Origin of the sequence: Mesorhizobium sp. M0152 (assembly GCF_040322415.1) — a bacterium.
In the GTDB taxonomy this organism is placed as follows: domain Bacteria; phylum Pseudomonadota; class Alphaproteobacteria; order Rhizobiales; family Rhizobiaceae; genus Mesorhizobium.
In genome coordinates, this window is sequence record NZ_JAMYTH010000025.1 from 1 (window position 1) to 57,671 (window position 57,671).

The following is a 57,671-nucleotide window of genomic DNA, read 5'->3' on the forward strand; positions in this document are numbered from 1 at the left end:
CTGTGTGGGTTACGCCACTGACGCAACCTTTGCACGCGTGTATGAGGCGTCGGCGACGTCACGCCCGTGGGTCGTAGCCTTCGCATCGCACCGCTTCAGTTACGACGACATCGCGGCGGCCCTTCGGGCTTTCTCGTTGGAAACAAGGCTCGTAGAACGGTTCAGACAGCGACAATGCCGCTTCTCGCCGACGGAACGGCAGGCGATCCTAAAGGCTATGGCCAAACTCGGCATAGAGGATCGCCTAGAGCGCACGACCGGCTACATCTATGCGTCCTGCTACATTTCCGCACCGCCAGGCGAAGCGCTCTGAGCTTGTCATGGACGGGCGATCCCCGCGCTTCCGTCTTACCGCCGCCGCTGCGCTCAATCCGCCGCTCGACGTCGGCAATCGTAATCAGCAACTGGAGAGCTGTCGTCTCCGTCAGGTCTGGGTTCACTAGTCCAGCCTGCCGCCGCCAGACACAAAGCAGGCTGCGGCTGATGCATCAGCCGATCGAGTATCGTCGTGCTCATGGTGTTGTCTCGCAGATATGTCCCCCAGTCCTGCACGACCCGATTGGAGGTGACGATGACATCATTGCCATCTGCTTGAGTTCGATGGTCGCAGCTATCGCCTCAAAGAGGCCGCTGAAGCCCTTGCCCGGGAAACAAAGTCAAATTAACAAATCCACCTCTGTCCTGTCTTGCGGGTGGCGGCGCGACTGGGCGCCGGCGGAGAAGGGGCGGATCGTTGCGGAAAGTGCGCAGCCGGGCGCCCACACATCGGCCGTCGCACGGCGTTGGGGAGTGATTACCGGCCATTGGAGGGGGGAGTTTGACTGACCCTACCCGGGGGAATTTGAAGTGACCCGCGGGGATTTGCAAGGAGCACAGGTGGATGTAGTGGGACAACAGTGATGCCAGGCGCTTCCACGCGGCGATAATGATCATCTTCGTGCCTATCTTGACGTGTGAAGCTGGAAGCAAGTTTGGCGCGGCAATTTGGGATTGGAGGACCAGTCGAATAGTCGAATTCGGCGAGCGTCAGTTTTTCATCGAGCCCGGATTGCTGATATCGCGCCGCTCGATAAGGCGGGATTGGCGACGATCCAGTTCGTCCTGCAGGATCAGGGAGAAGGTCTCGAGGAAGGGTTGGTTTGCGCCCTGCGCCTGCAGCACGCCACCCTGGCGTTCATTGCCGCCGGCGAGAACGCGATGCTGGTTGGCAAAAAGGTCCAGTATTTCGAGACCGATGACTTCTTCCACCGCCACGCTCTGAACGCCCTGCGCAACGCGAGGCCCGCATGCGAACAACCGCTGCCGCCAAGATGCGCCTTATCCGCTCCGCGATTCTCGCTCTAAGCTGCCCAAACCTAATCTGTTGTATTGGAATACGTCGCCGACCGAAGGTGTGGAAACAAACTGCCGTCGAAAATTTGATTGAGGTTCTTTGCGACGAAATCGGCAGCGCCGTTCTCGTCTTGACGCAACTCGCCGCAGCTGTTGAGGCCAGTGGTTACGAGAAGTGCGTCGAGCCCGGCAGCCTTTGCGCCCTTGATATCGGTATCAACCTGATCGCCGACCATCAAAAGACGGTCGGTACCTGCCCGAGCGATGCACTCTTCAAAAATCGCTCTTCCTGGCTTGCCCATAAACTCTACTGAGATTGGAGGAACTCCGAACGGCGCTAGTCCTGCCTGAAGCATTGGCCCTATTATGCTAGGTCCAAAGACGAGCGAGCCGTTCTTGCCAGGATAAATGATGTCCGCATTTGCCGCTATCATACGGGGCGTCTCGCCCGTCGCGATCAGTCGGCGTTGAAAGGTCGACAAGATATGATCGGCAGCCCGCTTAAAATCGAAACCTTCGTCATCGAGCACCACGAGTGTGTCGAATGTCTGGCCCGCGTCAGCGCAATGAAGATTTGGATGCTCGCCGAAAATGTCATGCGCAGCGTATGCACTGCCCACATATGAAACTATCCGCCCGGCTGCCAGCTCTTCGAGGACGCGATGTCGCGCAACACCTCCCGCGGATACGATACGGTCGACCGCCGGAATCGGAAGTCCCGCGCTGCGGAGACGTGCAAATATCGTTTCTTCCGATCCACTGCTGATATTCGTCACGATGTAGTATGGCTGACCGGACATATTAAGTCGGGCCAATATTTCAGCAGCGCCAGGCAGGGTTTCATTTTCGCTGATCAGGACCCCAGTCGCGTCGAAAAGTATCGCGTCATAGCAATCTGCCAGTGTCTGGGGAGGTGGGCTTTCGAGGGCGGCGGTTAGAGGACGCGGCGACTCCGTCCTTGGCTGAACCGCGCGCGCCTTAGAGGTCGGAAAGTAGCCGTGACCCACGACCCTCGCTTCTTCGGGTGGTATGCTGCCCTCGCACGTCTCGCTATAAGCCCAGGCCAGCCACTCGCATAAGATCGCCAAGTCTTCTGCCTCGACCGTAGGCCCCGCCCATATCCGAAATCCCGGCGGCGCGTCACCGTAGCTCCAGATGTCAAAAGCCGCGCCTTCGGCTTCGAGTAGACGGATCATCTCCGCAACGATTTCGCCGTCGTCCTCTTTCTCGCCGGCAGCGTGCTGCTCTCGCACAAGCCGAAGAGTAATTGAACAGGTGGAGCGTGCTGCCGGATTGGTGCAAGTCCAATCGATCCAGGGAGTAGAGTTCACCCAGCCGTCCATCACAGCATAATTATTGGCAACCCTTTTCAGAAGCGCGGGTAGTCCACCGCACGCTTCGGCCCAATCGAGCGCAGAGTGGATATCCTCGATGGCGAACATGCTGGGGGTCGAGATCGTGCGGCCGCCAAAGAACGCTTTGTTCACAGAGCCGTCGGCGTTGTGCAGTCTCAAGAGCCTGGCTACTGGCTTACGTCCGCCAGCTTTCAGCCGTGCCTGGGCCCGAGGCGAGAGCGCGATCATGCCATGGCCGCCTTCGCCGCCAAGCGCCTTCTGCCATGACCAGCACAGAACATCGATCCGCTTGTAGTCGATGGGCCTCGTATAAGCTGCCGAGACGGCATCCGCGATCACAAGCCCGGCACGGTCAGGAAGAATCCAGTCAAGATCCGGCGGACAGACGCCGCTGTTGGTGCCGTTTAGCACCAGAACGATGTCGTGATTGGGGTCGATCTTGCTCGTGCTCGGAAAATCTCCGAAAGCACAAATGTGCCGGTTTTGAGGGGCAAGCCCTAACGTATCGATCTCATTTGCCCAATACTGCGAGAAGTTGTCTGACAAGAATGTCTCGACTGGAGACGGGCCAAGCAGATTTTGTAAGGCCATGCTGCAGGCCCCAGTGCCTGAACCGGGCACGATTCCGCAGAGCCAGCTATCAGGCAGCTCTAGCAAAGAGGCCATGCGCCTGATTACTTCTCCTAGCCTTTCTGCTCCCTCGGCGCTCCGGTGACTCCGTCCAACATAGCGCAGCATAGTTGGATGCGCGCTCCAGCCGGGATGTTTGCGGCAAGGGCCTGATGAAAACCGCGGATCGGACGGGAGGACCGATGGTTTCACCACCGCGTTTGGCAGGGTCATGGCTTCCTCCAAATTGGGAAAAAGAGGCACCTCGACAGGGATATCTGCGATCAGGCGATGTCCTGCGCCATCAGCGCCGACAGCTTTTCATCGGCAAAACTCATCCGTTCATCGGCGCGAAGTTCCGAAAGGCGCCTGATAATGGCGGCGTCAGACAAAGCCCCGCCTTCACAAAGCTTTTGAACATAGGACGGATGGATGAAGTTTGAGCCCGCGAATTGATATGCCGCGCTGCTGCCCCAGCCATACCGTTTGCGAAGCGGATCGAAGTGACGCAAGACGTGCTCGAGGAGTGCCCGTTCCTTGGATGTTTCGAGGCGAGTGAGAAGCGGCAGGAGCTGCTCACTAGCGGTATTTCCTGCCCCGCGGCCCATGCCGGCCATGGTGCAGTCTATCCAGGCCGCACCCGCCACTGCGGCGGCAACTGAATTGACCACTGCATATCCGCGGTTGTCATGGCCGTGGAATCCAATGTCAGGCTCGATTCGATCCGCAAACCGGCCGATAATTTCCTGAACGCGAGTCGGCGTCATAGAGCCAAAGGAATCGGCAATATATAGCACGTCGATGGTGTCGATCTGCTTTATCTCCTTCAGGCACATCTCAACTTCTGCGGCATCTGCTGCATCGATCTGCATGAGATTCAAAAATACGCGGAAGCCCCTGTTAGACAACTCAGCGCAAATGTTCCCGCAGGCAGCCATGTTGCTGTAATGCGCCGCCACGCGGACGGTCGTGATACGTCCTGGCACTAGTCCTTCTGTCAGGCGGGTCACGGCAAGGGGTATAGGCAGTTCGCTCGCAAGCACATCCTTGGCATCGATCATCACGCATGCCTTGACCAGGAGGCCAGCAGCCACCTGGTCGGCCTTAGAGCTCGTCACACTGGCGAAATATCCCTGGCTCTCAGGCTTTCCGGCGAGCCCCAACTCGACCATGCGCACCGGGAGAGTGTTGATAGTAGCGACATAATCCGACACCAGTTCCGGCGCGAAATCCCAATTTGTGTAGTAGCCACCGTCGCGCAAGGTGCAGTCTAGAAAGTTCACTTCATCTGGTATTGTGTTTAACATTGCCCAGCCTTCTCAAATGCCGCCATAACATCGACGCATCCTGCATCAGCCCGCGGCGTAACCCCCATCGACATAGAGAATCTCGCCTGTTACGAATGATGCAGCTGGGCTCGCGAGGAAAATGTAAGGTCCGAAGTACTCGGACAGATCGCCGCGGCGTCGCATTGGAGTGAGTTCCATTGCGCGGCGCTGATAAGGGGTATCGAGATTAGGATGCACCCCATCCATGAAGTTGTTGATGAATCCAGGAGCGACCGCATTTACCCGGATACCCTTATTGGCCCATTCTACCGCCATGGTGCGCGTCAGTTGATTGACGCCACCCTTGCTCGCAGCGTAGACAGCTAGGCCCGGTATGCCCAGCGAACTGGCGATAGAAGAAGTCATGATGATGCTGCCGCCGCCTTGCTCCAGCATTGCTTGGGCGGCAAACTTCGCACAATAATAGTAGCCACGCAGATTGGTATCGACGACCTCGTCCCATTCCGGCTCTTCATATGACTGCGCTGGCTTAATGACGTCGATACCTGCGTTGCAGATCATCACATCGATCTGGCCAAACCGGTCGACCGTGCCACTGATCAGCAGCTTGCAATCGTCGTGCGACCGCACATCAGCGCGGATAGCCGTCACGTTGATTCCTTGGCCCGCAAGTTCGGCCTCTGCTCCGGCCAGCTCTTCATTATTGTGCGAGGAAAGGACTACCTTCGCCCCCAATCGTCCAAAGCAGGTGGCGAGCGACTTCCCTAGACCGCGGCTCGAGCCTGAAATGCAGATTACCTTGCCATCAATTCCGAAGATCTCTTGGTATCGTTCTGCGCCAATTATGGAATTACGAGTTGACTCAGACATAATTGATTAGCCACTCCCAGCTATGAATACACGCATGTGCGATTGAACGGCCGAGATCGATGACGGTTCTGTTTGCGTTGACTTCGTTCATGTGACGGCTCCTAGTGCGACGAGTTGTTCAGACGGTTGCACTCAGCCCACCATCGATGACGATCAGGGCGCCGCTGACATAGGCGGCGCGCGCGCTTGCCAAGAATGCAGCAACTGCTGCGAATTCCGAGGGGTCGCCAAGGCGTCGGGCTGGGGTCCTATCCTCGAGCGCACGAATGGCTTCGGCATGGTCGCCGAGGCGATTGGCTTCATGAATCGCCGTACTGTGTGCTCCGGGAGCGAGCACGTTTACGGTGATGCTCTCGCCCGACAAATCTTGTACGAGCGTGTGGCAGTAGGGCACCAGCCCTGCTCGTGCGACGCCCGACAGCGCGAAATGTGCGGGGGTCCGTACAATAGCCTCGGAAGCGAGCATCAATATTCGCCCCGCCGGCGAGCGCCGCAGATACGGCAAGGCAGCCGTAACAAGATTTATCGAAGGTAAAAGCACTCGGTCAAACGCATCGTCGAAATCCTTAGGCGTCATGGCCGAGGGTGGCCCGGCAGAAACGCCGCCGCAATTCGTCACCAAGATGTCGATACATCGAAAATGCTCTGCTGTTTCGGCAACCCAAGCTGCTGCATCCGCACAGTCAGTAACATCGGTCGCGCGCGCCAGCACTTCAGCGCCCGTGCTGCGCAACCGATCCTCCGCTCTTTCTAGTCGCGCCGGATTCCGCCCACAGATGGACAGGCGACAGCCTTCGTTGGCTAACTCCTCAGCTGTGGCCAAACCTAAGCCGCTGGAGGCAGCCGCGATCATTGCCACCTTGCCGTCAAGCCCTAAATCCATTTTCTCACCCAAATTAACATCACAATGCTTCTTGGCTCCGTTGCAGGCAGCCGAGCATGTACCGTGCCAAGCGAAAAAATCCGCTCAAAACAGCAGGATAGCCCTGCTGATAAAAATGTCGGTTTTGCTCTTACGTCGGATTCCCTCCATTTGTGTCGCATGTACGCCGATATGCCTTCCGGTTCTGAAGACAGCGTTGGGTAAGCAACAAGTTTTGCCCCCAGGCGAATTAAGTCATGTACAATGTCGGCCCTCACGACGCACTGGGCGGCGTGCCGCTCGATCGCCACCAATCGATCCCGATCCTCGCGAAGGGCAAGTGTGCGACCGGGCGCATCTGGACGTACGTGCGAGACGACCAACCGTTTAACGGGCCTGCGCCGCCGGCCGCGGTCTTTTACGCCTCCCGTGACCGGCGAGGCGAGCATCCGCCAGAAGCACCTGGCCGGGTTCAGCGGCATCCTTCAGGCCGACTGCTATAATGGCTTCAGTCCGCTGTTCGACCCTACGAAGAAGCAGAACCCTGTCACGCCTGCCTTTTGCTTCGCGCATGCGCGCAGGAAGTTCTTCGAGCTCGTCGACGTCTCCCGCAATCCCCGGCGAGGCCAGAACGCCAAGCCGCCGGTCAGGCGTATCGACGCGCTCTTCGACATCGAGCGAGGCATGAACGGCCAGCCTCCTGAGATCCGTCTTGCTGCGCGTCAAAAGCAGAGCAAGCCTAAGGTCGATGCATTCCGCCACTGGGCTGAAGCTCAACTCACGCGCATTCCGGGCAAAGGCGATCTGGCGCCTGCTTTCCGCTACGGTTTGAGCCGATGGTCCTCGCTCTGCCTGTTCCTCGAGGACGGCCGCGTTGCGATCGACAACAATGCCGCCGAGCGGGCACTACGTCCGATCGCAACCACCGATTCATACTGCACCTCTTCTTCAAACGTCCGGAAACAGGGACTTTTGGTTTTCCATTTTGATGCGACACGGGCCTCTGTGACGCGGAAACTGGGTCACTTGATCCTTTTCCAGGTCCGCAGCTCGTATTTGGTGCGGTGCATCGGGTACCACCTGCTCGGTAGGGAGCACGCCCTCCTTGATCAATCGACGGACCCGATGGGCAGTAACCCCAAGCTTTTTGGCGGCTTCGGTCAATGTGAGCCACTCGCCATTCTTTTCGGCGGATCGGTAGCCGTGGATTTTATGGACCGTGCGCAGTGCCCCGACACGGCGCCCAGTCCAGGTTTTGCCTTGCCCGGTCTGCATTCCCATCCGGTTGAGAGTGGCGGCAATGTCTGTGTCGGACCACCGGGTCGCCATAGACCGCATGACGGCAAGGGCGGCCTCCGGAGTACTCTGGCCATGTTCGCCAGCTTTGGGTTTGCGAATGCGCAGCAGGGAGTGCTGGCCGCCTTTCCAGTGGATCGTCAAAATGACTTCACGCTGCTCTTCATCGATGTCAGCAATGATATCAGTCACGAGAGCACGAAGGAGTTGCTGACGACATCGCATGTCGACGTTAGGTGCGCGCCAGGCGGCCTCCAGATCGGTGGCAATGCCAGCAAATTCGGGGACTGGGGTGACAAGATCGATTTGTCGCGCTTGGGCCAAACCAGCTTCACAGGCTTCCACGCGCCTGAGCGCTGCCTCCCAGCTCTTCTCCAGTTGGGCAGCGATCAGCCGGTTGTCAGGGTCGCAAGCAGCATAGCGACGTTCAGCGAGAGAGGCCTCGTATCGGGCTTGCTGCAAGTCCAACTCCACCATGCGGTGTCGTTCTTCCAGATTATCCCGATGCGCCCGATCAGCTTCCATTGCGGCCTCGATCGCCATCGGCGTCACGGCCCTCAATATCTCTTTGCCGATAGCAGGGTCGATGCGAGATGCGCCAAAAGTCATGCATCGTGGCTTGGCCAGCATCTGATTGATACGTTCGCAGCGGTAATAGGGATGCCCGGGAGGCCGCCCCGAGTAGACAACGCCCAACCGCCTTCCGCATCGGCCGCAGGTGAGCAGGCCCGCGAGCAACGCGCGGCCGCCACGACCAGACTTGATGCCGCCTTTATGGCCGAAGGCATTGACAGCGATGTGGCTGGTTCCTCTCAAACTCACTCCAATCGATATAGCCTTCGTGATGATCCTGGAGCAGCACGTCCCACGTTCCAAAGGGTTTGCCGTGGCCGTAGCTTTTACGCGCCCTGCCATCGACAATCTCGGTTCGCTTCTCGCTTTTACCATAGACATAGACCCCAGCGTAGAAGGGGTTCTTCAGGATCGAAATAACGCTTCGATAGCGAACCGGCACCCAGTCGAAGGACACCGTTTTGCGCCCGTCAGAAGGGCGAGGAAAATGGAAATTATCAGCCGTCAGCGAAATCAGCACCTGGCGGGCGCTGCCAAGCTCGCGGAAGCGCGAAAAGATGAGGCGGATCGCCTCTTGTACCCGCAAATCGGGATCAAGCCCCAGCCCATAGTCGCGGTGCCAGATATAACCGATCGGGACACTGAGACGCAGCTCCCCCCGCCGCGCTTTGGCGCGAGCCGCGTCAAGCATGCGCGTTCGCAAAATGCCGAGCTCAAACTCGCTGATACTGCCCTTCATGCCCAACAACAATCGATCGTTAGGCCGACAAGGATCGTACACTCCGTCGAGATCTATGACGCGCGCTTCAACCAGGCCGCACAGTTCCAGGAGATGGTGCCAATCCCGGCCATTGCGAGAAAGACGCGATGCGTCGAGGCAGAGCACTGCGCCAATTTTGCCCGTGCACAGGCCGCTCACCAGTCGTTCGAAACCAGGGCGGTCTACAGCACCGCTGGCGGTACGACCAAGGTCATCGTCGATCACATTGACATCACGGAAACCCCAGCGTCGCGCGACATCGACAAGTTCATATTGTCGCCGCTGGCTCTCCAGGTTGTTCTGGACACTGACCCGGGGTCGACTGTCGAACGTAGACCACAGCTTTGCGCTTCAGCACCGTGGCTGGAAGGAGATTATTGCCCGTCATCGCTCGTCTCCTTCGTCGCGACGCCGGCCGCGGCCATCAGGAGGGTCGCCAGCCTGGCGACAACGACGCTTCGTTCCCCGTCGCTCAGGCCTCGCATCTGCGGCGTATCGAACGGCATGCTCAGCTGCTGGGTCAGCACTGGTAATGTCGGGGGTAGTGGTAAAGCCTTCATGGCGCGCCTCCTGGATGGCCGTGAGTCCATCCCTCGAAGTCTGCCTGAAACCGCGCTCGGTAAGCAGTCTATGAAGCTCTACAAGCCCAATCACCGCAACGCGCGGTTCGCCCATCTCCATGTCGGCGCAAAACGCCCGATCCAGCATCCACTCCGCCCGGCGCTCGAGCTCGGCGGAAAGGTCGATGGCGCGCAATGCGGCGTGCGCGTGTGCGGCGAGCAGACCCTTCACCCGCTCGGATCCCACATCGATCCCGGTTGCAGCAACAACGGTCGCCGCTCTGCGCGGCCGAGTCGAACTCATGCCCAGGGCTGCCTCAGTGCCCAGCAGCGGCACCGGATGGACCCAGCCCAGCCGCTGCGCCAGCAGGGCGTCGGCGAGCCAGGATCCAAAGACGCGCCCGAAGCCGTATAGCTCGGCGCTCGCGATGGCGCGGGTCATCATTCCCACTGTCCCGTCACTGGTGGCGATCTGGCGAAGATCATCCATTAGGGCGCTCACGCTCTCGTCGTCACGAGCGAGACCGAGGTCATCCAGCACCGCGCCGATGCTCGCCTCGGTCAGCAGCTTCTCCACAGGGGTGCTCACCAGCTTGCGCCCGGGCCACAAGCATCCTGCCGGCGGGGCCGACCGACAAAGAATCGCCCGGTCGTGTGAGCAGCACGGCGTCGCGCAGGGCCGCTTCATCCTCGACGCGTCCCGCCTGCCGTGCGGTCACCGCCGCCGCGGCCAGCGCCAGCCGCTGCCGCCAGGCGCCGGCCCATCGCTCCTGCCGGCGGATCACCGCGTCGAGTGCGCCGAGTGCAGCGCCGGTGGCGAGCGCTACATCCTCGCCGTCTTGTCCCGCAAGGCTTTGCGCGTCCGGGATGGCTCGGCGCAGCCACATCGGCACCGGCGCTGCCGGGGTGGCAGCGATAGCGCCGAGGAGCGGGCCATGGTGGCGTGGAGCGGGTTTCGGGCGCAGAATCATCGTCTATGATGATGAATCACAGCGGCGCTTTTTACAATCCATTCGCAAAGAAACCGCCGCGCCTGTCGACGTCATTTCATGTCCGGTAAGCTTGCCTTATCGCACGTGGACTACAACAGTCCGACCCCATAGCAGCAATCGCCATATCGCTCATGAAAAGCTCATCGGCGGCCGTGCCGGCCTGAGCCATTACCCCCAGAAGTCCCGGCCCGGGGCGACCCAAAGACGGGGAGCACGTCAGCTCTGACCTTGTCACGGCACTCAAGGCAGCAGCAGCGATATGGCTCGCATTTGATCGCGTTGGAGCAAATCTGCGGATTCATTTGTCACCTCATCAAGGTCTGGCGGCTCGGATCCAACTTCCTTGCAACTGTCGAAACGCTCAGCCCTTTGACCAGCTCGGCTAACGCAGCCAGACCGCCAGATCAGAAAGAGCACGCTTGCGAAATACGCCAGCTGAAGGAGCAGCGAACAAGCCAGCGTCGCGACGACTCCTGTGCGGATGGAATGAGAAGCGAAGTAGACAATCAGAGCCGTGCCGCACAGCACCAGCCCCAGGACGCGAAAAAAGATTCTAAAGGGCACCGCCGTTCTCCTGGTTTTGTCTCCTCAGATCATGCTGCGACCTGGTCGGCCGCAACATGGGTCTGGCAGTTCTTCGGGCAGACGCGGCCGCAGGCTCCGCAGCCAATGCAGCGGCCGGCATGGTCGACGACCATGATCATGCGATTGAGCTCGCCGTCGAAATCGTCGTCTTCGCCGTCGCAGACGCCGAGGATTTCACCCGCGTCATCAACGCCGTAAAGATGCATGACCTCGCGCGAGCAGACTTTGAAACAGCGGCCGCAGCCGATGCAGGTCGTGCCGTCTATAGCGGTGAGATATTCCGGCATCCATCCGGAGCCGTCGCGGGTGGTGAATGTGCTCCTCATCGTAACTTCTTCATTGCACCGAGCTCTCTCCTGGCACCATCCAACTCGGCAAAAACGGCGGACGTTTCCTTGGCAACGTCCTCTATCTCCGCCCATTTTCCCGGGAGATCCTCTGCAAGGTCGCGCAATTTCATCTTGGCAACTGCCGCGCGCAGCTGAAGCTTTCGGACTTTCTTCCCCATCTCATCTAGCTTTGACATAGATCCTTCCTCGAAATCGGTTTCTTCACGCCCGTGCCTCGTCGGGATAGGCTTCAATGGCTGCAGTCGCATCGTCGACCAGTTTCGTACCGGCCTCCGCGAGCTTCCTGAACGTCTCGAAGCCGAACCGGTGGATGTCTCGACAGAGCGACCAACCGCCCGGCCGTGAAAAGCAATCGTCCGAAGCCCCCATGGCTTTCATCTCCATCATTGGCGATGTCATCAGGCCGGAGCGCTCCTCGATCGCAAGCCCGACGGCCGTGTAGAACATATCGAGCCTCCACAGCACGTCCGGATCGGGATCGCCGATGATGGGATCGCACGGCGCTGTTTTCTGGTGATGATGAAGTCGCCCAGCAGTTCGGCGTCCGATTTGCCTTTCCCACGAGCGATAGGAGTCTTGAGCACGGATTACCCGCACGAGGCATCTGACAAAAGGCACGGCAAGGGCCGCCTCGTCCGCGTTGATAGCCCGGCTGACCAGCATCAGACATTTCGCCTTCTCCTCATTTCGGTCCTCTTCCTCGAAGCGCGATGTCTGTTTTCTGGCACGCCTACTTCGGGCACACTTGCACAGCCGACGCCCGGCGCGGCGCGGCTGATTCCACGCAATTGACGTCCCTTTGGCCGACCTTGAACACGTCCTCGGCTGCGAAGTCTTCCACGCGAATTCGCGTCGAACATCACTTCCGCCGCAATGCGGCCGGAGGCCATGAAGATTCGAGCCTCGGTCCTGCTGCAAACGATCGACCAAGTGCTGCATGGACCCTCCTTGCTGCGGTCACGCGAGGGAAATGGACGAATTGGCCAGTAAGCAATTTCGACCAATCACCCTTTTTTATCTTTCTTTCTTGGCCGACCGCGCTTTGGCACCTTCGGGAAACTGTTTTGCGCAGCGGCAAAGAGAGCGCCGCAACACGCCTTCGCACCCCTGTACTTGGCGAGGGCCTGCAGCAAATCCGGCAGATGCTGCTCTTTCACTTCGGCCGGGATAGGGTCCGGACCGTCTAGCGACGTCAGTGCCAGTTCGACCAACTCGATCGCGCGATCATTGTTGCCGTTCTTATGATAGTATCGGGCGACCGCGGGATAGGACCGGAACTTAGGACTGTCGCCTTGCGGGGGATTCAGCGCCAGGATGTGTTCGGACAGCTCCTTGCCCATCGCAAAGCGCTCAGCAGAAGGAAGGCGCGAATGGTCATTGGCCGGATGGAAAAGTTGGTCTAGCGCGGAAACCATCCAATCCTCGGAATTTTTGTCGATCGCGTCGCGAACCAATTCGCGCATCACGGGCAAACCGGTCCACATGTCTTGAATTTTGTGAAGCAACAGATGTGCATGAGCCAGGCGGAAATTGAGGTCGTCCGGCATCAAGGCAATGCCCTCTTCGATCGCCCAGAGCGCCGTCTTCCAATCTTCCAACTTCACCGCCGCCCAGAACCTGTCATCGATCGGCTTCTTCAACGCTTGTTCGCGCGCCAGGGGTTCGCTTGTGGCGATCCGCTCATGATCGGCGGCTTTCGCCTTCTTGCTGGTACGCCAGCTGCCGTTGAGCACTTTCGGCAAAACCTCACCGAGTTGGCTCGGATGACCGATAAAGGCGATGCAGCCGTCTCGGTCGACTACGAACGAGGTCGGAACCCCGACGCAAAAGCTGGGTTCCCTCCAAAGTTTCTTCATTTCGCCTGTGAAGTCGAACGCAATCCGATGATTCAGATCCGGGCACTTTTCGGCCAACCACGCGTCCAACTTGGTCCGGGCCTCGACGGCCGTTGGAGCGTCTTCATCAGCCGCGATCCCGACGACCTCAAGTCCGCTGTCCTTGTATTTCTCCTGTAGCCGCATCAGCTCGAGCATCTCCGCCGCACATAGTTCGCACCAAGTTGCCCAAAATTCGACGATATAGACTTTGCCGGGCTGGAAGTCCGCAAGGGGCTCGCCACGCAGCCAGTCCTCCACTTTGATCGAAGGAGCCGGAGACCCCATCCGCAACATCATCTTGCCCTCCAAAGCTGTTGCCAAAGGTTGCGTGACCTTATGCGCAAGCTTGTTCCCTCTTTGAGACGGGGCACGAGGGTTAAGCGAAGAGAGACCATCGCTCGTCTTGCGCATCTGCGTGCAGTCGGCCTTCACTCAGTTTTGCTGAATCTGAATTCGCAAAGGCCGTGCCAACGCGCTCAGCGTGCGGTAAACGCTTGATAATACTAAAAAAGCTTCCGGGGGCGCCGAGATAGGCGGTTGTATTAGTCGCGACATGTTTTCTGCCACTGTCAGGTCTTGGACACGCATCACCCGCTTCCCGTCGGCACAGAAGCGTGGTTACGGACGTCTCGACATAGGGACGAACAGATGCATGACCGTTGGCTACCGCCAGCCTCGTCATCATCGTCCCGCCGCAAGCCTTGCTTTAGCTTCTTGCCGTTTCGGTCGCTCAGGTGGTAGCGCAACGCCATTGCGATTGCAGGCGCCGCTCCATCCGAGCATCGCCTCTGCCCTACCTCTTCCGCTTTGCGCTTGAATTCCTGGTGGCGACGCAGGAGTTCTTCACGACGACGCCCGTCATGTCCGGCTGCGGGTCGCGAGTACCGTCATCGCCAGATGATGATCGTGGCGAAGAGGCCAGGATGAGTGCCGGCGTGCCGGGCCGGTGACTCTCCCGGATTCCTACTTTTGTTGTTCTATGTCCCTGTGCACAGGCCCTATAGGGACCGCCTGGTGCGAATGTGAGCGTTGTGGGAATTGACCGGCCTCAAGGCCACTCGGTCGCCACGCGGTGGGCCGGGCAGACTGAAAACGCCGAAGATGCGGCCGCCCTCGCCGCTGACCCGGCTACCATCCCAGGCGATGACACGTGATTGATGCCACCGTTCGCGCCGAGGGCCGGCAAGAGCGCGACCGTCGGCCGGTGCCTTGGCCGCTGCACGGTTGTTGCGTGTTCCGTTCCCGGCCAGTGGTGAGGGAAATCGTGATAACGCCAATACGATGAGGCTACGGTCCGAACGCGGCCTGCCGCGCTGAAACGACTCTCTTTCTCGACCTGACGCCGGCTCGAGTATTGGTGTTTTGAGCGCATTGAGGACGCCTGGGCCTCAGCCCGGCCGTTTGTCTGCGCGTTACCTTGTCTCGGCGAGCAGACACCGAGCGCGTTAGAGGCGTCCGGCAATGTTCTTCGCGCCGGCGCTTGCAAGTTGCTTATGAGCTTCGCGAAACTTGCTCGTTTCCGGCGACCTTTCTCCGACTTCGCATCAGGGTGACCAAGGGGAGTAGAGCTTGGAACAGCATCGGTGCTACTGCGGAACCAGTCAGCGAGCCAAAAACAGCGGCAATGGCGGCTTGCCAACTATCCATCTTGTCACGCCACCGAAGAGCCGCTCGCGCAGCCGGCGGCTGCCATAAGCGCCCATGACGATCACGTCGGCAGACGTGTCGATTGCGTGCTGCGCTAGCACCGTGGCCACCGGTTTGCCGCGGCTCGCCAGCCGATCGACCGAAACCCGAGCACCGTGCCGAGTGAGATAGGCAGCGATGTCGGCTCCCGGCTCGGCGCCGTTTCCGGTGCAGGTCGCCTCCGGATCGACGAGTGCGACACGAACTTCCTCAGCACCGGATAGCAGATCCAGCGCTTCCCGAACCGAACGGGACGCCTCGACTCGCGAATCCCAGCCGACCAGGACGCGCCGTGGAGACAGAGTCGCCTCAGCGCCCTCTGGCACGACAAGAACCGGCTTTCCGGTGTCGAACAGGCTGCCGTTGATAACAAGGGGACCGATGTTAACATCGTTGAGAAGTGCGGGGCCGACGATTGTCAGGTCGGTGCATATCGCCCGCTGTCGCACCGCGTCACCGATGCTGGCCTGATCGCAGTTGGCAATATCGACATCATAGCACCGCCACGTGGCTCTCAGCAGTTTGTGAATTCCCTTGGATGTTTTTTCCCAACTGGCCGTGTCCTGTGAAAATCTCTCGATTTGCCTGTACCGCTTTTCCAGTGCGGCAATGGCGTGGGCGCGTTGTCTAGGCCATTCGGGGATGCCATCACCCAGCAGCGGAGGCGACATAACGAGAGGCGGAGGCGACATAATCAGAACGGACAAATGTGCGCCGACCTCGGCGCACAAGCTTGCAGCTGTTCTGACGTCGCGATCGGAGTGGTCAGTTCCCGCTACACTGAGTAGGCTTTTGAAGGCCATCTGACTGCTTCCCCCTGAGTATGTCGCGCCCGTAGCGCGTTTCGAAGCCGCAAGACTTGCCTTCCAACGAAGATGGAGAGTGGCACACCATCCGTTCGCGATTCAGTCGTCCGGCTTCTCGAGCGAGTAGCCGGCAGACCTGACGGTACGAATGACGCTACCTGGCGAGGCCGCCTTCAGCGCCTTTCTTATCCGGCTGATATGGACGTCGACAGTGCGTTCACCGACATGGATATTGTCCGGCCAGGCCGCGTCGATCAGCTCGTCTCGGCTGAAGACCTTGCCGGGAGCCTCAAGAAATTGCCGCAGCAGGTTGAATTCGAGAGGTCCGAGATGGATGTCGTGGCCATTACCTTGAACCCGGTGAGCATCGAGCTTCATCTCAAGGCTCCCGCAAGAGAGCCAGCTGCCGTTTTTTATCCCGTTTGAACCCGGCTGTGGCAGCGCCAGCTTCGTGCGTAGACAGTCAAGCAGCTTGGCCGGCGCGAAGGGCCGCACAAAGCTCTCGTCAACACCTGCCTTCAAAAGATCGAGGTGCTGGTTCTCAGCGCCGGGCGCGATCAACGCAATGACGGGCAGGCGGCCGGTCCGGGGCTCCCCCTTGAACCGGGCGCAGATTGTGGAGCCTGCCGCGCTTGCTGGCCCGCAGTCCAGGACTACCGCCTGGAGTTCCCGTTGATCGGCCAATGCAAGTGCTTCCTTCACGCCGCCTGCCGGCTCACTCGTGAAGCCGTCCACCCCCAGAATGTGGCTGAGGAACAGATACAACTCCGCATCTTGCGAACAGATCAGTACCACTGGCTTCATCAGCGCTACCCCAAGAACCACATCGGCCTCGACCGCCTCGATTGAGAGGGCTAGCCATCGCATGTCCTCAAGACCTGACATGATCCCCTCGATCGAAAATCGGTTCCATCACGCCCGCGCCACCTCGGGATAAGCCTCAATGGCTGCGGTGGCATCGCCGGCCAGTTGGGTACCGGCCGCGGCGAGTTTCCAGAACGTCTCGAAGCCGAACCGATGGACGTCGCGCAGGGTCTTGGACAGAACGACCAGTCGCCCGGCCGTGAAAAGCACGCGCCCGAAGCCCTCGTGGCTCATCTCCATCATCGGCGATGCCATCAGGCCGGAGCGTTCCTCAATCGCAAGCCCGACGGCGGTGTAGAACTTATCGAGCCTCCACAGCACGTCCGGATCGGGATCGCCGATGATTGGAATTGCACGGCGCTGTTGCCTGGTGATAATGAAGTCGCCCAGCAGCTCGGCGTCCGATTTGCCTTCCCAAGACCCGTGGGAATCATGAGCTCGGACCAGCCGCACGAGGCATTTGACGAACGGGGTGGCAAGGGCCGCCTCGTCTTCCGCGACAGCAGGGCTAACCACAGCGTCTGACATTTCGCCGCTCCTCGTTTCACTGCTCGTCTTCGAAGGACGGTTTCTGTTTGCCGACACCTGCCTGTGCCAGCACTTTGCGCAGCCAGGGGGGAGGACACGTCCTGAGCATCATCTGCGTGCGCAACAGCACCTCTTGAATAGTTTCGGGCTGCGGCACTTTGATCGGATGAATTTTTGCTGAAACAAGTTTGGCTGCCGAAGGTCCGCCGATCGCCAGACAAAACAGGAGATGACAGCCCTTCAGCGCCTCCACCTTCGGCGTGATGCGGTCATCGCCCTCAGTTCGGTGCTTCCCGCTCTCGTCGGAAACGTCATCGAAGGCTACGGCTTCGATGAGATTCCACTCCTCGCGTCCCACGTCGTAGACAACAAAGCACCTGGCCGAACCGAAATGGGCGTTGAGGTTCTTCATGTCCTGGGTGGCGATCGCTACGCGCAATGCGCCGGCTTGCCGTTTCGGCGTCGGTGCGCGAACCTCGTCAGTGACGAGCGAGAGGCGACGAACGGAGCTCATCTGGGATTTCTCTCTTACGGAGTGGGTCAAGCGCCTCAGGCGTCGGCGCGTGCCGGTTGGCTTCAAAAATGTTGGCAACGTCGAAGATCAGGTCGCGGGTCCCCCGGTAGAGGATTGTGAGCTTGTGCTGGGCCCCGAGCCGGTCGAAGATCGGGAAGCCGACCCGCATGAGCGGAATGCCGAGGCGCTGCGCCGCCTGGCGGCCGTGGCAATGAGTGACGAGAAGATCGGCGCCGGCGCCAAGGGCTTCCAAATCGCCGAGGTCCCCAATTTGAACCGCCTGCGCCGGTACTTCCTCCAGAATTTTCGACATAGCGGCCGTTGTGACCGCCGCCGCGATTTCGGAGCCCATGCCGATGAAGAAGCTCGCGAGTTGGTAGAGTTGGTCTGGTTCAGCAGCGATCGCAATTTTCTTGCCTCCAAAGTGGAAATGTCCGTCGAGCAACGCGTCCTGCAACTGCGCCCGGCGACGGCGCACCCCAGCCGGCGCCGCCGCGCCCGAAATCGCGCATAGCAGCGAGACGAACAGGTCGGCGTCCCTCAATCCAGTCAGCGACCGGAACAGCACGTAAGGCACGCCGGTCAACCTATGCAGCAGCTCGGCCGGGCGGCGCATATGCTCACCGATCACGATGCATTGCTCGGCCGTGCCAAGCTCGCGGATATCCTCGACGCTGGTGCCGCCATAGGTGGTCGTGACCCAGCGGTCGGGCACCGTACCGTCGAGCGAGCCGGAGACGTCCGGCAGAATCACGGGCCTCAGTCCAAAGCTTTCAATCATCTCACGCAAATGCTCGATGTCAGCCACAGTGAGGTTCCAGCCGGGCAGGATCACGATCTTCTTCGATTGCCGCGCCTGCTCGCCGGGCCGTGTAATTCCTTCGATCATCGCGGTAACAGCTTTAGCCCACCCCTCTTCGATCGCGCCGTCGAAATCCGGTGTGTTGGCCAGAACCACCTCCGTACCTGCGAGTTCTTCCATGCGCTTCAGCCTGATATTGGCGACATCCCCTGCACAGTCTTCGCCCCGGGTTTCCACCAGCGCCGTCGTGCAGACCCCGATCAGTGTTGGCTTTGTGCGGGCCTTGAGGTTGAGGATCGCCTCTTCCAGATGGTCCGCCCCGCCGAGGATCGTCGCCACCTCGTCCATCGCGGTTGTCTGCAACGGAATGGCTTCCTTGAAATGTCGCACGAAGAGCACGAGCGCGAAGCTGGTGCACCCCTGGCTGCCGTGGAACAACGGCATCGCGCCGTCGACGCCAAGAAAGGCCAAGGCGGCACCCAGCGGCTGCGATGACTTCAGCGGATTGACCGCCGCCGCCTTGGTCTGGGGAAGGATGCGGACCATCTGCTTTCCTCAACACTCGCCGAAATCATCGGCCGTCGTGCCGACGAATTCCTGGACAACATGCAAAGTCGCGGTCTCGCTTTTCGTGCGCGGCCGTTCCTCCCTCACCGCAGGCTGGCAATCCCATGGTGCCGGCTCCCGCACCTGCCCCCAGATCGGGTTGTGAATGGCCAGGTCGATCTGGCGTACGAGTTCCACCATGCCGTCATAGCCGGCGTAAGGGTGTTGGCGCTCCTGGTTGATATCCAGCCAGGGTGTCTTGGCCTTCAGCGCGACGAATTGCGTGCGCCCGCCTGATAGCAGGATATCGGCCTTGTGTTCGGAGAGCATGGCGTAAAGCTCGCGCGCTGCCATCTGCTCGAACATGTGGTTGTCGTCCTTGAGGATCTGCTTGATGCGCTCCTTGTCTTCGACGGTCGACTTCTTGACAGAGGTGCCGACGATCTCGATCCCGATGTCCATCAGCGCATGGACGACCGACCAGGACTTCACGCCGCCAGTGTTGAGCAGCACGCGCTTGCCTGCGAGCCTCGGCCGGTAGGCCGCGAGCTTCTTCCAAGCGATCGCCTCTTCCTCGGCAATCAATACCTCGGTGCGGCCGAGGATCTCCGGATTGGCACCCTGCTTCACGAGCAGCTGAGATATCTGTCGGAGCGCTTCAGACGTGGCGCTGATGCCGTAGAAGGAGCCCTCGAAAAACGGGATGCCCCAGCGCTGCTCCATCTTGCGGGCGAGATTGATGAGCGCGGTCGAGCACACCACCATGGCCGCCCGGGCGCGGTGCGCGCAGGCAATGTCGAAGTAACGCGCGTCACCCGGAATGCAGGCGCGCACCCGGATCCCGAGCCGATCCAGCAGCGGCTTCACCAGCCAGAACTCGCCCGAGAGGTTGAATTCGCCAAGAATGTTGATGTCGTAAGGGCCGGCATCGTCGGGCTCGACCGTGCCGATGACATGCTCGAGCAACGCCTCGCCGGCAAGCTTGTTGCCGAGATTCTTGGAGCCGACGAAGCCCGGCGCATTGACCGGCACAACGGCCAAGCCGAACTTTTCCGCCGCGCGCTTGCAGACAGCCTCGATGTCGTCGCCGATCAGCGCCGTCACGCAGGTCGGATAGACGAAGATCGCCGGCGGCCCATACGCTTCCTTGATCTCGCGGATCGCTTTGAAAAGCTTGCGCTCGCCCTGCCCCATCACCACGTCGAGTTCGGTGAGGTCGGTCGTGAAGCTTGTGCGCCACAGGGTTGGCCCGGACGAAGCCGCACCGCGGTTGTCCCAGGAATTGCCCTCGCAGGCGAGCGGCGCATGGATCAAATGCGCAACGTCGGTGATCGGCTGCAGCACGATCTTGGCGCCATCGAAGGCACAGCCGCCGGCCGCCGCCCCGGGGGTCAGTGGCTTCGAACAGCCCTCCTTGCGCGCCTTGGCATCTTTGCCGCGGTTCTTTTCGCAGCCAGGCTCGTTGAAGACATCCTGGATTTTGGCTCTGAGCAAGGACATTGCGTCGGTCTCCAAAGTCCCTCGGGAAGACGATCGGCCAAAGCCGACCGTCAAGCTTAGCGGGTGAGGTCATACGAATAGTCCGTCACGCCCGTCTCGCTTGTCTCGCGATCGAGCTTGTCGAAGATCTTGTCCAGGATCGTCGTCAGTACGCGCAGCCCGCCTTGGTAGCCCATCAGCGCAAACCGATGGTGATGGTGGCGATCGAAGATCGGAAACGTCAGCCGGATCAGCGGCGTGCCCGTGTCGCGCTCCAGATACTTGCCATAGGAGTTGCCGATCAGCAGGTCCACCGGCTCGGTGAAGAGCAGCGAGCGCAACGCCCAGAGGTCCTTGCCCGCCCAGACTTGAGCACCCTTGCCGAAGGGCGATGATGCAAGCAGCTCCTTCAACTCGGCTTCCCACGCCGAGGTGCCGTTGGTGGCGAGGCAATGGGTCGGCTCGCCGCCCGTTTCCATGATGAAGCGGGCCATGCCGTAGACAAAGTCTGGATCGCCGTAGATGGCGTATTTCTTGCCGTGCAGCCAGGATTGGCTGTCCGCCATGGCGTCAACAAGTCGGCCGCGCTCCAGGCGGATTGCCTCGGGGATTTGCTTGCCGGAAATCGCGGAGACCTCCATCAGGAAGTCGTCGGTCGCCTGGACGCCGAGCGGGTAATGGAACGAGGCCGTCGCCTGCCCTACCCCCTGGCAATACTCGAGTGTTTTTCGGGTGTTGTAATGCTGTAGCGAAAATGTAGCCTCGGCGTTGAGTGCCTTCCTCACGTCTTCGATCTTCGTGCCGCCGTCATACATGCGGTATTCGCCGTCCGACGGCGTGTCGAACTGGTCAGAGGCGTCTTGGACCAAGGTATAGGACACGCCTATCAGGTCGAGCAGGCGCTTGAGTTCCCGGTTGTTGCCAACACAGAATCCGTCGAAGCCCGGAATGACGTTGATGGTCCCCTCGGCTTCCGTTCGCTCCTCGCCTTTCCAGAAATGCTCCAAAATCCCCTTGACCGCAACGTCATAGCCGTCGACATGGCTGCCGACAAAGGCCGGCGTATGGGCGAATGGGACGTCGAAGTCGCGCGGGACCGAGCCTTCGTCCTTGGCGTTCTCTATGAAGCTGTGCAGGTCATCGCCAATGACCTCCGCCATACAAGTGGTCGAGACGGCAATCATCTTCGGGTCGTAGAGTTGGTACGTGTTGGCGAGCCCATCGACCAGGTTCTTCAAGCCGCCGAACACTGCCGCGTCCTCGGTCATCGAGGAGGAAACCGCCGAAGCAGGCTCCTTGAAATGGCGCGACAGGTGCGAGCGGTAATAGGCCACGCAGCCCTGGCTGCCGTGGACGAAGGACATGGTTCGCTCGAAGCCTGCGGCCGCGAACACCGCGCCGAGCGGCTGGCAGGCCTTGGCGGGGTTCACGACAAGCGCTTCGCGAGCAAGGTTCTTTTCGCGGTATTCCCACGTCTTGGTGAATTCGCCTTGGTCGGTAACGATCTGGTCCGGGTGCGGACATTCGAAATTCAGCCTCTTCTCGGCGAGCATCTGCCTGTATTCCGGCTCGCGGAACAGGGGCGCGTGGTCGAGAACTTTTTCAGCCGACTGCGGCATGGGTGGTTACCTCTTTCCATCTGGCCCGCCATACGGCGGCACAGGGACGTCGAAACGTTTCAGGTCTCCCGCGGACGAAGGGCCACAGGCATTCACGGCCTCCCGGCTTCCGGGAGGCCAGGGCTTCATTCGGCTGCGATCGCCGCCGACGGCTCGGCTTTTTTCTTCCAGGGGGCGTCGTAGAGGTTCCAGACCGGGTTGTTGATGGCCAGATCCATGTCGCGGGCGAAGATGGCGAAGCCGTCGTAGCCGTGATACGGGCCGGAATAATCCCAGGAATGCATTTGACGGAACGGTATGCCCATCTTCTGGACCGGGTACTTTTCTTTGATGCCGGAGCCCACGAGATCAGGACGGATCCCTTCGATGAACTTCTCCAGCTCGTAACCAGTCACGTCGTCATAGATCAGGGTGCCCTTCTTCACGTAGTGGCCGGTGCGCTGATAGTCGTCGTTATGGCCAAATTCGTAGCCAGTGCCGACGATCACCATGCCCAGGTCCTCATATGCCGTGACGACGTGACGGGGGCGCAGCCCGCCGACATAGAGCATCACCGTCCTGCCTTCGAGGCGCGGCCGGTACTTGGCGATTACGGCATCGACCAACGGCCGGTATTTGGCGATGACCACCTCGGCCTTGGCCTCGATTTCCGGCCCGAAGTGCTTGGCTATCTTGCGCAGAGAGGCTTCGGTCTGGGAGGGGCCGAAGAAATTGTATTCCATCCAGGCGATGCCATACTTTTCCTCCATGTGCCGGCAGATGTAGTTCATCGACCTATAGCAATGGATGAGATTTAGCTTCGCCTTTGGCGCCCGCTCTATTTCGGCCAGCGTAGCGTCGCCCGACCAGTTGCCGACCACGCGCAGGCCCATCTCCTTAAGCAGGATGCGCGAAGCCCAAGCGTCGCCGCCGATATTGTAGTCGCCGACCACGTTGACATCGTACGGGCCGGCCTCGAACTCGATGTCCTTCTTCTCGAACACCCAGTCGCGGATCGCGTCGTTGGCGATGTGGTGGCCGAGGGATTGCGAGACGCCGCGGAAGCCCTCGCAGCGCACCGGCACGATTGTCTTCTCGTGCTCCTTGGCCTTGTTGCGGGACACAGCTTCGGTGTCGTCGCCAATCAGCCCGATCGGGCATTCGGATTGCACAGTCATGCCCTTGTTCAGCGGAAACAGTTCCTCGATCTCGTCGATGATCCGTTCCAGCTTCTTGTCGCCGCCGAAAACAATGTCCTTCTCCTGGAAATCGGAGGTGAACTGCATCGTGACGAATGTGTCGATGCCGGTCGTGCCGACGTAGTAGTTTCGGCGTTGCGACCAGGAATATTGTCCGCAGCCGACCGGGCCGTGGGAGATATGGACCATATCCTTGACTGGACCCCACACCACGCCTTTCGAGCCGGCATACGCGCAGCCGCGAATCGTCATCACGCCGGGGATGGACTTGATGTTCGATTTGACCTCGCATTCGGAAAGGACCTCGCTTTCCTCGCCGGCCTCGTCGCCGCTCTTTGCGACGCTGAGGTGCTTTTTGCGGCGCTTCGCCGACTTGTCAGGATATTGCGACAGCACTTCCTCGATAAGCCTCGCATGGAGGCCACCGTCATTCTCGTATTCCAGGCTCATGGGACCCCTTTCAAGGTTCAGGGTGACGCCTCACCGACGAGGCGCCGTTCTTTGAAAGGCGCACCAGGTCAGGCGGCGCCTCATGTCGGCAGCAGTCGCTACTGTGCGGCAGTCTTGGCCGCTTCCTTGACCTGAAGCTCGGCAAGCATCTGCTCGTCGGTCTTCATGATGCCGAAGTCGAGCAGCATGTCCTCGAGCTCCTCCATGGTGATCGGGGTCGGGATGGTGCCCTGGCCCGAATTCCCGTGAATCTTCTCGGCCAGCGCTCTGTATTCCCCGGCCTGCTTCGAGTCCGGCGCATACTGGATCACAGACATCTTCCTGAGCTCGGCGTGCTGGACGATGTTGTCGCGCGGCACGAAGTGGATAAGCTTGGAATTGAGCCTGGAAGCCAGCGCTTCGGCGAGGTCGAGCTCGCGGTCGGTTTGGCGCTCGTTGCAGATCAGGCCACCGAGCCGCACGCCGCCCGAATGGGCGTATTTCAGGATGCCCTTGGCGATGTTATTGGCGGCATAGAGCGCCATCATCTCGCCGGACATGACGATATAGATTTCCTGGGCCTTGTTCTCGCGGATCGGCATCGCGAAACCGCCACACACCACATCCCCGAGCACGTCGTAGGAGACATAGTCGACATCGTCGTAGGCGCCGTTCTCCTCGAGGAAGTTGATCGAGGTGATCACGCCGCGGCCGGCGCAGCCGACACCTGGCTCGGGTCCGCCCGACTCCACGCATTTGATGCCTTTGTAGCCGACCTTGAGCACGTCCGCGAGTTCCAGGTCTTCCACCGAACCTTCCTCTGCCGCGAGATGCAGGACCGTATCCTGCGCCTTCGCGTTCAGGATCAGGCGGGTGGAGTCGGCTTTGGGGTCGCAGCCGACGATGAGGATTCTCTGCCCGAGGTCGACCAGGGCGGCGAGCGTATTTTGGGAGGTGGTGGACTTGCCGATGCCGCCCTTGCCGTAAAAGGCGATCTGACGCAAACCTGACATGTAGCTTTCCTTCCTTCGTTCCCATTCATCGCGGCTGCCGCGACTTGAATGCCGGTCGGGCAGCTCTAGCCGCCTCGCACCTAAGGATCTCAAGACTCATGCCAATTTGGCTGATCCAACCGAAGAATAATTTCATGGTTGCTTTTCAGGGGTTTAGCTTGAGTTGCAAGAAAGGATCGTCGGAACAGCCCGTGTAGCGGACGCGACATTGGCGACACAAAGCGTCGGATCGCGATCCTCAGTCACCGAATTCGTTTGCACCGCGTCGTTATGTTGAAGTGGACGAACAGCATCTCAACCTACTTGCGGGAAGCTGCGAAAACTTTCTGTGCCAGCGAGCTGACGTGCTTCGTCTCGCGTGTCCTCGTCGAGACTGCGTAGAATCCTGCGCGCGACGCTGGCATACCATCGGTCCGCGGCCACTCATCCGGTGCGACAGGCGGATGGTCCCGCTATATCAGCAATTCGAGGGGACTCGGTTTACTTCTCGGCGCAGGAGTTCAGTATCGGCGTCATCGCCTTCACATGTCCGTCGATCCGCTCGAGCACTTTCGCTGCGACAACGTCGCGCTCAGGCAGATGCCACCAGTACTCGTTGACGAGTTTGACCGTCTCGACCACTGCCTTCAGGACTGCTGGCTCCGGAAGCCGTGCACGGTTCGCAAATGCTTTCCATCGCGGTGCTGCTAGCGCCTTGAACGAGCGCTCTCCTCCAAGCGACAGCGCCATGGCGTCGGCGGGAATATATGGCACGGTGGACAGGAGGTCGTAGATTGGTGAAAGCGCCGGCTTGTCGCCGTTTCTGGGATAGATCAAAGACCAGTTCTTCAGGTGCATGTCGCCATTGCCGGTGATGACGGTCAGTGCCAGGCGGCGGACGAACTCGAGAGCCGCCGTAGGCGAGACGGCCACGCCAAGAGCCAAGGCTATGTCGTGATAAGCAGCCCCCTCATATTTGCGCGAGGGGTATACACCGAAGACCTGAGCGAAATCCTCGATGTGTATCCTCTCGCCACCGGCGCCGCGATCGAAGCGTTTGACGAGAAGGACCTTGCCGTCAGACAGCGTGTTGAATTCTTCGGGAACGCCCTCAAAATCGGACTTCTCGACCAGTTCGCATTCAGGAACGTCCATGCCGATTGCTGCTGCCAGCGCCAGGTTAGCGAATTCGTTCTCGGAAACGCTCTGAAAGGCCGTCGAAGGGAACTTGGCAATGTACCGGCCCTGCTCGTCGTCCATCGGCAAGGTAAGGCCGCCGCCTTTTCCAATGTTCTTCATGACCGACAGCTTCATCTGCACGCCGGCAAGCGAGAACCGTGCCTTGGGCTGATCCTTTGAAGCATCCTGTGAAACCGCTATCGCGCCGTCACTGGGCAACGCCCGTACGGCTCCCGGCAGATCGGCGCCCAGCGCCGCTAAAAGGTCGAAATCATTGCCTGGCCGCACATTGCCTTCGTGGTGCCTTTGCATCGCCTCGCGCAATTTCTCCTCCGGCAGGAGGTTCGCGAAGAAAGCGGGCAAGGCGCTTGCCAGAGGCTTCGGATCTTTCCGCAATCCTCCCGTCGCTGCCCGGAACGACAGGCTGAGAACCGGAAAGCCGCCCGTCGCGCGGTAGGCCTCATCGAAGTTGAATGCATTGAAATCGCCCGGCGTCCTGACGATTGTGCCGATCTTCACTGCGTTCAAGAGCACGTCCAGCGACGGGATCGTCTTAGGTGCGCGAAAGACTGGAGGCATGATCGTCATCGTCAGGTTGAGAAACAAAGGCGGGTCGATCGTCATCATCATGCGGACGCAATAGTGCCTGGACAGCCGGCACCATGACTTGCGGAACCAGCATCATTTCCAGACCGAGCGCGCGAGCGATATTCATGAGCGTCGTCGCACGCGCGGCTGCGGCTCCCTTTTCGATGTCCCGATATCGGGGACGGGATATACCCGCCAAATCAGCGACCTGCTCTTGCGTCATCGCAGCGGCCAGCCTCGCCTGCCTGAAAAGCCCACCGATTTCCCGTAGAATTTCCGATTGAGAGTCCATATGATACGTCAACGATCCATTTCAATGCTAGATGATATGGGAGGGTATCTTATCCAGCGATCGAGTCAACGACCTATGATCTGTTAGCGTATCTTCCATAGGTAGAGTGATACGCAAAGAGATCAATCTTCCTGCCTTGGCGTCCCCGACGGTGAATGCGGTCCGAAACTAACCCCCGATCAGCGCTCCGAACCCATCGGCATGTTAAATCAAGGCAGTCCGGCAGATGAAGGCGCTCGTCTCTTCGCGTCCATACGACCGACCGGCGCATGACTCGGGATCAATGTGGATCGCTACTCGTTCATTGCAATGGCTTTGTACCATGTACTCCCTGCCGGTCTCCCGCCGCACCTGGTGTTCCGACCCTTTCAGGGGCTCAGCGCGGTTCGCATGACCGATCATACTGGATCAAGCATCGACATAGCCGTCGATTGCTCTCGGCTGTCCGTTCGAGCATGGCGGGGCGCCTCCCTGATCACGAAGCAGCACCCGAACAAGCCGCGACCAGCGCGAATCCCCCCGCTTCCGAGACTTTCCGACCCAGATAAGACTAGGCGCCCGCCGCGACGGGCGGGCGACGCCGGCATCAACCGGCGGGCAGATGCGCCGAGGGCAACAAGCGCGCCTGACGCAACGCCGCCAGATCAGCCGAGCCGGTGCAGAAGCAGGCGACGGCCAACTGGCGAATGACGATCTCGAAATGCGCGACAACCGCCTCGGTGGATAGCGTAGCCGCGCGCAGCACGCCGGCCGCCTGCCCGGCGATGTCCGCGCCCAGGCGGATTGCCTTGGCCACGTCGACGCCGTCGCGGATCCCGCCCGACGCGATCAGCTTCACCGCTGGCAACGCCCGACGGACCGACTGCACGCTGGCCGGGGTCGGGATCCCCCAATCGGCGAACGCCATCGCAACTGTACGGTCGGCGGCATCGCGGGCCCGCTCGCCCTCCACCGCGGCCCAGCTGGTGCCGCCGGCGCCGCCGACATCGATCACCGCCACGCCCGCCTCGACGAGCGCACCGGCCACCGAGGCGGACAGGCCCGCCCCCACTTCCTTGGCCACGATCGGCACGCCCATGCTGCGTGCGGCGCGAGCGATCTGCGCCAGGACGCCGCGCCAGTCGCGGTCGCCCTCCGGCTGTACCGCTTCCTGCAGCGGATTGAGATGGACGATGAGTCCATCGGCCTCCAGTGCATCCACCGCCCGGCGCGCGAGGTCCAGGCCGTCGGGCTGGCGCAGTTGCGCGGCGCCGATATTGGCCAGCAAGGGGACGTCTGGGGCCAGGCGGCGCAGCGCGCGCGTCAGCCCCTGGGAGTTGCGGGATTGCAGGCTCACGCGCTGCGAACCGACGCACATGGCGATCCCCAAGGCTTGCGCTGCCTCGCTCAGATGGCGGTTAATGGCCTCGGCGCGTGGCATGCCGCCGGTCATGGAGCTGATCAGCAGCGGCGCGCGCATGGTCTTGCCCAGCAGCGAGGCGCTGAGGTCGATCTGCGTCAGGTCCAACTCGGGCAATGCGCAGTGTTCGAAACGAATGTACTCCCAGCCGGCGGCGGCCTTGGCCCGCGCCGTTCGCCGATCCAGCACGATGTCCAGGTGGTCGTCCTTGCGCCGGCTCAACTTGGCGTCGCTGATGCTCGCTCCATCCGCGTCATCGGGCGACGGCGTTGCGTCGGATCGGACCGACGGCAGCGCGCGCACGCCGCCGTTTCCCGCGCGTTCAGGCCGGGGCACGCTGGCCTCCGCCCGCAGCGTCGCTGCGGTAGCGGCTGGTTGAGGTCTCGTAGTACTGCGCGCGGACTGCCGCCATGGCCTCGATCAACGGTCCCCACGGCGCGGGAAAACGTTCTTCCGCCATCACCCGGTGCAGCATGCGCGTATGGCCGACCAGCTCGTCCTTGAGGAACTCCACCACAGGCATAGCCGGATAGCGCTGCAGCAGCAGGATCGCCGCGTTGTCGGCCTCGCCGGCCGATCTATCCTTTTCGCGTCCATGCAGATCGTTCTGCAAGCGCCCTATCGCGGAGATGAGCCGCAGGACCTGGCGAAACCCCGGACGCGCGCGCAAGGTCGCCATGTCCAGCCCCCACAGCAACGACAGGCAACAGAACACGTTCGTGTAGGCGATCGAATCGATGCCGTTGTGCAGGTACTCGGCGTAGGACCAGCGTTCCGCCCCTGCCGCCTGCGCGTGTCCGGCGCGCAGCGCCGCGCAGTAGCACCGGGTATCGTCGAGAAGCTGAGCATAGTCGCGACGATCGTAGGCGAGCGCGGCGAGCGAAGCGCGCAGCACAGCACAGCCCTCGAATCCGGGGAGCGCGCACGGCACGCCCTGCCCCAGCGCCTGCTCCACCGCGGCGAGCTGCTCCGGCGCGATCAGGTCAAGGTCGTTGCAATCGTCGAGCCAGAACAGCAGCGCCAGTTCGCGATAGAAGGCAACGATCAGCGTTTCGTCCAGCGGATCGCGGCCGGTGCGAGCGCTGGCGTCGCGCAGGCTCGGGTGGATGCGCTGCAGGATGTACTGGCCGCCCCTGACTGCTTCCACAGCATGCTCGTCGGCGAACCCGGTCAGGGAATGCCCCCACTCCAGCACGTGCTGCAGGGCGCGATCGGTCGGGATCATGGCCCCGCTCCTGCTCCCTCGGCCGAGACGTGCCGCCCCCAACGAAGCGCCAGCCACAACCCGGCGAGTTCGGCCACCCGCACCACCCGGGTGGGGCAATACAGTTCCTTGCCGATCCACAGCGGCGTCTGGGGCGATGCATGGGCTGCGTGGCGGGCGAGCATCCACTTCAGCGCACGCCCTACCGCCTGCGCGATGCGCCGGCGCCCTGCCGGCTCTTCGCTCCCGTCCATCACGTGCAACGCGAACAGCGCATAGGCGGTTTCCTCGAATGTGGACGCGCAACCGGCGCCCCAGCCGCCGTCGTCGCGCTGCGTCCGCAGCAGCCCCGCCAGCGCGCGCTCGTCGCGCCACTGAGGCTTGCCTTGCGCGAGCGCAGCGACCGCATGCGCGGTGGGATACAGCCAGGAAACGTGCCATTTTTCGTTGTCCCATAGACCGTGCGGGTTGCGATTGGCCTCGACGTAGGCCCTGGTGCCGGCGGCGGGTTTTCCCAACATTCGCAACGCATGCAGGGCATGAATGTTGGTCGACACCGAGGCATTGCGCTCACCGGGGAAGGTGACGAAGAGCTCGCCGGTTTCGAACTGGCGCAACGCGTCGGCCGCCGGGTCGCGGCCTGCAAGGCTAAGGACGCACAACGCAACGGCGGTGTCGTCCGCATCGGCCGCGAAGTGCAAGGCCGGGCCCAGACCGCGCGCTCCGAGGCGGGCGTCGAGCTGCGCGATGATCACTTGCACCGCCTCGGCGAAAGCGGGATGCGCGAACAGACCGCCCAGATGCAGGGTGTACAGCGACCAGCATGGCTCGAACACATTGATTGGCCAGACGTTGGGAACGACACCTTCGATGCCGGTGCGCGTCGCCCGCGATGCCGCCTGCAGATACGCGCCCGTGCGCCCGACTTGCGCCGTTCTTCTCTGTGTCACGGCGTGCGCACGCCACGCGGCGGTGGCCGCCGGACTGATACCGATGCTGCCGTCGTCGTCCGGGCATGCGGTGGCCGCCGACGTCCCCCAGGCTTCCCAGGAGTGCAGCAACGGATGGCCGCTCGGCAAGGTCGCCACAGCCCCCAGCTTGACCAGGCGTGCTTGCCGCAACGGCAACAGCGCCGGGTGGCGCGCAAACGCCACGCCGCCCAGCAAGGATGCGGCCTCGTCGCACAACTGCGGCAGGATCAGCTCCGCGCCGATCGGCGCGTCTTCCGGCACCGCACGCGCGTAGGGATCAGGCTGGCGCTCGATGAACCGGGTTGCAGCCTGGACTGCGTCGGCAGCGCCGGGAAGGGGATCGGCACGCTGCAATGCCAGCAACGCCGCCCAGCTAGGCGCATGGCGAAACAGCGGGAAGTCCGCACTTCCCCATCCGCCATCGGCCTGTTGCTGCGCGATGAGCCACGCGTATGCGTCGTGCCGACCGGTGACGTTGCCGTCGAACTGCAGAGCTCGCGCCGTGTCGTAGACGGCCGGACCGACGCTGCCGCCGTCGCTCATCTCGCTCAGCAGGTGACGCAATTCGGAAAGGATCTGTTCGGACAGCGCGTTCACGCGGTATGTTCCTTTTGCAGAGGGCTAACGAGAACAGAAACGGGCAGACGCCGCGCACGTCGCCGCCGACACGGACACAGTGCAGCATGCAGCGCCCGCCGGCCGATCGCACCAGCACAGGGGCGAGTCCTTACGGATGGGCCCGCTCATGCGAGTGGCGCGGACAGATAGACGTTGGCCCGCTGCAGCATCTGCGCCAACCCTTCCGCACGCGGCCCCAGAGGGGCGATGGCCTCCCCGGCGTCGTGCAACAAGTACAGGGCGAACTGGCGCGCAGCCTGCAGCCCCATGATCGACGCGCAGGTCGGCTTCTGCGCCGCCGCGTCCTTACCGGGGGTCTTGCCAAGAGTCGCGGTATCCGCCGTCGCGTCGAGAATGTCGTCGGCCACCTGCAACGCCAGGCCGAAACAGGCGGTGTAGCGATCGAGCGCAGCATACAGCGCAGCGTGCGCGGCATCCTCCGCGATGGAGTATAGCGCGCCCATGCGAACCGACGCGCGCACTAGCGCTCCGGTTTTCATCCCGTGCATCGCCAGGATCCTGTCCAGCCCGGCATGCTTTCCGACCAACGACAGATCGATGGCCTGCCCGCCTGCGGCACCCTCGGCGGACACCGCCTGCGCCAGTTCGCGCACGAGCGCGATACGGTTGTCGCCCGGCGCATCCAGGCTCGCCAGCGTCAGGAAGGCGTGGGCCTGCAGCGCATCGCCGACCAGGATCGCAGTGGCTTCGCCGAACTTTACGTGCACGGTCGGAAGGCCGCGGCGAAGCACGTCGTCATCCATCGCGGGCAGGTCGTCGTGGACCAGGGTACAGGCGTGCATCATCTCGATGGCGGCACCGACGTCGTCGAGCATGTGCGCCGGCGTGCCCGCCAGTGCGCCGGCAGCCAGACAGAGCAAGGCGCGGGTGCGCTTCCCGCCATGCAAGGTGGCGTAGCGCATGGCCGCCATCAGCTCTGTCTTACCGTCGTCTTCGGCGCAGAGCAGACGCGCCAGCGCCTGTTCGACCCGCTTTGCGCCGTCCTGCATCCAGATCTCCGGGAGCAGCCCGCCAGAGGCGCCGCGCGCTAGCGCGCCCAATCCGCCGAATGCGGAAACGCCAATTCGGTCGCGTGGAGTGGAACCGGTCTGCATGTTGTTGATGTCCTTGTAGCTGAGACGGCCACGGCGAGCGCAAGTCGTCACGGTGTTGCCGGCGTCACACGAGTGCGTGCGCTGAGTGCAGCAATGCCGCGCCCCGCCGGCGCCGCTGCCTTGCCACACAGGGCATGCGATGCCAGCTCATGAGAAGCCTATGCGGATTGCCATTGACGGATGTGCGGTAGGGTAATAGCGCCGGCCTTTTTCGACGTCGCTCAGCAACTGCGGCCGCACCCCGGCCTTGTGCATGGTCAGCGCCAAGGCGATGCAGAACTGCACCATTTCCAGCCATACCAGGTGGTAGCCGATGCAGACGTGTGGGCCGGTACCGAACTGCAGCATGTCCACGGGCCGGATCGGCTCCGTGCGTTGCAGCCACCGCGCCAGGCGGAACTGATCAGGCGCCTCGTGCAGCAGCGCCGAGGTCGAGAAATGCAGCAGCGGGATGCATAGATGGGTGCCCGCGGGAATGCGCCGTTGGCCGAGTTGCAATTCCTGCAGCGCGCGACGCGGCAGGAGCGTGGTCGCCGGATGCAGGCGCAGTGTCTCGCGGAACAGCGCCTCGGCGACCGGACACTGCGCCAGGTCCGCGTGCCGGGTCGGCACCGCGCCCACGCGTTGCGCCTCCTCAACCAGGGCGTCCCACAGCACAGGCTGCCGCGCCAGCTCGATTACAATCCAGGCCATCGTCGAGGCAGTGGTGTCGTGACCGGCAAGCAGCAGCAAGCGAATATTCGCGACCAGGACGTCATCGGAGAGCGGACCGTCGCTGCGGTCGAAGGCGCTCACCATGTCGTTGATCAACCCGGTGCGCGCGGCATGCGCGCGTGCGTCGCGGACGAACCGGCGCAACTGCGCGTCGATCCAGTCGCGGGCGGCACGGCCGCGCCGCAAAGGCAGTCCGGGCAGGTCGACCGGTGGCGCGACGATCAACTGCAGCAATCGCCGGTACTTGCGATGCCATCCCGGCAGATCCTGCGCGGGGATTCCCATGAGGCTGAAGATAAGCTTCAGCATCAGGTCGCCGGTTTCGCGCAGGATGAGTACCTCGCCGCGGGCGCGCCATGCCTGCACCCGCGCCCGGATGACGGGCGCGAACAGGTCGCCGATCCCGGCCTGGGTCAGCCCCTTGGGCAAGAACGCTGCCTTGATGGCATCGCGCGCCTGCCGGTGTGCGCCGCCGTCCAGCGCAACCAACGTTCCGCCAAGCAATTCGGGCGCGATCTCTTCGATCAGCGCCGAGGACACGTCCTTGTGCCTGAGCAGTGAGAATGCGTCCGGATCCACACAGGTCATGAGATGTCCGGCAGGGCCGAAATCCAGCCAGAAGTGGCTGCCCAGCGTGCGTTGCGCGCGCCGCAGCAGGCGCGGCAGGTCGCAGACAATGGCGGGAAGATGCCCGACCAGGGGGAAAGCGCCAGGCATGACCGGGATGTCGCATCGCAGCCGGTGCCGACGGTTGAGTGGATTGAGCAGCATGTCCATCAGCAGCGCGCCGCCGCCGCCGATTCGGTGTCGCCTGCAGGGCGCGCGGCGCAGCTGTTGCCACCGTCGGCGTATGTCGGCACATGCGCCAGCATGCCGCCGTCGATGCACACGACCTGGCCGGTGATGAACGCAGCATCGTCGGAGAGCAGGAACGCCACCAGCGCGGCAACGTCCTCGGGACGGCCGACGCGCAGCAGGAGCTGGTGCCGGCGCAGATGGCGTTGCATGCACTCGTCCAGCTTGGCGAGGAGACGCTCGGTCATGATAAGACCCGGCGCAACCGCGTTGCAGCGGATCTGCGCATGACCGTACTGGGTGGCGAGCGAAGCCGAGAGCATGTTCATCGCCGCCTTCGACGCGGCGTAGGACGTCTGCGCCGAATCACCGCTGAGCCCCTGGCACGACGACATGTTGACGATCGCGCCACCGCCGCGGGCGATCATCCGTGGGATGGCCTGCCGGCAGCAGAGCAGCGTGCCGCGCAGATTGGTCGCCATTGTCTGGTCCCAGACTGCCAGGTCCAGGTCGAGGATGGCGCGGTCGCGCGGGGTCAGATGCATGGCGCTCGCATTGTTCACCAGCAGGTCGACCCCCCCGAAGTGCCGCTCCGCCGTCTCGAACAGCGCTGCCACCGCCTGCTCATCGGCGATATCCATGGCTATGGCCAGCGCGTGGCCTGCTTCGGCCGCGATCTGCGCGGTGCAGGCGATGGCCGCCGGGCCATCAATGTCGGCCACCACCACTCTGCCGCCTCCGCGCGCGATGGCGAGAGCGCATGCCTTGCCGATGCCGGCGCCGGCGCCGGTCACCACGGCCACCTTGCCTTCAAACCGTCCCATCGTGTCTCCTGAATTGCATTGGTCTTTCGCGGCATGCCGCTGGGCCTGCGCCGGGCAACGCGCAGGGTCGGCGCTGGCGCGCTCGTCATGGCCAGCGTCGCTTTCGATGACCCGAATGGCGGCGACCGGGCACTGGTTGGCCGCAAGCCGCACGGCGGCGTGCAGCGCCTGCGGGACCGTCGCCACGCACACTTCGGCCACCCCGTCCGGTTCGCGCTGGCGAAAGGTGCCCGGCAGCGTCAGCACGCACTGCCCCGTCGTTCCGCACAGATCCTGATCGACCAGGACGCGCATCTCAGCCCTCCTGCCCATGCAGCCGTACCGGCAGCGCGCGGAACGTCCTAAGGAACGCGGAGGGCTCCCGGGTCGGCTGCTCGGCCAATGCCAGCGTGGGGAAGCGCGCCTGGATCCGCGGCAGGCTCTCGGCCAACTGCACCCGGGCCAGTTGCGCACCAAGGCAGAAGTGGATGCCGTGGCCGAAGGTCAGCATGATCTTCCCGTCGATCGACATGCCAGGACTGGTGCCGTAGAACCGCACAGCATCGAAGCGATCGGGATCGGCGAAGGCGTCCGGGTCGCGATTGCCGGCCGCGATCAGCACGCGCACGTCCGCGTTCTTCGGGATCACCACGCCGCCCAGTTCGATGTCGCGCTCGGCGATACGCGGAATGGAGCTGAACATGGCGGGCGCGTCATAGCGCAGGGCTTCTTCGACGAAAGCCTTCACCCCCACGGCATCTCCCTTCAGCCAGTGCCGCTGTTCGGGATACGCCAGCATCGCCAGGACCGCATGGCCGATGGCCGCGGCAGTGGTGGCGAAGCCGCCCAGCAGCATGCCCCAAAGCATGCTGATCAATTCCGCATCCGACAGCGTCTCGGCATCGTCGTCGTGTGCGCCGACCAGCATTGACACGATGTCGTGGCGGGAATCGGTGCGCTTGCGCTGTATGAGGTTGCCGAAGTAGGCCTGCACCCTGGCGCTGGCCGCGTCCCCCGCGGCGAGCTGGGGATCGCTGGCGTGCGGGCTCAGGCCTTCCAGAATGGCGCTGATGCCGGTGATGAGCCCGAGAATGTCATCCGGGGGCATGCCGAACAGTTCGCCGAAAACCAGCATGGGCAAGGCCAGCGCGAATTCCTGATGCAGGTCCACCGCCTCCCCGCGCTCCAGCGCGGGCGCCATGCCGTCCAGGCGCGCTGCGACGATGCGAGCGATGGTCGGCCTCAGCTTGTCGATCTGGCCGATGGTGAAATCGCGCGAGATCAGCCGGCGCAGACGCGTATGCGTTGGAGGTTCCTTCATCGCTAAAGTGGACGCCAGCAGACTTAGCGACAGGCTGGTCGCCGCACGCGGGAAATAGCGCGCCAGTTCGCCTGGCGCCGGCCCCCGAAGAGCATCGCCCGTGGCCTTGAGCGCCCAGTAGATGTCGGCGTGGCGGCTCAACAGAAAGAGGCCCGACGCCGCGCGATGTACCGGATCGTGCTCGCGCAACCACCGCATGAATGGGTACGGGTCCTGAATGCACGCTGGCGACGCCAGTTCGGCGAAGGCGTCCTGGCATGATGCCATGGTGTCTTGCACGTCCATCTTGGTCACCTGTTGGCTGGCTGATCTGATCGGCGCGGCAGGCGCGCCGGCAATTCGAGAACATCGGGATTCCTGGTGGCGTCCGCGTATCACCAGAGCACCGGGAACTCCTCGAACCCGCCAGTGATGATCTCCTTGCGCAACTTCAGTTCTTCGGGCGCCACGGCCAGGCGCAGCGCGGGAAAGCGCTGGAAGATCGAACCGAACACCGCCTTGAGTTCCAGCCTGGCCAGCGCCAAGCCGACGCAGTTGTGGGGCCCGTAGGAGAACGCCAGGTGCGGGTTTTCGTCACGTCCGATGTCGAAGATTTCCGGGTCGTCGAAATGGCGCGGATCGAATGACGTCGCCGGCAGGCCGACCAGCACCTTGCTCTCCGCGGGAACATGCACGCCCGCGATGGTCACGTCGGTCCTCGGATAGCGCATGATGCCGTCCCAGCCGGCGCCCGGCGGGTACATGCGCAGGATTTCCTCCACCGCCTTGTCCACCAGGGATAGATCGCCGACCAGGCGTTCGCGCTCTTGCGGATGGCGGAACATGGCCAGCAGGCCGAATTCGATCTGCGCGACGGTGCTCTCGTGCCCCGCCACCAGCATGCCCGCCGCCAGGCCGATCGCCTCTTCCTCGGTCGCCTTGCCCTGGTCGATCGCCGCGACCAGATCCGTCAGCACGTTGTCGCCCGGATCCTGGCGCTTGTCCCGCATCTTGCCGCGAATGTAGGCGCGGAGTTCTTCCCAGGCCAAGCGCGACGCGCTTCGCGGGCCGCTTTCATGCTGGTGCGTCATCACCTCGTCGGACAGCCCGGCGAAAAAGGCGTGATCCTCGTAGAGCACGCCCATCAGCGCGCCAATGACCATGGCTGGAAGCGGAAAGGAGAGGTGGCGCCGCAGATCGGCGGGCTGGGGCTGGGCCGCCAGCGTCTCAAACAACTGCGCGGCGATCGCCTCGACCTGCTGCGCGAGCTGCTTCACCCTGCCGTTGCTGAAGGCCGGCGCCACGATCGTGCGTAGCCGCGTATGCTCGCCCCCCTCGTGCGAGACCAGCCATCCTGGCGAACCGAGAATCACCGAATCCGGGGTGAATGCCGCCGGCGGCATTCCCGCGGGCCGGAACGCCGCGTCGGACAACACCGCCTTGGCCTCGTCATAGCCTGTCACCCACCAGCCTTCGTGCCCGGACGGGAAGCGCACGCGGTGGATCGGACCGTTGGCCCGTAACGCCAACATCTCAGGCGAGGGCTCAATGTGATCGACGCGCCACATCGGCAGCGTCGGCAAAGGTTGTTCGGACATGGGTGGCACTTCACTCTATAGCGATGGAAGGGCGGAAGGTGACCGGCGGGCGCTGCGGTAGAGAAGACCTAAGACGGCATGTAGACGACGTCGTCGGAAGGCAGACCGATTATCAGGATCGGCTAACGCTTAACTGTCTAGGCAAACGCGCGGCGAGATGCAGAACGTTATCCTGTACCTTCGAGGTCAGGATAAAGTCGGTGTGGTCAGCCTTTGACTCGCCGCCGGCCAAGATTTCCTGCGCAAGGGTCGACAAGAGCGGCGAGCTGTTGGGTAAGGGCGGTTTCGCCGAGGACCCCCTGCCCATAGACGCTATCCGACGCGGATTTGACATTTTGCTTTTCTTTCTTCGTTCCATTCGTGTCATCCACGAAATGAAAGTCGGTCGGCGGCTCCCGGCCCGCAACGAAGGTGCTTCAAATCTCGTGCCAATTTGGCCGCAGCAGAAAAAAATCGTGGCAGCTTCTCAGCGGCTTAGCCTGAGGCCAGAGAAGAGCTAGGCGAAATAAGCCGGTGTCGCGGGCCAACAAAGGCGACGGTACAGTGTCGGACAGAACGCCTCGGGCGACCTTTAGGTCGGGCCTGCGACATTCTGGTCCAGTTTCGAACATAAGAGGGCGGCAAACAGACACGATTGGGGAATTCGATCCTCACGGCGCCAGGGCGCTTGCCCAAGAGCGCGCGCTCATGTTGCTGCGACAGGCGCGTGTTCGCGATAGCCGTGCCTGCGCACCCATGAACGCTAGCGGCACACGCTACGACTGGAGTGCCCGCAGCCTCAGGTAGTGCATCGGCTCGGCTTCCGGTTCTTCTTTGCCCAGCCGGGGCTGAAGCGCCGAATATCCGCACCATACAGCATCGTTGTTGCCTGTGTGACGAGGCGGCATAGCGCGCGCCCGATCTTCTAAGACACGGCCTCCGAGAAGAAGGTGCGGTCCAACAGCACCTCTATTTGAAATGGCACGCCGCTTGCTGCTCCTGGTTAGAGCACCATCAAATCACGATGAAAGCGACTTGCACCATGCCCGACGCGCGAAGCTCTAGACAGTGGCCTGAGGAGACGGTGCCCGTTCCCGCTGAACATCGGGACATCGTCTCCTCCGGAAGGCCGTTCTCGGTGGCCGCTTTGCGCATGGCTGGTCCGATGCCGGCACGCCAACACGGGCCGCTCGCGCAAATGCCGTTTACCGCTTCTGTTCAGCATGGGAGTGCCCAAGGGCCCCCTCAAAGGGTCACCCAAGCCAAGGCCGGCGGGTCACTGCCACATATCGACAACACGCTGAACCAGTCCAGTGACCCGAGTCTGCGTGAAGTGACATTTCAGGCCCCCACATGCTTGCGATATTGGCTACTTCCGGCCGCTATCCCTTTTCCCCGGGCACGATCGCGGGTGACCGATCCCGCTTCCGGCGCCATAGCCGTGGAAAGCAAGCGGCTCGACGGTGTCCAGCTCGCTCAGATCGATTGCGTTCGGGTGGCCAAGACCAGCCGCCAAGACGTTCCCATACGTCGCGAGGGAAAAAGCAGGTTGCGAGCCGCGAGGTCCTCATCCCGTGCCGGGCATACGAGCCTCTGCTCGGTATTGCGCCAGCCTCTGCCAGAATTCAGCGCCAGTTTTCTTCTTTAGGAGCAACTTGATGACAGTTCAAAAGAAAGTTCCCTTCGTCACCTTTCTCACGCGCGTTCACGATAAGTCAGTCCAGGGGCCAAATCCATATCGCTGGGAAGAAAAGACATCTGACGACTACTTTGCCGGCAAGCGGGTCATCCTGTTCTCGCTGCCTGGCGCCTTCACACCAACCTGCTCGACCTACCAATTGCCCCAGTTCGAAGAGCTCTATGATGAGTTTGAGAAGGAGGGAATTGACGCGATTTACTGCCTCTCAGTCAACGACGCCTTCGTCATGAATGCGTGGGGGAAGTCCTTGGGCCTGAAGCAGGTCGAGCTCATTCCCGATGGCTCAGGCGAGTTCACACGCAAAATGGGCATGCTGGTCGCCAAGGACAATCTCGGCTTCGGGATGCGCTCCTGGCGCTACGCCGCCCTGATCAACAATGGCGTGGTGGAGCACTGGTTCGAGGAGGAAGGTTTCTCCGACAACTGCGAGGCCGACCCGTATGGCGTCTCATCCCCGCAAAACGTTCTCGAAACGCTGAAAGCCGCCGCTTGACCTAGAAAACGTCTCACTGGTGCCATTGCCGGTCCCAAGAGGCTCCTCGACAGGATTATCGCGCTCACCATGCAATCCTCAGCAAGCCTGCTTCAACGCCAGAAGCAATCCATGGTGGCATCGCCTCAACTCATTGAGTCGATTCGCTTGCTGCAACTGGCGCATACTGAACTGCATCAGTTCGTGGAGCGGGAAATTGAGAAGAACCCGCTCTTGGAATCTGCATCAAGCGATGGCGGGCCTTTTGACGACGTTTCGATTTCGGGAGCGGATCAGCCTGTCGGCCCTGGCGCAAACGCCGTTGAAGGACCGACCGGGGCAAGTTCGCCTGAACGGCTCGGGCAATGGAAATCACTTCGCAACACGACCAACAACCCGCCCGGCAATGGCCCTTCCCTCGACGAGTTTGCCACCCTCGCCGAAACATTGCACGACCATGTCGCTCGTCAGATCGCCCTCACTGCGTTCACACCACAGGAGCGGCTGATCGCTGGCCAGCTTGCCGCCGATCTGGAAGACACTGGCTATCTTCGGGCAAACCTTTTGGAGCTGGCCGAGAGCCTGAATGTCCATGAGGCTGTTGTGGAACGGGTTCTCGGAACCTTGCAGCAATTTGATCCATCGGGAGTTTTTGCGCGAAGTCTCAGAGAATGCCTCGAGATTCAGTTGCGCCAGCGAAATCGGCTCGACCCGGCAATGGCAGCTTTGGTTGCCCATCTTGAAATGCTTGCGCGACGCGATTTTGAGGCGCTGAAGCAGCATTGCGGCGTCGATGAAGAAGACCTTCTCGACATGATGCATGAAATTCGGGCGCTCGATCCCAAGCCTGGGAACAGATTCGAATCCGGTGCGTCTGAATCAATCATACCCGACGTCTGGGTCACGCCCTCGCCGCAAGGCGGGTGGCAGATCGAACTTGATCCCGCCACGCTGCCAAAGCTGCTGATCAACCAAACCTACTATGCCGAAGTCACGCGTCAAACTGCCCAGAATTCGAAAGATCAAGCATTCCTCGACGAATGCTTGCAAAACGCGAACTGGCTAATCCGCAGCCTCGATCAGCGCGCCAAGACGATTGTTAAGGTTGCGGCTGAAATCGTGCGTCAGCAGGATGCCTTTTTGGAACATGGCGTCACCCACCTGCGGCCTCTCAATCTTAGAACCGTCGCTGACGCGATCGGCGTGCACGAGTCGACAGTAAGCCGGGTGACCTCGAACAAGTACATGCTTACCCCCCGCGGAGTCTTTGAACTGAAGTATTTTTTCACCGTCGCGATCGCGTCCTGCCAAGGCGGCGATGCGCACTCCGCTGAAGCTGTCCGGCATCGGATCAAAGCGATCATTGCCGCAGAATCTCCCGGCGACGTGCTTTCCGATGAGGACATCGCTGTCCGGCTGAAGGAAACCGGCATCGATGTTGCGCGCCGCACCGTCACAAAATATCGCGAAGCAATGAACATCCCCTCCTCCGTGCAACGCCGCCGGGAAATGCGCTTGTGTTTTTAGATTTGGGTCAAGGCAGCCAACATCACGTTGCATTGCATCAAAGTGGAGACTTCGTTCATGACCCAATCCGCAGCAGGTGTCATGGACGCTGTTCTGCGCGACCCAGAAAAGCCCGTCCCACCGTCTGGTCCCGCATGGGGTGCGGTCATTTCGCTTTCCTTGGGCACCTTCGGGCTGGTCACGGCAGAGTTTCTGCCTGTCAGCCTGCTCACGCCCCTCGCGCATGATCTCGGTATCAGCGAGGGAGCGGCTGGACAGGCGATGACGGCGACAGCTATCGTCGGGGCGATCTCGGCGCCGACGGTGGCCATTATCACAAAGCGCCTGGACCGCAGGACCGTCATGTGGACCATGACGCTGCTGCTGATCCTGTCGGACGTTCTTGCGGCCGGCGCGTGGTCGCTGCCGGCTCTCCTGACTGCACGCGTCGTGCTCGGCATAGCGCTCGGAGGCTTCTGGTCGATGTCGGCAGCACTGGCGATGCGGCTCGTTCCAAGCCACCTCCTGCCGCGCGCTATGTCGATCATCCTCACCGGCGTTTCCGTAGCTACCGTCTGCGCAGCTCCAATCGGCGCTTATGTCGGCCATATCTGGGGATGGCGAAGCGCCTTTATGCTCGCCGCAGCCGGCGGCGCCGCTACACTGCTCGTGCAACTCGTAACCATTCCGAGACTGCCTCCGATTGGAGTGGCTAGCTTCCGCAGCCTGCTGGATGTAGCCAAGATTCCGATGGTCAAAATTGCGCTTTTGGTCGTCCTGCTGGTCGCTTCCGGCCACTTCGCCGGAATCACCTATATCCGCGCCTTCCTCGAGAAGATTCCCGCGCTGGATGTAGATACGATCTCGCTTGTGTTGCTTGCTTTTGGCATCGGCGGATTCTTCGGCAATTTGGCCGGCGGGCTTCTGGCCGAGTACAGTCTCAAGGCAGTCGCGGCCCTTGCACCGCTGCTCATAGCGATAGCCGCTGTTTCGCTGCTGACCGCGGGAGCATCGGCCTTGGCCTCGGCGATTGCTGTTGCCGCGTGGGGGTTTGCCTTCGGCGCGGTGCCAGTGGGCTTGCAGACGTGGATGGTACGGAGGGCCGTTCCCGAGCAGGCCCAAAGCGCCGGTGTGCTGCTGGTCACAGTATTCCAAGTGGCAATCGCAGCCGGCGCGATTTTCGGCGGACTATTGGTGGAGAATGCGGGGATTTCCAGCGCCATTGCCTACAGTGCTGTTGCCACGTTCGTCGCTGCCCTCATAGTGTTCCTGCTCGGCCCGAAGCGCGAAACCTAGACCTCCTGGCAGAAGAGGCCTCAGCAGCGCAGCGGGACGACAGATGCGATACACGGCGCGGCGCGGTCCTCCGCACGAGTACGCATGGACCAGCGCAAGCGCCTCGCCGGCTTCACCTCCGGGCCACCCGACCTTCGCCGCCAGACATGCGAACCTCGCCGGCACCGGTTTCCATTTGGCGACGGTGAGCGCTGCCGGCGTGATGGAACCGTTGCTGGCGGTCATATCCTTCACGACAAGCCGGCATTCTGGGCAAGCGACAGCTACGCGCCGGCCATGCTCAGAACGCCGGTGACGATGCCGCTCGATAGCGCAGACAGGTCGCGAATTGCCAGTCGTGCCAGCGGCGGCCGGATTATCGTCGATCGCGCGTACCTTGTTTCGGCCGCAGACTATCGTTCGGCAGCTTGATGATGTTGACCACATAGCCTGTGGGGCGACCGCATGCGGATACCTTGAATGACTCGTCTTTCGCGAACATGGTGTCTGGCGGGTTGCGTTCGTATTCGACCGGAAGCGGAAGGCGATCCTGCTCGTCGCCGGCGATAAGTCGGGCGTGAGTGAGAAGCGCTTCTATAAAAGTCTGATCGCCAAGGCGGACAAGCGCTATCAAGGGCATCTCGACCGTTTGGCGGCGGCGAAGAAGGAGAAGAAGTGATGGGACGCAAGCTTGACGACCTAATCGCTGCGCTCCCCGAGGATCGTCGGGAGCGGGTCGACGCGCGTTTCGAAGAGTTAAGGGGAGAAGTCGAGAGTCTCGGCGATTTGCGGCGTGCCGCTGGAAAGGCCCAGGCCGAAATCGCTTCGGTCCTCAAGATCAAGCAGCCTTCGGTCTCGACGATCGAGAAACAAGCCGACATGTACTTGTCTACTCTTAAAAGCTACGTCGAGGCGATCGGGGGGCAACTCGAACTCGTCGTTCGCCTTCCCTCGCGCGCGCCCCTCCGTATAGAGCGGCTCGGCGACGTCGTGGCTCCCAAAGCCGTCTCCGTGCGTAGCGTTAAAAGAGCGGCAGGTGGACGTGATCGCACAAAGGCCGCACGCGCCGGCTGACCTCACTCTCTTTCGGCTAAAGACTACCCCTCATGATCACCATTGCACGCGCCAGATCCCGACGCTTCAGCGTTACGAGGAACAGGAACCGCAGTGCCGAGACCGCGCCATTGATCGTCGCAGGGGCGGCGCCGCTCTCATGCTGATGCAGCTGGACTCGACGGATGTCCTCAGCCGTCGCCGTGTCGGGCGAGCGGCCAAGGAACACAGCGAAGCGCCGGACGTGACGAACGTAGTTTTTTGCTGGATATGGGAGAACAGGCCACGCATGAGCATGTCGTGCTGCATGCGCTGGCGAAGCGGAGAGATTGGTGCATCGGTCGACAGGGTAGCCGTGGCGAGTTCCTCTCGTTGAAGGGACCTCCATGGTCAGATCGACGCCTCTACCCGCTCAAGTTAAATGGCAGTCGCGCCATCTCAGACCGAGGCGCCCCTCCCGCGAAGCGGGTCGTCTAATCGCTCGACCGTCAAAGGGGTAAGTGCAAGGCAGTCGTCCTTTTTTGCCGATGCTCGTTCGCATGCCGGGTACAGGGTCGTCTACGCGGTCGATGCAAAGGTGATCGCCGCAGGATGAGTTTCGCTGGTGAGATCTTCCTATGTTCGTTACGCACTCTGCTAAGGAGGCAGTTGCTTCCCGCTTCGCGAAATGATCTCAGCCACGTCCCGGCAGGGACGGCTCGTGCGTCCTGGATGAACGCTATCGGTTGAGTGAAGAAATCGTCGCAGGCGAGCGACTGAAGTATCAGGCCGCGGCTTGCGTTCCTCCGTGCGGATCAAACAGCTCGCCCGTCCGAAGCATCGCATGCATGATCACTGCCAGCTTGCGCGCCAACGCTACGGCCGCTCGCTTGAAGCCGAGCCGATCTTTCAGCTCCAACGCCTAGGTTCGCAGGCTGCTGGTATCCGTCGACCGGTTCAGGATAACCGCGGCCGCCTCATATAGCAGTCCGCGCAACTGATTGTCGCCACGGCGCGAGATATGACCATCATTATCGACCTCGCCGGACTGGTAGCGCCTCGGGGTCAGGCCCACCCATGCGCCCACGGCGCGCGAGTTCCTGAAGTTGGCCGGATCCTCCACCGCTGCGGCAAAGGCGGTGGCTGTGACGGTGCCTACACCTGGCACTGACATGAGCAGACGGCAGTGCTGGTCCTCACGCGCCATCGCGGCCAGCTGCTTGCTCAGCTCTGCCGTCTGGTGCCGGAGATCACTCCATGCCCGAAGCATTGGGACGACGATGCACGCCAGCTTTTGATCGCCTAGCAGAAGGTCGCGAACGTTGCGCTCGAACACGCTGCCGGCACCCTTGGGCACGACGAGGCCGAACGTCTTCATCAACCCGCGGATTTGATTGGATATCTGCAAACGCATCTTAAGAAGCTGGCGCCGTGCGGTGATCAGCGTGCGGATCAGCATGCTGTCGAAACCTTTGACCCGAACCTCGCGGTAGAAGCCGACCTCGGCCAGATGTGCCAGGCCATCGGCATCGTTCGCATCGGTCTTGTTCGCGGCCATGTCGAGCGCGGCCTTGGCATGCCGCGCGTCGATACAGATTACCGGCAACCCCTCTGCCGCCAGCGCATGGTAGAACCACACCGACAGCGGCCCCGTCTCGAACACAACCCGCCGGGCATACTGTGCGCGCTTGCGGATCACCGCCGCGAGCAGTTGTGGGTCGGACGCGCACTTGCCCCGCCACATCCTTTTGCCGTCCTGCCGGATCGATATTGCCGTGTCTGTCATGGATACGTCGAGACCGATATACTGCTTCATGGCTGTCCTCCGTTCGATGCCTGGGCCCGGTGTCGATCGTGAGCCCGTTCTTCATCCTATCGGGGGACAGCCAGCCGGCTAGAGGTTCGAACAACGCCGCCACGTCTCAGGTGGCCACCGCTCCCGCGATTACGTCATGTTCGTCCATGAGGCGCATTGCAGCCCGGCGGCTGTAGGGCCGTCGCCGGCCTGGCGGGCTTCGGCTAGGATTTGCGATAAGCTGCCGTCCTGGACGGCGAACTCATTGCGGTTACTCGCCGTCAAATTCGAGAACCAAGATAGTGGCCCCTGTCGGCACAACTACTTCGGTCGAGCGTCTCTCAGGGGGAAATAGGCGACTGACAAGCCGCTGCTTCAGCGCAGGTCCCCTTCTGAGCGACCATTCTTTTCGCAAGGCCAACCTCCCATTGACTTGAGCGTCGACGTCTTGGGGCTTTGTGGCCTACTGCGGAAGGGCCAAGCCAAGGTCGGAGTATATCGGCCCGAGTTCCTCGTCCGTCAGCAAACCTGGCGAGGTGGCGATGCTAGGAAAATTGCCCACCACGAAGTAGAGCAACAAGATCGAGGGCAAGGCGAACATGGCCTGGTCCTCTCGCCGGCCCTTGATGCGTTCCCATATGAAATCCCTGGTGTTCAGCCAAAGGAGGATGTCTTCGATTGAGCTCTCGCCGGCCAGTGGGAGGTAGGCGTCCATCAGCTCGCCGTCGAGAGTGGTGACAGTCGCGTCCAAGCCGATCTTATCTCGGTAGTACACCGACAAGGCGCCGATCAATGCCTTGACGCTCTTGACCGATGCGTCGATGAGGTTGCCTACTTGGCGGAAGTAGTCGTCAGTCGCTTCGATCAAGCAGAGCGCTGGTCGCCTTCCATCCCGGGCTTCCGACATGGTGCTTTGAGCCAAACATCTCACTCCTCTTCCGCTCGTAAGATGACAGGCTCCACCTTTCATGGATTTTTCCCGTATTAGTTCGGCTTCGTCGTGAAGAAAGGAAATCGGCCCTTTGTTCTTCCGTCGCGAGTCTGCCCAATGGCTATGTGTGGATGAATCGGTTAGGTCGCTACTTTCGGGCAGAAATCTAGAGCCGTTGGACGTCAATGAAGCGCAAGCAGAGCAAGAACAACAGGCGTGTACCTGCGCGCCGCAAAACCGCTCCCCTTACGGATGGCAAGGCTTTGGTCAGGGCGAACGGGGGGTCTGTACAGATCGTCAATGCGGTCTGGAAAAAGTCTACGCTCCCGGAACTTATAGACTTTTTCCGATGGTACGTCCCTCGCTACCGCCATCAACGGCCTCTCGTTTCCTTGCGTCCTAAGCGGTCATTCCAACTTCCCATTTATATCAACACCGCCGACGGTACCCTTAAGGACTTGGTCAGATGGACGCTTGCCACCGTGAACATGCATGCAACGGAGATAAGACGTCACAACGGCAACGTGAGGATCGAGAACTCGCAGGTAGCAGACTATGGCCCTTCCTTGCACGCGGCATTGCGTGAGATCGAGGAGGACATGTGGAGTTTTTCTGCAATCACACAGATACTGTTCGCTACTTCGCGCGTCTCGGGGCTGGACGCGCAGCGGAGATGGCTGAATAGCAATGCCTATGTTTCGACGTCGTCCATTTCTAATCTCATTTATTACTGCAAAGCCATCGCTTGTGAGGGAGACCGCCATCCCGACGATGTCTTGGATATTCTCAGTAGGTTTCTGTTCAACAGCCTGTCCGAAGAAGGCGTCTCACTATTCTTGTACGTGGTGACTTTCCATCCGCTTCTTCACCATACCCTCTATGAAAGGCTTGGCGGCATGTTCTCGTACTTTCCGGCCATGGATCAGTACGAGGCGCTCGTCAACGTAATCACGTCGGATCCCGCAGCTTTGGGCGGCGCCGCCGAATTGCCTTACATCGACGAAGTTATCGTGTTCATGTCTGAAGTGGGCGACTGGCGCGCCAATCCTCTCCTCTCCATCAGGAACGACATCGATCTGGATCGCCTCGGCCTGCCGCTGATGGACGGCTCAACCTCCCGATTTCTCGAGACCTTGGGAATTGCGGATGCCGAGCAAACTCCTGCGGACCGTACCTTTGAGACCGCGCTGGCTAACGAGTTCATGTTTCAGCCCCAGGGTCCGAGGGGATATCAGGCGTCGTCGCTGTATGCGGTGAAAACGGCGCGTTCGGTGGCCGATGTCCGATCGGCGATTTTCAGACGGACCCTTGCCTCTACGCACTTCGGATCGGGTGAACGACAGTCAGCCGAGGCCGCTCCGACGGTAGAGCTGACTTTCGAAGCTATGAGGGGAGCGCTTCGGTCCGCAGCGTCCGTGTTCGAGAAACGCGAACTCTTTCGGATCGCCTGCCTTTGCGGATTGGAAGAAGCAAGAACACAGGACGTGCTCATACTGCTATATGACTTCACGAGCCAAGACCGCCTTGGAGTAGCTTATTTCCCGTCAGCTGCGCTGCTCCAGCAGCTGACCGAAGATGATGTCGCAAGTATCGGAAGCGATCCAAGAGTGGCGGTCGCCCTAGCACGCACGGCTTCCCAATTTGGCGAGGAGGGTGAGAATTTAGTTTACATCGCCGTCGAGCAGTATCTGTCCACCTGCTCGGTACTTAAGCCCAGCGAGCTACCTGCGGGTAGTCCTGTCCTGATCGATTTCTTCTTCGAGGCTTGCTCCACGACCTCGCTCCGGCAGTCTCTCGAGTTCCTGTCCAAGGAAGAGATGGAGGAGCAAAGGATACTGGTCCTCTTTATGTTGGTGGACGCAGACCCGCCGAACGAAGAAGTCTATCGTGCCGAAATCCACGAGATCATCGGACAGCAGACAATTGACGAGTTACTGCAGCGTTTCCACATCGGAAAAGTCCAGTGCGACGAAGATGCGTTGTCGAAGTGGGCTATCACTGATCTGGCTCCGAAGTTCAATCGGCTCAGAGACTTCATCGACGCCGGTCTCCTACCCGTGGAGCGCAACGCGGACGTCGAGTTCCTGGCACACCTCACTTCTGGAAGCTCCGAAATGTTCACTTTCAAGATTCCAAACAACGAATCCCTGGACATTGCACGGACCATCCTGGCCGAATTAGTTCAGAGATTTGCACTGGACCCCAGGTACGGCGTCGATTCCTACCTCAGTCTCGGCATGCGCCACGGTGCTGTCGCCGCACACTTGCGCAGTCCGCTCAGTACCGAGAACATCCTTACCGCAAAGGGCATGAACGACTATTCGGAGAACTGCTTCTGGAAGGCCTACTACCTCGACAGCGGATACGAGGACCTCGCCAATTCGATCGGTCCTATCCTAGCGAATTTCTCCGAGGCTTTCGACTCGAAGCTCGAGCTGATCAAGGAAGAGTTACTTCAAGTGCGCCGACCCGACAAGCCGAGCGGCTTGGTTGTCGCCGACTGGAGCGAAGCTTCGGTTCTGTCATTATGTTCCCGGTTCGCCGAAGTCTCAGATTTTCCGGCATTTCTGTCCGAGTTCACGACAGTCTTCTGGGCCAACGTGGAGAATAATCTGGCAAATGCTCGCAACTACGTCTATTCCACCCTGGCGAAAGAGCTTGGCGAGCTGGTAGACAAGCTTGAGGAGGACATCAGCAACGCCACCGGTCAGCAGAGGTTGTCGCCGTTCTCTGACGCGGTCATGCGCGCTAGACAGGATTTGGGCAACGCGATAGGGGACATAGCTTCCTGGCTCAACGTCGCTCGGTCGACCGATGTTGAGCCCTTGCGTTTGGTTGATATAATTCTGGCGGCACAGAAGATTGCCAAGCGCCTCTATTCCGGTTTCGAGCCGAAGATCTACTTCTCGGGAGACACGGGCATTTCGCTCACATACTCTCTTCACATCCTGATCGAGGTCTTCAAGGCACTGTTCACCAATGTTTATGAACATTCCGGATCACTGTCGCCCGTGATAGATGTGCACGTGACCGTAATAAGCGACGACGCTCTAGGCGTCGATTTCACCAGCGAGTGCACGGATCTCGACAAGGCCGAACGCGCGGCTGCAGACAACAACGAGAAGATTCGAACGGGGGAATATGAGAAGAAGCTCCCGAAAGAGGGCGGCTCCGGGTTGGCGAAGGTCGCCCGGTCGACCGTAAGAGATGGTAAGCCGAACACGATCGTAAGCGTGGACCGGGAAAAGTCGCGGTTCCGCGTCAGCATGATATTCAGCCTCGTGAACATTTAGGGCGATCCCGTGCGAACCTTGTTTGTCGAGGACAACCCCAGGAAGCGAGAGCAGCTCGTAGCCTTTTACGAGGCCGAGTTCGGCCAAGACACGACGCTTCAGGCCACAGCGCTGATCTCTGGCTTGCGCCTGGCTCGAGAGTTCGCACCGGGTCTGATCGTCCTCGACATGACCTTGCCGAACTATTCGGCCGAGGACAGCAAGGGGGCGCCTACCGAACTACTTCCGTTCGCCGGCAAGGAATTCGTCATGCGCATAAATCGCATGGGGTTCCAGACCAGAATAATCATCGTCTCGATGTTCGAGACTTTCGGCATGGCGCCTCGGCTGATTACCCTCAGCAGCTTGGATGAAGAACTTAGAACTAGATATCCGAGGATCTATATGCGGGCAGTGCACTACAACCCGTCCCAGGTAGACTGGAAAGTCGCCATCAAGGAAACAAGAGCAGGTTTAGAAGCATAGATGCGAGTACTTATTGTCGATGACGAGAACGGCAAAGTCGTGGAGATTGCAGGTGTGCTCGAGGAGTCGGGCGTGGGTCGCGACAATATCGTCGTAGTCACTACCGCTGCCGCAGCGCTAAAGGAACTCAGGAACACGTACTTCGACCTTTTGATCATCGACATGTTTCTTCCGCACAGGATAGGCGAGGCGCCGAATCTCACTGGCGGAGAGGAGTTGCTCAAGCGTATCCATCGCGGAGCCGATATCGCGCCACCCGAGTACATTTTCGGCCTCACCGCCAATGCAGAAGCGATGGAACATTCTAGGGGGGTGTTCGCCGATCACTCCTGGCACCTGGAGGAGGTGAGCCCTACCAAGACCGCGTGGAAACTTAAGCTGATGGAGAAGGTGAGATATCTTCGCGCCCGCGAAGAATTCACTGCGGCGGATGCGGCCGGCTCGACCGAGGTGAAGCCGCCGCGTTGCGACTTGTTGATCGTCTGCGCCCTGCAGGACCCCGAGCTATCCGAGTTTTTCAGGGCAGCCAACTCGACTTGGGAAGTCGTCACCTATAGTGGCGATCCGCACCTCTATCGGCGTTCGGAATTGTCACTCGGAAATGCCCGAATCTCGACTATGGCATTGTGCCTACCACAGATGGGACTGGTATCGGCCGGTGTCAGCGTAGCCAAGGCGCTCGCCCTGTTCAGGCCTTTGGTAGTTGCGATGCCGGGCATATGCGCCGGCAGACGGGGAGACTGCGATCTTGGTGACGCGATTGGCGCAAACCTCACTTGGGACTACGGGAGCGGGAAGTTCACCGAGGTGGGCGGCGAAGTTGTGTTCGAGGCCGCGCCTTTCCAAGCAGCCGCCTCAGCTAAGGTGGTGGCGATACTGACCGAGTTGGCGTCGGACGTGGAATTGATTGAGGAGATTTACCGGGAAAGCCCAGGCTACCGCCCGTCCGAAATGCCGAGTTTCCATATCGGCCCGATGGCCTCGGGCGCTGCCGTTCAGAACCATAAGGAATTCTTCACTGGCGTGGCGAGCCAACAGCGCAAGATTCTGGGGATCGATATGGAAGCTTTCGCCGTGGCTTGGGCATCCCACGAGGCGCTTGAACCTCAGCCGCATTGGCTGATCATCAAGTCCGTCGTGGACTTCGCAGACGGGACGAAGGATAGCAAAATCCAACGTTTCGGTTCTTACTTCAGCGCCAAGTTGATCTTGAAGGCAGTCGCCCGACTTTTCAATGGTGGCGCCGATACACAACCCCGGTCGACTCACTGATTGCGGGTCTGTGCTCACGCCGCACGGCAGGTCCGCATAAGCAGACCTTGTACAGTTCGCAAAGTGACCAGGTCGCTTCGTCCGAGCTGTGATCGAGGTCAGGCAGTGCGACCCGGTAGATTGACGTAATTCAAAACCAAGCGAAGCGTCTCTCTGACGGGGCGGAATGACTGCTTTTGGGACGTTTGAGCGCAACCTCCTATTGCAAATTGCGGGCGCATAGCTGCCAATACGACACGTAGAGTTAAACGCCTTCGTGCTGACGTGAACGACCTGCGAGGTCGCGAGCGTTAGAAATTCGAAGCCTCCTGAATCTATCCTAAATCTGAATCTAGTGTCCTAATTTGTCCAACAAGCACACGCGATTCGGGTTGAGGCGGGATCCAGAAAGTTCGAAAAACTTCCAGGAACCCCAGCCGCGCGCCCTGCCGGAACCTGGCCGAGAATGGTGGCAGAGCCGGCAGCAACGAAATTGATGGCGACGCCGGAGACAATCTGGCCGCCCCATGGGTGAGCGAGGCGAAACTGTGCACCAGCGCGAACGCTGACGTCGGTGAACCGCGGCCGCCCAGGCGCCGCAACCGCCAGGCAGGCGAGCAGCAACGGCCCGGAGAACACCAGTTGCTCGGCGGCGATGGTGCGGGTCGCATCCTGCATCGCGATCATGACGGCGGCCGCCGAAGCGAGCATGGCGAGTAATCGGACAGCATGCACAGCATTCAATCCCCGAAGGGGGCAGTCGACATTCACAAGAGACATATGGCGCGGCGCGAGCGCTGGCGCTGTACAATTGACGAAAGCAGCTCTCAATCCGAGGCGACGCCGTTCTTGATCCGTGTGAGGCGGCTTTCGCCTTCCTCCGGGCCGAAGCAGCTTTCGAAATCATTGCATTCCCGGCAACTGGGCGCGCTGCACAGCGAAAAACCTTCGGCCTCGCAGAGCTTGCGGTAGAAGTATTTCTTCCATTTCATGTTTTGGGTGTTGCCGGCCGCCAGCGTCGGAAAATGCGAGGCGAGCAGGCGGCCGAGCTCGGTCCGATTAAAAAGGCCAAGGTCCTGCCAGAGGTGATCATTGCGCATGGCACGCCGGGCGATGATCCTGGCGAAGCGGGCGCTCGTCGGGTCGCCAGGACGGGCATGCGCCAACAGCAGTCCATGCAGCAGTTCTTCCTCCAGATCCGGCTCGGGCTCGCTCACCTCTTTCAAGGCAAACGCGTTGATAGGAATAGCAGGAAAACAGCGGGACAGGACATCGCGCAGCTCGGCGCGCGAAAGTCCGGTTGCCTCCGTCACAGTCGCCTCGCCGGCCTCGATCTCCTCGAGCGCACGTGAAAGCACACAGGCAAGCACATGCTGGTCCAGCTCGATCTGCGGCGATTGGCCGGTGCTGAGCCGGGCATAATGTTGAGCAAATATCGTGCGTTCTCCTGGTTTGTCCCTATCAATTCATGCAGAGACCCGGCCTGCCGCAACATGGGTCGGGCAGTTCTTCGGGTGTACGCAGTCGCGGATCGCCTCGCGGTGGAGTAGTTCGGAAATTTTCGTCTGGTCCACTCGGCTCTGTCGCAAATTCTGTGATTGGAAGGAGGCGTTTCGCGAACCCCGGCCCTGCCGTTTGCGCCTCACGGGGAACACAGGCGCCGGAATGCCCCCGCAGAGTTGGACGTGAACCGTGCGGGACAGAGGTCGCGTGCTGAGTGCGGCCACATGGTTCAAGCCGCCAGACTCACGGTTGAATGAGTACGATTCAAAACGCGCAGCGGGTGAGTTCCAGCGCACGTTCAGGACAGGATCGCGCGCCTCGCGATGCAGGCAGCTCCTCCCCTTGCGCAACTTCAATGTCACCAGGCAGGATGTAACCCTCGTCATCAAGCTTGAAGATGTCCGGCGCTTGCGCCGCGCATCGCGCGTGACCCTGGCATTTGGCATTTTGGACGATGATGCGCATGGCGCTGCCTCCATTGCCTGTGCCCCGACTCGAGGCGGGCCTAAGACCACTCCAGGATCAAATTTTCGATCCCGAACACATGGCCGCCAGAAGTTATCGGCGCCGTACCCTGCTTGATCCTGAAAGCCGGGATGCGCGCCAGCCACTCCTCCAGGCCAATGACAATCTCCCGCCGGGCAAGGTGTGAGCCAAGGCAACGGTGGGGACCATAGCCAAACGCTGCGTGGCGGTTGTCCTCCCGCTCCAAATCAATCGTGTTGGGGCATGCGAATTCCGCCGGGTCACGATTGGCAATCATAGTGGCGCAGGAAACATAGTCCCCCTTCCGGATCGGCGCGCCTTCGAAGTCGATATCTTTCGTGGCCACGCGGATCAACTGAATGGGCGGATAGGCCCGCAGCAATTCTTCGGTTGCGAGCGGGATGCGGTCCGGTTCGCTCCGCAGCAATTGCTGATCTTTGAGGTTGCGTGCGAGGTACGCCAAGTCAAAGCCTATAGCTGCTGCGACCGTGTCGAGCCCAGCGACGAAGACAAGCACGCCGATGCCGCGGACTTGGGTGTCCGTCAGCCGGCGGCCCTCGACCTGTGCCTGCACGATAAAGGTCATGAAATCGTCAACCGCCTCATCGCGGCGCATGGCTGCAAGTTCGTCGATGAATGCCACGATCGTCCGGGCAGCCACAGGTCGTTCCTTATCGTCGCCATGGAGCAGATCTTTCCCCCAGCCGACGAATGTATCGAGTCGGTCATCAGGCAACCCCAGAAAGCGAAGAAAGGTGCTCACCGCGAAAGGAAATGCAAAATCCTTCATCACGTCGCAGCTTGTGCCCGACGCGGCGATCCTTTCGATCAGCTCGACCGCCCGTTCGCGGACAGCCGGTTCCAACGCCAACACCCGCTTTGGCGAAAGCAGCGGATTGAGCAGTGAGCGAAAGACGCCATGGGCCGGTGGATCGAGCTCAAGCGGGATCGTCGGCCAGTTTTCACCCAGTATGGAGGAGAAGATGCTGCGATGGCTGGAAAAAGTCTCTGCGTCCTGCAGCACCCTCCGCTGGTCCGCGGCACGGGTGATGACCCAGGTACCCCGGCCATCTTGCGTGTTGTAGCGGGAGTAAAAGATCGGAGGCCCGTCATGTACGCAAGCCACAGCTGCGTGTGGATCCCCGTTGGGTGTTGGTGGCATCCCTGGCGATGTAAACAGGCTGAAGTCCCTCACCATTTCGGGTGGGACATGATCTGGAACGGGGTTGGTCGCCATTTTGTTTTCTCTACATTGGCGTTCATGGCTCGATTGAGATTGCACGGCTGTTCATAAAGTCGATTTCCAGCATGGGCACGTCTCTTGTCGGGCGCCTTCTAGATTCTGTCGCCTGATACAGCCCACCTGCACCAGCGCGGATGAGATCGGTTGCGAAGTCGATCAGAAGGGGCATCTCCGCCGCTCTGCGGTCATGAAGCAAAGCCGCCGCTATCTCCGTTGGGGTTGAGAGGCTGGTCAATCACCTCTGAGCTCCGTGACGCACTGCTGATGCCCTGCTGATCAAATCGTCGAAGCAAGTCGCGTGCCGGATAGGCGTACCCATGGCGCTGCACCAAGCAATGCCAGCCTGCACTGGGCCCGCCGCTGGGATCACCTGTCCATCATTCTTAGGACAACGTCCGACAACCGGCATCCGTGGTCGGTTTTGTCGAGTCCGCGACATCAAGCTGTTCGGCTTGGCTGCTGCTGCACAGCCTTCCGGTCGACGAGCGAGGAGATCGCTCGCACGGCCCGGATTGCGCAACGACGCGATCAGCGCAAGGATCGGGGTGCGATCCGACAAGACCCGACGGCGCTTGCGCGCGATGATCGAAATTATCAACAAGGTCGAGCCGCGCTTCGGTTCGGCGCTGATGGCGTATGCGTTGTATCGCTCGCAGCCACTGCAAGGATTTCCGGTCAGATGGCGATGCACTCGTGCGCAGCGGTCCGGGCGACGACGAGCCTGCCTGTAGCGACGCGGTCAATTCCGGCGTGCACACCTAACCGGGCGTAGCGCTACGACGGCAAGCTCTATCGCACATAGACCTATATTTCCTCGCGAGCCGCTGTCGGAACGTGGTGCCGAGTCCTATGGCGGCCGGTTCAATCCGAGGGCCTGTCGGCACTCTATACATCCCTGTCGCTCGGACCGGGAATGCGTGGCAGACTCTCGGCCAGAAACCGCCAGTCGCTGCGCTCGCGTTCGCCTTCCTTGCGCGTGCCGAAGAACTGGATGATCATCTTGCCGTCGGCGCCATAGGCTTCAATGGACGTGACGTGACCGTCCCTCGTCGGCCTGCGCACGGCCCAGACCTCGCGGATCTGATGGGTCCTCAGATGCAGATGGAAGGTCTCGTCGAGCACATTGATCCGCGGCCCGATCTGCTTGACCGACTTGATCGGGCCGGAATGGATCTGGATGCAACCACGGTTGCCGACAAAGCACATGATAGGCATCTCGTCTTCGGCCGCCTGTTGGAACAGGGCGCCAACGGCATCATTGTTGAGCAGCCAAGCGTAATCTTCGTCGGCCATACGCATTGCCTGGCAGCGGCTGAGCTTCAGTGTCTTCAACATATGGTAGAACTGATGCACGTCGCTCAGCCGGCTCCAGTGCTCGCGTAGGTCGTCGGCCGTGGCGGCTTGGTCTGGACTCACTTCGTTATCGCGCGCACCGCCCGCTTCGACCGATATGATCGGCTCCTGGTCGGAGGATACGAGCTCTGCCGTCAGATCCTGATAGGCGTGCAGGTTCGAGGCGGGCCTGGGATGTACTTTGTGCATCGCCTCGCCGGCGGCATCAAAGAATTGCAGGCTGCGGCGGATCTCGGCTCCCTCGCGCTTCTCGACGGCGAAGCCATACGCCCACGCTTTCGGGAAGATGCGCAGGTCGATGTCGTCGCCGAGCACCATGGCATGCTGGTTGCCGGTGACCACTTTGTCGTAGACGCCGATCTTTTGGTGCACGGCACTTTCGTTGCGGGTGAGCGCCATCACCTCGCCGACCGCTTCGAGGCCCGTCAGCAGATCATCGACGCGCGGCTCGATGCGCACCGCGCCGTGACCACAATGCGCCGCGACCAATTCGGCTTCCGAAATGCCCAATCGAGCGGCGAGATCATGCTCCCGGATTTTCGGATTGTCTTTGCACGCCCGCCGGATTTCGTCGGGCGACGGTTTCTCGCGCTGGTCCATGTCTTACCCCTGCTTCCACCTACGTGTGAAGATCAGCTGCCCTGCCTGGGAATCTTCAGCCGATAAGGCGGCCGTAATGCTCGCCCCTGATCTGCTGCTGGCCCATGAACAAAGTGTCGCTGGACAGCGTGCGCACGGCGTCGCACCCGCGCGAAAACCGGCGAGCATGCACATGCCGATGGCAGCATCGCATCGAGCCGGTCGGCGGCTACTGAGCGGTGGTGAGCGAGTATGGGTGTTGTCGCAATCGGCCAGGCGGGCATTCGGATGCCACGGGCGGCGCTGCTTTGCCGAACAAGGCGTATCTGACCCGGTCCTGACATGTTGCCCCCTTGCTTCGCCCCATCCATCGCGAGGGCACCCACGGCATGATTGTGGATCGGCATGCTCTTGCCGCCTCGCCAAACGGAGCTTCAAAAACCGTGCCAATTGCGCCGAAGCAAGCTCAGAAGACGTTCTGTATTTGCTGATGTGAGTTCGACCAAGAACTCAGGCCCAACATCCCTCGTGGCGGTCCCGACAAACCCGACAGTACGTGTCGGTTGGCCGACAGCTTCGCAGCAATGCACTCACAAGAAGCACGGCAGTGTCAGAGATGCCGCGCTGTGTTGAAACGTTTCTTCGCTTTGGCACGGTGCATGCGACGTTTGGCACGGTGCATGCGACGTGATGCGCAAGCAGGTCCCGGACTGAGGAGAATGGAGCCATGATTACGCTCACCGACAACGCTGTTGCCGCCTTTAAGACTGCTCTTTCCCGCGCCAGCGAGCCGGCGGAGGGCTTTCGCATTGTGGTCGAGGCCGGCGGCTGCGCCGGCTTCAAATACTTAATGGGCCTGGAGAGCGTGCCGCGCGAGGGCGACGCGATCACTGACACAGATGGGATCAAGCTGTTCGTGGACGCGGGCTCCCAACCCCATGTAGCCGGCATGACCGTCGACTTCCTCACCGGGCTCGAATCTTCCGGTTTTGTCTTCGATAACCCCAATGCGCGCGAAAAGTGCGGCTGCGGCAAGTCCTTCAGTTAAACGCCCGAAGCGCCTGTGCGGCCGACAGACTGATTTTGCGGCAGAGGAGACTTATATGGCCGGCACAACAGATGTCCCCGTCCTAAAGAACAAGGTAAGGTCAAAGCCGATTTCGGGACAGCCATTCGCTTCCCTAGGATGCAAAGAACGTCGCCTCCCGAAACAGCTCGGTTCCTGGGGGCACCCGAGCTGCTTGCGGACAAATCGCGCCGCTGCGCCAAATTCGGCTCATCGAAGACCTTATCGCGTTCGGGCCGTCCTTACCTGCGGGCTGACGACGGGCGCTGCGAACATGTCACCGGTCTACGTCAAACACTCCGGGCGTCTGCGCGGGCTGCCAGTTCAGGCCTATTATCATCAACGGCATGCGCCAGAGGCTCCACGAGTCGGTCCGCGCCGCGTCATTCTGGTCAACTGAGGATCGCACCTATG

The 57,671-nt window shown here is 61.1% G+C and carries 48 protein-coding genes and 8 pseudogenes (1 of these 56 running past the window's edge); 14 read left to right on the plus strand and 42 right to left on the minus strand.

From position 1 onward, the window contains the following. A pseudogene (locus NKJ26_RS22615) lies at window positions 1-313 on the plus strand (hypothetical protein); the annotation flags it as partial. A 170-nt stretch (window positions 314-483) separates the two neighbouring features. On the opposite strand, the pseudogene NKJ26_RS22620 reads toward NKJ26_RS22615, so the two are convergent. Beyond that, window positions 484-579, minus strand: a pseudogene (locus NKJ26_RS22620) (ATP-binding protein); the annotation flags it as partial. Between NKJ26_RS22620 and NKJ26_RS22625 the strand changes: the two are divergent. Beyond that, window positions 576-665: pseudogene (locus NKJ26_RS22625) on the plus strand (ATP-binding protein); the annotation flags it as partial. The pseudogenes NKJ26_RS22620 and NKJ26_RS22625 overlap by 4 nt on opposite strands. Before the next feature lie 285 nt (window positions 666-950). Here the strand turns inward: NKJ26_RS22625 and NKJ26_RS22630 are convergent. The 5 genes and pseudogenes from NKJ26_RS22630 to NKJ26_RS22650 all read right to left on the minus strand — a co-directional run. Continuing rightward, window positions 951-1,170, minus strand: a pseudogene (locus NKJ26_RS22630) (ATP-binding protein); the annotation flags it as partial. A gap of 185 nt (window positions 1,171-1,355) precedes the next feature. Then, window positions 1,356-3,233 carry an HAD-IA family hydrolase gene (locus tag NKJ26_RS22635; protein ID WP_352697236.1) on the minus strand — a complete coding sequence of 626 codons (1,878 nt, stop codon included), beginning with the start codon at window positions 3,231-3,233 and terminating at the stop codon, window positions 1,356-1,358. Window positions 3,234-3,580: 347 nt separating this feature from the next. Then, window positions 3,581-4,603, minus strand: coding sequence for a hydroxymethylglutaryl-CoA lyase-like TIM-barrel protein (locus NKJ26_RS22640; protein ID WP_352697238.1), 1,023 nt, complete (start codon window positions 4,601-4,603; stop codon window positions 3,581-3,583). 45 nt (window positions 4,604-4,648) lie between these two features. Then, window positions 4,649-5,455 carry an SDR family NAD(P)-dependent oxidoreductase gene (locus tag NKJ26_RS22645; RefSeq protein WP_352697240.1) on the minus strand — a complete coding sequence of 269 codons (807 nt, stop codon included), beginning with the start codon at window positions 5,453-5,455 and terminating at the stop codon, window positions 4,649-4,651. A 118-nt stretch (window positions 5,456-5,573) separates the two neighbouring features. Continuing rightward, window positions 5,574-6,350, minus strand: a complete 777-nt coding sequence (locus tag NKJ26_RS22650; protein ID WP_352697241.1) for an SDR family oxidoreductase — start codon at window positions 6,348-6,350, stop codon at window positions 5,574-5,576. Window positions 6,351-6,631: 281 nt separating this feature from the next. On the opposite strand from NKJ26_RS22650, the pseudogene tnpC reads away from it, so the two are divergent. Next, a pseudogene (tnpC, locus tag NKJ26_RS22655) lies at window positions 6,632-7,235 on the plus strand (IS66 family transposase); the annotation flags it as partial. Window positions 7,236-7,265: 30 nt separating this feature from the next. Here tnpC and NKJ26_RS22660 read toward each other — a convergent pair. The 28 genes and pseudogenes from NKJ26_RS22660 to NKJ26_RS22795 all read right to left on the minus strand — a co-directional run bounded on the left by NKJ26_RS22660 (window position 7,266) and on the right by NKJ26_RS22795 (window position 37,329). Next, window positions 7,266-9,334 (minus strand): annotated as a pseudogene (locus tag NKJ26_RS22660) (recombinase family protein). Beyond that, entirely contained in the window at window positions 9,331-10,083 is a 753-nt protein-coding gene (locus NKJ26_RS22665; protein WP_352697243.1) for a DUF1403 family protein, read from the minus strand. Before NKJ26_RS22665 ends, NKJ26_RS22660 begins: the two are co-directional and overlap by 4 nt. Next, the gene (locus NKJ26_RS22670; RefSeq protein WP_352697245.1) at window positions 10,037-10,393 is read right to left on the minus strand and encodes a DUF1403 family protein; all 357 of its coding nucleotides are present in this window, start codon (window positions 10,391-10,393) and stop codon (window positions 10,037-10,039) included. The genes NKJ26_RS22665 and NKJ26_RS22670 overlap by 47 nt, the downstream gene beginning before the upstream one ends. Window positions 10,394-10,738: 345 nt before the next feature. After that, window positions 10,739-11,062, minus strand: a complete 324-nt coding sequence (locus tag NKJ26_RS22675) for an exopolysaccharide production repressor protein (protein WP_352697247.1) — start codon at window positions 11,060-11,062, stop codon at window positions 10,739-10,741. Window positions 11,063-11,091: 29 nt separating this feature from the next. Then, a complete protein-coding gene (gene fdxB / locus NKJ26_RS22680; protein ID WP_352697249.1) occupies window positions 11,092-11,409 on the minus strand; it encodes a ferredoxin III, nif-specific in 318 nt (105 codons plus the stop codon). After that, window positions 11,406-11,609 (minus strand): CCE_0567 family metalloprotein, encoded by a 204-nt coding sequence (locus NKJ26_RS22685; protein ID WP_352697250.1) that lies wholly within the window; start codon window positions 11,607-11,609, stop codon window positions 11,406-11,408. The genes fdxB and NKJ26_RS22685 overlap by 4 nt, the downstream gene beginning before the upstream one ends. A gap of 25 nt (window positions 11,610-11,634) precedes the next feature. Next, on the minus strand, window positions 11,635-12,096 hold the full coding sequence (locus NKJ26_RS22690; protein ID WP_352697252.1) for a DUF269 domain-containing protein: 462 nt from the start codon (window positions 12,094-12,096) through the stop codon (window positions 11,635-11,637). Between the two features lie 341 nt (window positions 12,097-12,437). Continuing rightward, entirely contained in the window at window positions 12,438-13,607 is a 1,170-nt protein-coding gene (locus tag NKJ26_RS22695) for a TlpA disulfide reductase family protein (RefSeq protein ID WP_352697326.1), read from the minus strand. A 1,304-nt stretch (window positions 13,608-14,911) separates the two neighbouring features. Then, window positions 14,912-15,799: a universal stress protein gene (locus tag NKJ26_RS22700; RefSeq protein ID WP_352697254.1), complete on the minus strand. Its 888-nt coding sequence runs from the start codon at window positions 15,797-15,799 to the stop codon at window positions 14,912-14,914. 102 nt (window positions 15,800-15,901) lie between these two features. Then, complete coding sequence (locus NKJ26_RS22705; protein WP_352697256.1) at window positions 15,902-16,687, minus strand: winged helix-turn-helix transcriptional regulator; 786 nt, start codon at window positions 16,685-16,687, stop codon at window positions 15,902-15,904. A gap of 27 nt (window positions 16,688-16,714) precedes the next feature. After that, window positions 16,715-17,194, minus strand: coding sequence for a NifX-associated nitrogen fixation protein (locus NKJ26_RS22710; RefSeq protein WP_352631456.1), 480 nt, complete (start codon window positions 17,192-17,194; stop codon window positions 16,715-16,717). 16 nt (window positions 17,195-17,210) lie between these two features. Next, window positions 17,211-17,708, minus strand: a complete 498-nt coding sequence (nifX, locus tag NKJ26_RS22715) for a nitrogen fixation protein NifX (RefSeq protein ID WP_352697328.1) — start codon at window positions 17,706-17,708, stop codon at window positions 17,211-17,213. Then, complete coding sequence (gene nifN / locus NKJ26_RS22720) at window positions 17,674-19,056, minus strand: nitrogenase iron-molybdenum cofactor biosynthesis protein NifN (protein WP_352697258.1); 1,383 nt, start codon at window positions 19,054-19,056, stop codon at window positions 17,674-17,676. The genes nifX and nifN overlap by 35 nt, the downstream gene beginning before the upstream one ends. A gap of 9 nt (window positions 19,057-19,065) precedes the next feature. Beyond that, window positions 19,066-20,556: a nitrogenase iron-molybdenum cofactor biosynthesis protein NifE gene (nifE, locus tag NKJ26_RS22725; protein WP_352697260.1), complete on the minus strand. Its 1,491-nt coding sequence runs from the start codon at window positions 20,554-20,556 to the stop codon at window positions 19,066-19,068. A gap of 56 nt (window positions 20,557-20,612) precedes the next feature. Beyond that, window positions 20,613-22,154 (minus strand): nitrogenase molybdenum-iron protein subunit beta, encoded by a 1,542-nt coding sequence (gene nifK / locus NKJ26_RS22730; RefSeq protein WP_352697262.1) that lies wholly within the window; start codon window positions 22,152-22,154, stop codon window positions 20,613-20,615. Between the two features lie 125 nt (window positions 22,155-22,279). Then, a complete protein-coding gene (gene nifD / locus NKJ26_RS22735) occupies window positions 22,280-23,782 on the minus strand; it encodes a nitrogenase molybdenum-iron protein alpha chain (protein WP_352697264.1) in 1,503 nt (500 codons plus the stop codon). 98 nt (window positions 23,783-23,880) lie between these two features. Further along, window positions 23,881-24,774, minus strand: a complete 894-nt coding sequence (gene nifH / locus NKJ26_RS22740; protein ID WP_023763052.1) for a nitrogenase iron protein — start codon at window positions 24,772-24,774, stop codon at window positions 23,881-23,883. A 480-nt stretch (window positions 24,775-25,254) separates the two neighbouring features. Beyond that, entirely contained in the window at window positions 25,255-26,511 is a 1,257-nt protein-coding gene (locus NKJ26_RS22745; RefSeq protein ID WP_352697266.1) for a type II toxin-antitoxin system HipA family toxin, read from the minus strand. Continuing rightward, entirely contained in the window at window positions 26,486-26,812 is a 327-nt protein-coding gene (locus NKJ26_RS22750; RefSeq protein ID WP_352688265.1) for a helix-turn-helix domain-containing protein, read from the minus strand. The genes NKJ26_RS22745 and NKJ26_RS22750 overlap by 26 nt, the downstream gene beginning before the upstream one ends. A gap of 586 nt (window positions 26,813-27,398) precedes the next feature. Then, entirely contained in the window at window positions 27,399-28,505 is a 1,107-nt protein-coding gene (gene fni, locus NKJ26_RS22755; protein WP_502903178.1) for a type 2 isopentenyl-diphosphate Delta-isomerase, read from the minus strand. A 28-nt stretch (window positions 28,506-28,533) separates the two neighbouring features. Continuing rightward, the gene (locus NKJ26_RS22760; protein WP_352697267.1) at window positions 28,534-29,436 is read right to left on the minus strand and encodes a terpene synthase family protein; all 903 of its coding nucleotides are present in this window, start codon (window positions 29,434-29,436) and stop codon (window positions 28,534-28,536) included. Then, the gene (locus NKJ26_RS22765) at window positions 29,433-30,983 is read right to left on the minus strand and encodes a prenyltransferase/squalene oxidase repeat-containing protein (protein ID WP_352697269.1); all 1,551 of its coding nucleotides are present in this window, start codon (window positions 30,981-30,983) and stop codon (window positions 29,433-29,435) included. The genes NKJ26_RS22760 and NKJ26_RS22765 overlap by 4 nt, the downstream gene beginning before the upstream one ends. A 146-nt stretch (window positions 30,984-31,129) precedes the next feature. Continuing rightward, window positions 31,130-32,119, minus strand: coding sequence for a polyprenyl synthetase family protein (locus NKJ26_RS22770; RefSeq protein WP_352697271.1), 990 nt, complete (start codon window positions 32,117-32,119; stop codon window positions 31,130-31,132). 147 nt (window positions 32,120-32,266) lie between these two features. After that, entirely contained in the window at window positions 32,267-33,610 is a 1,344-nt protein-coding gene (locus NKJ26_RS22775; RefSeq protein WP_352697273.1) for a cytochrome P450, read from the minus strand. After that, window positions 33,610-34,452 (minus strand): SDR family oxidoreductase, encoded by an 843-nt coding sequence (locus tag NKJ26_RS22780; protein WP_352697332.1) that lies wholly within the window; start codon window positions 34,450-34,452, stop codon window positions 33,610-33,612. Before NKJ26_RS22780 ends, NKJ26_RS22775 begins: the two co-directional genes overlap by 1 nt. 168 nt (window positions 34,453-34,620) lie before the next feature. Continuing rightward, window positions 34,621-34,764: pseudogene (locus tag NKJ26_RS22785) on the minus strand (ferredoxin); the annotation flags it as partial. Beyond that, a complete protein-coding gene (locus NKJ26_RS22790) occupies window positions 34,748-36,037 on the minus strand; it encodes a cytochrome P450 (RefSeq protein ID WP_352697275.1) in 1,290 nt (429 codons plus the stop codon). The pseudogene NKJ26_RS22785 and the gene NKJ26_RS22790, both read right to left, overlap by 17 nt. Window positions 36,038-36,126: 89 nt before the next feature. Continuing rightward, on the minus strand, window positions 36,127-37,329 hold the full coding sequence (locus NKJ26_RS22795) for a cytochrome P450 (RefSeq protein WP_352697277.1): 1,203 nt from the start codon (window positions 37,327-37,329) through the stop codon (window positions 36,127-36,129). 200 nt (window positions 37,330-37,529) lie between these two features. Here NKJ26_RS22795 and NKJ26_RS22800 point away from each other — a divergent pair, with 200 nt between their 5' ends. The 6 genes from NKJ26_RS22800 (at window position 37,530) to NKJ26_RS22825 (ending at window position 43,334) form a co-directional block, all read left to right on the plus strand. Continuing rightward, a complete protein-coding gene (locus tag NKJ26_RS22800) occupies window positions 37,530-37,829 on the plus strand; it encodes a hypothetical protein (protein WP_352697279.1) in 300 nt (99 codons plus the stop codon). A gap of 1,137 nt (window positions 37,830-38,966) precedes the next feature. Next, window positions 38,967-39,500 carry a peroxiredoxin gene (locus NKJ26_RS22805; RefSeq protein WP_023766875.1) on the plus strand — a complete coding sequence of 178 codons (534 nt, stop codon included), beginning with the start codon at window positions 38,967-38,969 and terminating at the stop codon, window positions 39,498-39,500. 69 nt (window positions 39,501-39,569) lie between these two features. Further along, window positions 39,570-41,006, plus strand: coding sequence for an RNA polymerase factor sigma-54 (gene rpoN / locus NKJ26_RS22810; RefSeq protein ID WP_352697281.1), 1,437 nt, complete (start codon window positions 39,570-39,572; stop codon window positions 41,004-41,006). Window positions 41,007-41,063: 57 nt separating this feature from the next. After that, window positions 41,064-42,281, plus strand: coding sequence for an MFS transporter (locus NKJ26_RS22815; protein ID WP_352697283.1), 1,218 nt, complete (start codon window positions 41,064-41,066; stop codon window positions 42,279-42,281). A gap of 84 nt (window positions 42,282-42,365) precedes the next feature. After that, on the plus strand, window positions 42,366-42,692 hold the full coding sequence (locus NKJ26_RS22820) for a hypothetical protein (RefSeq protein WP_352697285.1): 327 nt from the start codon (window positions 42,366-42,368) through the stop codon (window positions 42,690-42,692). Between the two features lie 246 nt (window positions 42,693-42,938). After that, the gene (locus NKJ26_RS22825) at window positions 42,939-43,334 is read left to right on the plus strand and encodes an XRE family transcriptional regulator (RefSeq protein WP_352697287.1); all 396 of its coding nucleotides are present in this window, start codon (window positions 42,939-42,941) and stop codon (window positions 43,332-43,334) included. A 16-nt stretch (window positions 43,335-43,350) separates the two neighbouring features. Here NKJ26_RS22825 and NKJ26_RS22830 read toward each other — a convergent pair whose 3' ends face one another. The 3 genes and pseudogenes from NKJ26_RS22830 to NKJ26_RS22840 form a co-directional block, all read right to left on the minus strand. Beyond that, window positions 43,351-43,701, minus strand: coding sequence for a phage integrase N-terminal SAM-like domain-containing protein (locus NKJ26_RS22830; RefSeq protein ID WP_352697289.1), 351 nt, complete (start codon window positions 43,699-43,701; stop codon window positions 43,351-43,353). A gap of 375 nt (window positions 43,702-44,076) precedes the next feature. Next, window positions 44,077-45,108: pseudogene (locus NKJ26_RS22835) on the minus strand (IS110 family RNA-guided transposase). 442 nt (window positions 45,109-45,550) lie between these two features. Beyond that, complete coding sequence (locus tag NKJ26_RS22840; RefSeq protein ID WP_352697291.1) at window positions 45,551-45,955, minus strand: hypothetical protein; 405 nt, start codon at window positions 45,953-45,955, stop codon at window positions 45,551-45,553. A gap of 248 nt (window positions 45,956-46,203) precedes the next feature. On the opposite strand from NKJ26_RS22840, the gene NKJ26_RS22845 reads away from it, so the two are divergent. The 3 genes from NKJ26_RS22845 to NKJ26_RS22855 are packed head-to-tail and all read left to right on the plus strand — an operon-like array spanning window position 46,204 to window position 51,048. Next, window positions 46,204-49,311 carry a hypothetical protein gene (locus NKJ26_RS22845; RefSeq protein ID WP_352697292.1) on the plus strand — a complete coding sequence of 1,036 codons (3,108 nt, stop codon included), beginning with the start codon at window positions 46,204-46,206 and terminating at the stop codon, window positions 49,309-49,311. A 9-nt stretch (window positions 49,312-49,320) separates the two neighbouring features. Continuing rightward, window positions 49,321-49,776, plus strand: coding sequence for a response regulator transcription factor (locus tag NKJ26_RS22850; protein ID WP_352697294.1), 456 nt, complete (start codon window positions 49,321-49,323; stop codon window positions 49,774-49,776). Next, window positions 49,777-51,048 carry a phosphorylase family protein gene (locus NKJ26_RS22855; protein WP_352697296.1) on the plus strand — a complete coding sequence of 424 codons (1,272 nt, stop codon included), beginning with the start codon at window positions 49,777-49,779 and terminating at the stop codon, window positions 51,046-51,048. Between the two features lie 339 nt (window positions 51,049-51,387). Here NKJ26_RS22855 and NKJ26_RS22860 read toward each other — a convergent pair whose 3' ends face one another. The 5 genes from NKJ26_RS22860 to NKJ26_RS22890 all read right to left on the minus strand — a co-directional run bounded on the left by NKJ26_RS22860 (window position 51,388) and on the right by NKJ26_RS22890 (window position 56,212). After that, window positions 51,388-51,714 (minus strand): hypothetical protein, encoded by a 327-nt coding sequence (locus tag NKJ26_RS22860; protein ID WP_352697298.1) that lies wholly within the window; start codon window positions 51,712-51,714, stop codon window positions 51,388-51,390. Window positions 51,715-51,854: 140 nt separating this feature from the next. Then, window positions 51,855-52,463 carry a nitrogen fixation protein NifQ gene (locus tag NKJ26_RS22865; RefSeq protein WP_352697334.1) on the minus strand — a complete coding sequence of 203 codons (609 nt, stop codon included), beginning with the start codon at window positions 52,461-52,463 and terminating at the stop codon, window positions 51,855-51,857. 331 nt (window positions 52,464-52,794) lie between these two features. Further along, window positions 52,795-52,995, minus strand: a complete 201-nt coding sequence (locus NKJ26_RS22870) for a ferredoxin (protein WP_352486899.1) — start codon at window positions 52,993-52,995, stop codon at window positions 52,795-52,797. Between the two features lie 40 nt (window positions 52,996-53,035). Further along, on the minus strand, window positions 53,036-54,253 hold the full coding sequence (locus NKJ26_RS22875; protein ID WP_352697300.1) for a cytochrome P450: 1,218 nt from the start codon (window positions 54,251-54,253) through the stop codon (window positions 53,036-53,038). 891 nt (window positions 54,254-55,144) lie between these two features. Further along, complete coding sequence (locus NKJ26_RS22890; protein ID WP_352697302.1) at window positions 55,145-56,212, minus strand: hemin-degrading factor; 1,068 nt, start codon at window positions 56,210-56,212, stop codon at window positions 55,145-55,147. A 706-nt stretch (window positions 56,213-56,918) separates the two neighbouring features. On the opposite strand from NKJ26_RS22890, the gene NKJ26_RS22895 reads away from it, so the two are divergent. Next, window positions 56,919-57,239 (plus strand): HesB/IscA family protein, encoded by a 321-nt coding sequence (locus tag NKJ26_RS22895; protein WP_023736304.1) that lies wholly within the window; start codon window positions 56,919-56,921, stop codon window positions 57,237-57,239. 429 nt (window positions 57,240-57,668) lie between these two features. Continuing rightward, on the plus strand, window positions 57,669-57,671 hold the 5' portion of the coding sequence (gene nifS, locus NKJ26_RS22900) for a cysteine desulfurase NifS (RefSeq protein ID WP_023813705.1). The gene runs 1,164 nt beyond the window's last position; the window shows 3 of its 1,167 coding nt (coding positions 1-3); its start codon is at window positions 57,669-57,671; the stop codon falls past the right edge of the window.

Coding starts and splice junctions, on each gene's coding strand:
- NKJ26_RS22750 (WP_352688265.1), bottom strand. CDS start 26,812: ATGGACTCTCAATCGGAAATTCTACGGGAAATCGGTGGGCTTTTCAGG.
- NKJ26_RS22670 (WP_352697245.1), bottom strand. CDS start 10,393: ATGTGGCTGCGCCGAGCCATCCCGGACGCGCAAAGCCTTGCGGGACAA.
- NKJ26_RS22695 (WP_352697326.1), bottom strand. CDS start 13,607: ATGATGTTGCGGATGGGGTCTCCGGCTCCTTCGATCAAAGTGGAGGAC.
- NKJ26_RS22640 (WP_352697238.1), bottom strand. CDS start 4,603: ATGTTAAACACAATACCAGATGAAGTGAACTTTCTAGACTGCACCTTG.
- NKJ26_RS22790 (WP_352697275.1), bottom strand. CDS start 36,037: ATGGACGTGCAAGACACCATGGCATCATGCCAGGACGCCTTCGCCGAA.
- NKJ26_RS22745 (WP_352697266.1), bottom strand. CDS start 26,511: ATGCCTCCAGTCTTTCGCGCACCTAAGACGATCCCGTCGCTGGACGTG.
- NKJ26_RS22820 (WP_352697285.1), top strand. CDS start 42,366: ATGGACCAGCGCAAGCGCCTCGCCGGCTTCACCTCCGGGCCACCCGAC.
- nifE (WP_352697260.1), bottom strand. CDS start 20,556: ATGTCCTTGCTCAGAGCCAAAATCCAGGATGTCTTCAACGAGCCTGGC.
- NKJ26_RS22815 (WP_352697283.1), top strand. CDS start 41,064: ATGACCCAATCCGCAGCAGGTGTCATGGACGCTGTTCTGCGCGACCCA.
- NKJ26_RS22875 (WP_352697300.1), bottom strand. CDS start 54,253: ATGGCGACCAACCCCGTTCCAGATCATGTCCCACCCGAAATGGTGAGG.
- NKJ26_RS22770 (WP_352697271.1), bottom strand. CDS start 32,119: ATGCAGACCGGTTCCACTCCACGCGACCGAATTGGCGTTTCCGCATTC.
- NKJ26_RS22710 (WP_352631456.1), bottom strand. CDS start 17,194: ATGTCAGACGCTGTGGTTAGCCCTGCTGTCGCGGAAGACGAGGCGGCC.
- NKJ26_RS22895 (WP_023736304.1), top strand. CDS start 56,919: ATGATTACGCTCACCGACAACGCTGTTGCCGCCTTTAAGACTGCTCTT.
- nifH (WP_023763052.1), bottom strand. CDS start 24,774: ATGTCAGGTTTGCGTCAGATCGCCTTTTACGGCAAGGGCGGCATCGGC.
- nifX (WP_352697328.1), bottom strand. CDS start 17,708: ATGAGCTCCGTTCGTCGCCTCTCGCTCGTCACTGACGAGGTTCGCGCA.
- NKJ26_RS22690 (WP_352697252.1), bottom strand. CDS start 12,096: ATGCTGGTCAGCCGGGCTATCAACGCGGACGAGGCGGCCCTTGCCGTG.
- NKJ26_RS22830 (WP_352697289.1), bottom strand. CDS start 43,701: ATGGAGGTCCCTTCAACGAGAGGAACTCGCCACGGCTACCCTGTCGAC.
- NKJ26_RS22700 (WP_352697254.1), bottom strand. CDS start 15,799: ATGGCCTTCAAAAGCCTACTCAGTGTAGCGGGAACTGACCACTCCGAT.
- nifD (WP_352697264.1), bottom strand. CDS start 23,782: ATGAGCCTGGAATACGAGAATGACGGTGGCCTCCATGCGAGGCTTATC.
- NKJ26_RS22685 (WP_352697250.1), bottom strand. CDS start 11,609: ATGTCAAAGCTAGATGAGATGGGGAAGAAAGTCCGAAAGCTTCAGCTG.
- NKJ26_RS22855 (WP_352697296.1), top strand. CDS start 49,777: ATGCGAGTACTTATTGTCGATGACGAGAACGGCAAAGTCGTGGAGATT.
- nifK (WP_352697262.1), bottom strand. CDS start 22,154: ATGCCGCAGTCGGCTGAAAAAGTTCTCGACCACGCGCCCCTGTTCCGC.
- NKJ26_RS22795 (WP_352697277.1), bottom strand. CDS start 37,329: ATGTCCGAACAACCTTTGCCGACGCTGCCGATGTGGCGCGTCGATCAC.
- NKJ26_RS22780 (WP_352697332.1), bottom strand. CDS start 34,452: ATGGGACGGTTTGAAGGCAAGGTGGCCGTGGTGACCGGCGCCGGCGCC.
- nifN (WP_352697258.1), bottom strand. CDS start 19,056: ATGGTCCGCATCCTTCCCCAGACCAAGGCGGCGGCGGTCAATCCGCTG.
- NKJ26_RS22760 (WP_352697267.1), bottom strand. CDS start 29,436: ATGATCCCGACCGATCGCGCCCTGCAGCACGTGCTGGAGTGGGGGCAT.
- NKJ26_RS22705 (WP_352697256.1), bottom strand. CDS start 16,687: ATGTCAGGTCTTGAGGACATGCGATGGCTAGCCCTCTCAATCGAGGCG.
- NKJ26_RS22645 (WP_352697240.1), bottom strand. CDS start 5,455: ATGTCTGAGTCAACTCGTAATTCCATAATTGGCGCAGAACGATACCAA.
- NKJ26_RS22805 (WP_023766875.1), top strand. CDS start 38,967: ATGACAGTTCAAAAGAAAGTTCCCTTCGTCACCTTTCTCACGCGCGTT.
- NKJ26_RS22845 (WP_352697292.1), top strand. CDS start 46,204: ATGAAGCGCAAGCAGAGCAAGAACAACAGGCGTGTACCTGCGCGCCGC.
- NKJ26_RS22825 (WP_352697287.1), top strand. CDS start 42,939: ATGGGACGCAAGCTTGACGACCTAATCGCTGCGCTCCCCGAGGATCGT.
- NKJ26_RS22860 (WP_352697298.1), bottom strand. CDS start 51,714: ATGATCGCGATGCAGGATGCGACCCGCACCATCGCCGCCGAGCAACTG.
- rpoN (WP_352697281.1), top strand. CDS start 39,570: ATGCAATCCTCAGCAAGCCTGCTTCAACGCCAGAAGCAATCCATGGTG.
- NKJ26_RS22870 (WP_352486899.1), bottom strand. CDS start 52,995: ATGCGCATCATCGTCCAAAATGCCAAATGCCAGGGTCACGCGCGATGC.
- fdxB (WP_352697249.1), bottom strand. CDS start 11,409: ATGAGGAGCACATTCACCACCCGCGACGGCTCCGGATGGATGCCGGAA.
- NKJ26_RS22890 (WP_352697302.1), bottom strand. CDS start 56,212: ATGGACCAGCGCGAGAAACCGTCGCCCGACGAAATCCGGCGGGCGTGC.
- NKJ26_RS22775 (WP_352697273.1), bottom strand. CDS start 33,610: ATGGACATGCTGCTCAATCCACTCAACCGTCGGCACCGGCTGCGATGC.